Raw genomic sequence first — 56,302 nt, 5'->3', positions numbered from 1 at the left:
CTTCCGCGGCCCGAAAGGCATGACCAAGGAAGAATACGGCAGCCACTGCGTGCAGCAGTTCGCGCGCTTGTTCGAGACCGAATACAACGGCGTCTGGGACCCGAAAACCAACCAGTGCGAATACGCGGCGTTCTATGTGGAGCCGATCCAGGGCACCGGCGGCTACGTGATCCCGCCGATGAACTTCTATCGCGAACTCAAGCACGTCCTGGACCAGCACGGCATCCTGATGGTCTCGGATGAAATCCAGATGGGCTTCTACCGCACCGGCAAACTCTGGTCGATCGAGCACTTCGACGTGCAGCCGGACGTGATCGTGTTCGGCAAGGCGCTGACGAACGGCCTCAACCCGCTGGGCGGCATCTGGGCCCGTGAAGAGCTGATCAACCCGAAGGTGTTCCCGCCAGGTTCGACCCACTCTACCTTCGCCTCCAATCCGTTGGGCACGGCGGTGGGCCTGGAGATGTTCAAGATGACCAACGAAGTCGATTACGGCGCGATGGTCATGGCCAAGGGCAAATACTTCCTCGAAGGCCTGCAGGATTTGCAGAAGCGTTTCCCGATCATCGGCGACGTCGACGGCCTGGGCCTGGCGCTGCGCTGCGAAATCTGCGGGCCGGATGGCTTCACCCCGGACAAGGCGACACTGGACTACATGGTCGAGGAAGGCATGAAAGGCGACATGGTGGTGGATGGCCAGAAACTCGGCCTGATCCTCGACGTGGGGGGTTACTACAAGAACGTGATCACCCTGGCACCGTCCCTGGAAATCAGCTACCCGGAAATCGACCTGGGCCTGAAGCTGCTCGAGCAACTGCTGGTGCGAGCGACCAACCGGTGAACAGCGCTGTTCTAAATAGCCAAGGGATCGACCTCGGTGAAGGCGATGCCGGCTTCGTTCTCGGTGAGGGGCCGGTCGGGATCCTGTTGATCCATGGCCTGACCGGCACTCCGACGGAATTGCGCCAGGTCGCCAAGGGGCTGGTCAAGGCGGGCAACTGCACGGTGTACGTGCCCACCCTGGCCGGGCACTGCGGCGATAACAGCGACCTGCAGGCCACCGGCTGGCGCGACTGGTACGAAGGGGTGCGCAAGACCTTCGTACAGGTCAAGCGGCGTCACGCGCAGGTGTTCGTCGGCGGCTTGTCCATGGGCGCGGTGATGTCGATGTACGTGGCGGCCGAGCACCCGGGGCAGGTCGCCGGGCTGCTGATGTATTCCACCACCTTGAAGTACGACGGCTGGAGCATCAACAAGCTGGCCTTTCTCACGCCGTTGCTGATGAAGATTCCGTTCGGCGTGCACGTTTGCAGCTTCGAAGAAAAGCCGCCCTATGGCATCAAGAACCAACGCCTGCGGGCCATCGTCGAGCGGCAGATGAAGGAGGGCGAGAGCAGCGAGGCGGGGCTGTTGACCATGGAAGGCATCACCGTGCGCGAGTTGCATCGCCTCAACGCCGTGGTCAAGAAACGCATGCCGGCTATCAAGACACCGGCGCTGGTGTTGCACTCCATCGAGGACGATATCACCAGCCGTTGGAACGCCGATTACGTGGAGCGCCACCTCGGTGGCCCGGTGACCAAGATCCTGCTGGATAACTGCTATCACATGATTACCGTCGACCTGCAATACCGCCGTGTGATCGAGTTGAGCGCCGAGTTCGTCGAGCGACATTCGATGCATCTCAATCGTGTGGCCTGATGCGCTTACCTGTAGGCCCGAGCTTGCTCGCGACGGTCGTTCGCGATAACGCGTAGCCAGGCTGAACGCGTTCTCTGCGCGATTTTCGCGAGCAAGCTCGCTCCTACAGTGGGGGCGGTGTTGATAAGGAAAAACTGTGATAACCACCCAAGCCTACCCGACCATCCGGGCTATCCAGCGCGATGCCTGGAATGACTGTTTCCCCGGTGCCCTGGAGGACTGGGACTACTACCTGGCCGTGGAAAACGCCGCGATCGATGACTTCCAGTGGCGTTACCTGGCCGTCTACGAAGATCAAGCGCTGGTGGCCGTGGCGCCCGCGTTCATTACCCATTATCGCCTTGACACCACGGTGTCCGGAGCCGGCAAGCGCTTGACCGAGCGCTTGCAACGCCTGTGGCCGGGTGCCTTGCAGTTGGCCCTGTACGCGATCGGCTCGCCGGTGGCCGAGCGGTGTGACGCGGGGATCGCCAGCCACGTGCCCGCGGGGCGCAGGCCCCTGTTGCTTCAGCAATTGCTCATCGCCGCGCGGCGCGATGCCGACGGGTTCGGCATCGGCCTGCTGGCGGTCAAGGACGCACCGACCAACGATGCGCACTGGGCCGAGAGTTGTCGCGCCGCAGGCTTTCAAAGCATGCCGAGCCTGCCCTCCGGCGTGCTGCCGGTGCCCTATGGTTCGGTGGAGGCTTACCTGGGCTCGCTGGGCAAATCCACGCGCAAAGACCTGCGCCGCAAACTGCGTGCGCCGGGGCCACGGGTGGAGTGGCGGCACAACATCGATGATGTGCTGCCCGAGGTCATGCGCCTCTATGAAGCCACGCTCACGCGCGCGGACTTGCAGTTCGAACGCCTGCCCGCCGGTTACTTCACGGGGATTCTTGAGCAACTGCAAGCGCGTGCGGTGTGTGTTCTTTACTGGGTGGACGAGCACCTGGTGGCGTTCAACCTGATCCTGCTCGACGAGCATCGGCTGATCGACAAGTTTTTCGGGCATGACATCGCGTTCAGCCGTGAATACAACCTGTACTTTCGCAGTTGGCTGACCAATGTCGACTACTGTATTCAACACAATATTGCGCTGTACGAATGCGGCCAGGCCGGTTATGCCAGTAAACTGCGCCTGGGTTGCGAGTTCCAGGGCAACAGCCTGTTTTTCCGCCACCGCAATCGGCTGGTCAACAGCCTGCTCAAGCTTGTAAAACTGTTTATCCGACCGGACCGTTCCGACCCTGCCATGGCTGCTGCGATAAGCGAAACCTGATGATTACCAAGACCCGCCAGAAAGCCCGCCCCTTTGCCATTTCGCGCTGGAGCGTGCAGCGCAAGCTGGTGCTGGCCTTCTGGCTGGTCAGCGTGATTCCGACCATGATCGCGGCGGAACTGGCCGCCACCACGCTGTCGCAGATTTTCGACAGCAACGTGCGTATCTGGCTGCAGGAGTCGACCAAGATCGTCAAGGACGAGATCGGCGACATCCTTCACGATAACGCGCGCATGGCCAAGCTGTTCCTGCGCTACACCAGCCCACCCTCATCCAGGCAGGCTGAACGGCATGACCAGCTCACCGCCGACATCGCCAGCGCCACCGACATCGATGTGGTGGCACTGATTCGCACCAGCGACCGCAAGGTGCTGTTCAGCACCGCCGCCGACGATATCGTCAAGCAAATCAGCCTGACCAGCAACGCGGTGCTGCAGACCGTACAGGTGGCCGGCGTGAGCACAGGCCTGGTGGTGTCGACCTTCGAGACCACCCGCGATGGGGTCGATTATCTGCTGCTGGTGGCGACTTACCTGGACAGCAGTTTCCTCACCAGCGTGGCCGATGTGCATTCCCTTGACCTGCGTTTGTACCTGGCCAACCCGGCGGGGTTTTCCGAGATATTCTCGACTCAGCGCTTTGAAAATCACCCGTCGCGCATTCCCAAAGACGTCGAAGCCGAGCTGCGCAGCACCCGGCAGCCGAGCGAGCAGTTCACCAATCAGTACAGCGGCTTGTACTGGCCGATATTCAACGACGCCGGCGAGCTGCAAGGCGTGATCTTCAGCGGCCTGCTGCGCCACACGAGCCTGGTGGGGCTGGTGAACCAGAGCAATTTGTTCGTGCTGATTTTCCTCGTCAGCTCGGCGCTGTCGCTGGCTGCGGGCATGTGGGTGTCGCGACGCCTGACCCAGCCGCTGCGCGACTTGTCCCAGGGCGTGAATGCGGTGATCTCCGGCAACTACACTCACCGCGTGGTGGTCAGCGGCGGCGACGAGCTGGCGCAACTGAGCAGCACGTTCAACCACATGACTGAACGGCTGGGCGAATTGCATCATCTGGAAGCGCAGCTACGCCGGCGTGATCGCCTGCATGCCCTGGGTGAAGTCGCCATGGGCCTGGCCCATGAAATCCGCAACCCATTGGGCATCATCAAGACCGCCACCCAACTGTTGCACCGTCGCGCCGACCTGCCGGACACCGACAAGCGCCACCTGGAGTACGTCATCAGCGAGGTCAGCCGGATCAACGAACTGATCACCGAATTCCTCGATTTCGCCAAGCCCAATCCGCCGATGCGCGTCCTGCAACCGGCACGCGCGCTGGTGGAGGAAATCCTCGGTTTCTGCGGCCCGGAGTTGAGTACCCACAACATCGACGCCCAGATTGACGACCAGGCGCCCGACGCCACGATCTACGCGGACGCCAAGCAGCTCAAGCAGGCCTGTCTCAACCTGATTCTCAACGCCATCGACGCGATGCCCGAAGGCGGGCGCCTCACCCTGGGTATCCGCAGCGCGGGCGACAATACCGTGATCAGCATCGCTGATACCGGCGAGGGCATCCCGGCGGGTATGGTCGAGCGCATCTTCACTCCGTTTGTCACCACCAAGGCCTCGGGCACCGGCCTGGGTCTGGCCAAAGTCTATTCGATCATGGAAAGTCACGACGCCAGCATCGAGTGCGTCACCGAGAAAGATGCTGGCGCCACCTTCAACCTGTACATTCCAGCTAACGGTGAAGACGACGGCGAGGGTGAGGACGGGCATGACGCATAACGTATTGGTGGTCGACGACGAGCCCAAGCTCTGTGACCTGCTGTCGTCCGCCCTGGGCCAGAACGGCATCCAGGTGTTCACGGCCGGCAATGGCCTGCATGCGCTCAAAGTGCTGGAGCAGGAGGACATCGACCTCGTCATCAGCGACTGGCGCATGCCGGGCATGGACGGGCCGGCGTTGCTGGCCGAGATCAAGCAGCGTTATCCAAACGTGCCGGTGATCGTGATGACGGCCTACAGCACGGTGAAAAATGCCGTGCAGTCGATGCGCAATGGCGCCTACGACTACATCGCCAAGCCGTTCGATATCGACGAGCTCGACATCACCGTGGCCAAGGCCCTGCAGTTTCGCGACATCATGCGCGATAACGCACGCCTGCGCGCCGAGCTGGATGAACACGCCCAGTTCGACAGCCTGGTGGGCGACAGCCCGGCGTTTCGCAAAGTGCTGCAAGCGGTGGACTCGGTGCGCGACAGCAGCGCAACCATCCTGCTGACCGGCGAAAGCGGTACCGGCAAGGAAATGGTCGCCCGCGCCATTCACAAGCACGGCAGCCGTGCCGACCAGCCGTTCGTGGCGGTCAATTGCGCGGCGATTCCTGAAGGTTTGCTGGAAAGCGAGATGTTCGGTCATCGCAAAGGCGCGTTCACCGGCGCCGTGGCCGACCGGGTAGGGCGCTTCATGCAGGCCGACAAGGGCACGCTGTTCCTTGATGAAGTCGGTGATATGCCGTTGGCCTTGCAGGCCAAGATCCTGCGCGCCTTGCAGGAACGGGTTATCGAACCGGTGGGCGACCCCCGCGAGCGCAAGGTGGACGTGCGGGTGATCGCCGCCACCAACAAGAACCTGCTGGACGCAGTGGCCAACAAGGAGTTTCGCGAAGACCTGTATTACCGCCTGAATGTCTTCCCGATTCCTCTGCCGGCCCTGCGCGAGCGTGTGGAAGATATCGCGCCCCTGGCCCGGCATTTCGCTCGCACCCTCAGCGCGACCGCCGGCAAACGCATCAGCGGGTTCAGCCCCGAAGCCTTGCAGGCCATGGCGGCGTATCACTGGCCGGGCAATATCCGCGAGCTGCAAAATTGCGTGGAGCGGGCAACCATTGTGGCGGCTTCGCCGGTGATCGAAGATATTGATTTGCCGGGGTATCTGTTCGCCTCCAGGCCCGCCGAGGCTGGCGCGGCGGCAATCCTGAGTGATGGGCCGGGTGTACCGCAGGACCTGGATGCGGCGCTGGCGGAGGTGGAGAAGGCATATATTCTGGCGGCCTTGCAGGAGAGCAACGGGGTACAGGCTGCGGCTGCGGCGAAGATCGGGATCTCGGAGAGGAGCTTCTGGTATCGCCTGAAGAAGCTGGGCATCCAAGTCGACAAAATAGTCCGCTGACACAGCGTGGTTAACATGTGGGAGGGGGCTTGCCCCCTCCCACATTTTTAACTGCGGTGTGTCAGGTGTGGAGGCGTACCCACACGCTGACCAGCACCGTTGCCGCCATCAACCAAGCGACTGCCGCGACTGCCAGCGACGCTTCCAACCGCATCCGATCCACCATCACATACAACGTCGCCAGATACACAAAGTACGGAATGATCGACCACATCCCGAACAGTATCGTGGTTTTCAGGTCCTCCACCGAGCGGCCCTTGCCGACGATGTAGTGAGCAATCAGCGCAAAGGTGGGAAACAGCGGCACCAGGCCTGCGATGTAATAATTTTTGGTCTTGGCCAGCGCCGCCAATATCAGCACTACCGCCGCGCCAAGCGCGGCTTTCAAGAATAGATCCATCAGTGACTCAACCCGTATTTCTTGACCTTGTCGAACAGCGTGGTCTTGGCCATCCCCAGTTCCTGGCTGGCCTGGGTCAGGTTGCCGCCGCTGCGTTGCAGGGCATCGTTGAGCAGGTTGCGCTCGAAGGCTTCCACCGCCTCGGTGAAGGCCAGGCCTTGGGTGCTGCCGCCCGTGCCGCTTTTCTTGAACGCGGGCAGGCCCAGGGCGAAGCGTTCGGCGACGTTGCGCAGTTCGCGCACGTTGCCCGGCCAGTCGTGGCTCATCAGGCCCGACAGCGTCTGGTTGTCCAGCTCCGGCGCGGTGCGATCGAAGCGCAGTGAGGATTGCTGCAGGAAGTGTTCGAACAACTGCAGGATGTCTTCACGGCGCTCGCGCAGGGGCGGCAGTTCCAGGGTGACCACATTGAGCCGGTAGTACAGGTCGCTGCGGAACTGGCTGGCGCGGCTCAGTTCGTCGAGGTCGGACTTGGTGGCGGCGATCACCCGGCAGTCTACGGCCACGCTCTGGTTCGAACCCAGGCGCTCGAGGGTACGTTCCTGCAGCACCCGCAGCAGTTTGATCTGCAGGTTGATCGGCATGCTTTCCACTTCATCGAGAAACAGCGTGCCCTCATGGGCGTGCTCGATCTTGCCGATGCGGCGCTTGCCGGCGCCCGTGAAGGCGTTGGCTTCGTGGCCGAATATCTCGCTTTCGAACAGGTTCTCCGGCAGCCCACCGCAGTTCAGTGCGACGAACGGATGGGAATGGCGCCGGCTGAAATCATGCAGGCAACGCGCGACCAATTCCTTGCCGGTGCCGGTTTCGCCTTCGATCAGCACGTTGGCCGAGGTGTCGGCGACGTTGGCGATCAGTTCGCGCAGGTTCTGCATCGCCGGCGAACGCCCGATGATGCGACCCTCCAGTGAGTCGCGCTCGGCCAGTTGGCGGCGCAGCGACCAGACTTCCCGCGCCAGTGCGCGCTGCTCCAGGGCGCGACGGGCAACATCCACCAGGCGCTCGGGGGAGAAGGGTTTTTCCATGAAGTCGTAGGCGCCGTTGCGCATGGCGCCGACAGCCATGGAGATGTCGCCATGCCCGGTGATCAGCACCACCGGCAGGCTTTTATCCAGCGCTTTGAGGCGGGTCAGCAGCTCCAGCCCATCGATGCCCGGCAGGCGGATATCGCTGATGACAATGCCGGCGAAGTTCTCGCCGATGTGCGTCAAGGCTTCTTCGGCGCTGCCCACGCCAACGCTGGGAATGTCTTCCAGCGCCAGGGCTTGCTGGCAACCCAGCAGCACATGGGGGTCATCTTCGACGATCAGGACAGTGAGGTCTTGGGCTTGCATATTCATGTCGACTCAACTTTTTCGGCGCCCGCCAACGGCAGGTTCAGGACAAACGCGGTACCACCACTGGCCGGATGTTCCACCGCCAGGCTACCGCCGGTGGCCGCCGCGAGGCTCGCAGACAAGGTAAGGCCCAGGCCCAGGCCTTGCTCGCCGGGTTTGGTGGTAAAGAACGGCTCGAACAGATGCTTGCGGGCCTCGGGATCGATGCCGTGGCCATTATCGCGCACCCTCAAGCGATATTTGCCCTCGGCGCTCTGGCCTTCGAGCCACAGTTGCGGCGCCGGTTGCGCCTGCATCGCGTCGAGGGCGTTGCCGATCAGGTTGACCAGAATCTGCTCCAGGCGCGTCTGGTCGATCTGCAATTGGGCATTGGCGAACTCACGGTGCACGGCCAGCGGCACGCTGTCCAGACGCGCGCCGAGCACCTGGAACGCGGCGTCCACGGCCTTGGCCAGGCTTGCCTCGCCCTGGTCGTCACCGCGCCGGGCAAACGAGCGCAGGCTGGCGGTGATGCGGCCCATGCGGTCGATCAGTTCGTTGATGGTCTTGAGGTTGGCGCTCGCGGTGTCCAGGGCCCCGCGTTCGAGGAAGCGCACGGTGTTGCCGGACAGGGTGCGCAGCGCGGCCAGGGGTTGGTTCAATTCGTGGGCGATGCTGGTGGACATCTGGCCGATCGCCGCGAGTTTGCCGGCCTGCACCAGCTCGTCCTGGGCGTGGCGCAAGGTCTCTTCGGCCTGGCGCCGTTCGCGGATCTGGCCCTTGAGGCGATCGTTGCTGGCGCGCAGGTCGGCGGTGCGTTCGGCAATCCGTCGCTCCAACTGGCTGTTGGCTTCCTGCAGGGCTTCCCGCGCGGCGAGGCGGGTGGCGATGACCTTGCGCCGCTCGTTCCAGGCAATCAGCAAAAACGCGACCAGGCCGAACGCGACGGCGACCAGAATGCCCTGGTTGATCGCGGCGCGGCGCAGCTCATTGAGCGGGGTGAGCAGGGTGAAATTCCACGGCGTGTCGTTCAAGGGACGGGTTTGCGCCAGGTAGCTGACTTCGTGCTTGTCGCTGACCACTTCGCTGTTGGCCGGGAAGGTCAGCTTTTCGCTGCCTTCGTTCAAGCGCTCGCGGGCCAGGGGTTCCAGCGCGTTCAGGGTCGCCCAGTAATATTGCAGGCTGTGAGCCAGTCGGTCCCTGGTGTCATCACTCAGGGGGCGCACCGCCTTGAGGCGGCGGGCCGGGTCGCTGGACAGGATAATGATGCCGTTTTCGTCGCTGACAAAAGCTTCGAGGCGCGCGCGCTGCCAGCGTTCCTCAAGCGCTTCCAGGCGGACCTTGACCACGGCGACGCCGATGATCTTGCCGTGCTCTTCCAGGCCGTGGGCCAGGTAATAGCCGGGTTCGCCGTTGGTGCTGCCGATGCCGTAGAAACGACCGGGTTGGCCGCGTACGGCGTTCTGGAAATAGGCGCGAAAGGACAAGTCTTCACCCTGGTAACTGTCGGCGTCGCGCCAGTTACTGGTGGCCAGCACCCGACCGGTCGTGTCCATGACGTAGATGGCTCGGCTGCGGCTGCGGCGGTTCAGGCCTTCGAGGTAATCGTTGACGGTCTTGCGGGTTTCCTGGTTGGGATTGGCCAGGAGCAGGGAAACACTGGATTCCAGCTCGAGCAGGCTGGGGAGGTAGGTGTACTTGCTCAGTTCGCTTTCGACGGTGCGGGCATGCAGCTCCAGCTGGCGTCCGCCATTGTCGCTGAGGGTGCGGATGCCGTAGTACTCACTGACCCAGAAGCCGATATAACCCAGGCCGATCATCAGGGCGATGATCAACGGCGGCAGGAACAGTTGGCGTATCAGACGAGGCTTCACGGCAAGTGATGGCGGCGCGGCGCGATATTGAGTGGGGTCGCATTTCATCACAGATGCCTTGGGTCAACCAGCGCTGCCAGCCTGTGCAGTCCAGTGTGGGAGGGGGCTTGCCCCCGATAGCAGTGTGTCAGTCGGTACATCTGTTACTGATCCACCGCTATCGGGGGCAAGCCCCCTCCCACATTGACCACTGTTTCTACAGTGGAGGCGGTTTATTGCTTAGTGCTGCAGGATTTTCTCAAGGAAGTGCTGTGCACGTTCGGAGCGGGCGCTGATGTCGCCGAAGAACTCTTCTTTCGGGCAGTCTTCGATGATCTTGCCGGCGTCCATGAAGATCACGCGGTCGGCCACTTTGCGCGCAAAGCCCATTTCGTGGGTCACGCACATCATGGTCATGCCTTCGTGGGCCAGTTGCACCATCACGTCGAGCACTTCGTTGACCATTTCCGGGTCCAGCGCCGAGGTCGGCTCGTCGAACAGCATGACGATCGGGTCCATGGCCAGGGCGCGGGCAATCGCCACACGTTGCTGCTGGCCGCCGGAGAGTTGGCCAGGATGTTTGTGGGCGTGTGCCGACAGGCCCACGCGCTCAAGCAGTTGCAGACCCTTCTGGGTGGCTTCTTCCTTGCTGCGGCCCAGCACCTTGATCTGCGCGATGGTCAGGTTTTCGGTGATGGTCAGGTGCGGGAACAACTCGAAGTGCTGGAACACCATGCCCACGCGCGAGCGCAGTTTCGGCAGGTTGGTCTTCGGGTCGGCAATCGAGGTGCCGTCCACGACTACGTCGCCCTTCTGGAACGGTTCCAGCGCGTTGACGCACTTGATCAGGGTCGATTTGCCCGAGCCCGACGGCCCGCACACCACGATCACTTCACCTTTTTTAACCTCGGTGCTGCAGTCGGTCAGCACCTGGAAGTCGCCATACCACTTGTTGATGTTCTTGATAGAGATCATACGGCAAACCTTTTTTGCAGACGCTTGACCAGCAGCGAGGCGGAAAAGCTGATGATGAAGTAGACGACACCGGCGAAGATCAGGAACTCATTGGAGCGGCCGATGATGTCGCCGTTGGAGCGGGCGGAGTTGAGGAAATCCACCAGGCCCACGGTGTAGACCAGCGAAGTGTCCTGGAACAGGATGATCGACTGTTGCAGCAGCAACGGCGTCATCTTGCGGAACGCCTGGGGCAGGATGATCAGGCGCATGGTCTGGCCGTAGGTCATGCCCATTGCCTGAGCGGCGGCCATCTGTCCCTTGGGGATCGACTGCACGCCGGCCCGTACGATTTCACAGAAGTACGCGGCTTCGAACATCATGAACGCCACGACGCAGGAGGTGAACGCGCCGATCGGCGTGTCTTCGCCGGTGATCCAGCGCAGCACGAACGGCACCGCCAGGTAGAACCAGGTGATGACCAGCAGCAGCGGGATCGAACGGAAGTAGTTCACATAGGCGCCGGCCACGCGGGACAACAGCTTGCTGGACGACAGGCGCATCAGCGCGAGGATCGTGCCCAGGACGATGCCGCCGACCACGCCCATGACCATCAACTGCAAGGTCATGACCATGCCGTTCCACAGGCCCGGGATCGCGGGGATGATGCCGCTGAAATCGAAGTCCATTATTTACCCCCCACGGAGATCAGGCCGGGCACTGCGACTTTCTTCTCGACCACGCGCATCAGCAGCATCAGGCTCATGTTCAGGGTGAAGTAGATCAGCGTGGCCAGGGTGAAGGCTTCAAACAGGTTGGCCGAAAACTCGGCGGTCTGCTTGGTTTGCGCCAGCAGTTCCATCAAGCCGATCAAGGACGCCACGGAGGAGTTCTTGAACACGTTGAGGAATTCCGAGGTAAGCGGCGGGATGATGATGCGATAAGCCTGGGGCAGCAGCACGTTCCAGTAGATCTGCGGCAGCTTGAAGCCCATGGCGCGGGCTGCGGCTTCCTGGCCACGGGGCAGCGCCTGGATGCCGGTGCGCACTTGTTCACACACACGGGCGGCGGTGAACAGGCCCAGGCATACGACGACGCTCAGGTAGGCCGAGGTGGTCGGGTTGAGGTCTTGCTTGTACCAGTCCTGCAGGTTCTGCGGCAGCAGGTCGGGTACCAGGAAGTACCAGATAAACAGCTGAACCAGCAGCGGCACGTTACGAAACAGTTCCACGTAGCAGGTCGCGATGCCCGATACGAGGCGGTTCGGTACGGTGCGCATGACCCCCAGAATGGAGCCCAGCAACAAGGCGATAATCCATGCCACGACAGCGATGGCGATGGTCCAGCCCAGGCCGGCGATGTACCAGTCGAGATAGGTCTCGCTGCCAACGCCGGTGGACTTGAAGAACACGCCCCAGTCCCAGTTGTAATTCATTAGGGTCTCCCCCGAAATCGATCGATGTACAAGCACCCGCTTGGGGAATGCCATTTCCCACCTGACGTTGAACGCCAGGCACACACGATCGGCTCGAAAACCGCCAGGTCGAGTGTTCCAAGTTAAAGCCAGCAGGTAGTAACAGACGCCTGAGGGAGGGTTGGCTCCCTCAGGAGATAAGCTTAGTCAGGTATCAGATTTTTACTTCAGGCGCTGGTTTGTCGCTTGGGTTGGCGATCAGCTCCTTGACCTTGTCGCTCATCGGGAAGTTCAGGTTCAGGCCTTTCGGTGGGATCGGGCTTTCGAACCATTTGGCGTAGATCTTGTTGATCTCACCGGACTTGTACAGGGCGACGATGGCGTCATCCACGGCTTTCTTGAAGTCCGGGTCGCCTTTGCGAACCATGCAGGCATAGGCTTCAAACGACTGCGGAGTACCGGTGATGACCCAGTCGTCCGGCTTCTTGGCCTTGGCTTCTTCACCGGCCAGCAGGGCGTCGTCCATCATGAACGCGACGGCACGGCCGCTTTCGAGCATCTGGAAGGATTCGCCGTGGTCTTTGGCGGAGATAACGTTCATGCCCATCTGCTTGTCGGCGTTCATCGCCTTGATGATGCGCTCGGACGTGGTGCCGGCGGTGGTCACGACATTTTTGCCTTTCAGGTCAGCAAAGTCAGCGTAGGACGGCTTGCCTTCCTTGTCTTTCTTGACCAGCAGACGGGTGCCGATTTCGAAGATGTTGACGGTGAAGTCGACTTGCTGGGCGCGTTCGGCGTTGTTGGTGGTGGAGCCGCATTCGAGATCCGCGGTGCCGTTCTGGATCAGCGGGATACGGGTTTGCGAGGTCACCAGGTTGTACTTGGCTTTAAGGTCGGGTTTGTTCAGGTCTTTTTTCAGTTGTTCAACGACGGCCAACTGAATGTCGTGGGAGTAGCCCACAGGCTTGCCCGAGGCATCCGCGATGTAGGAAAACGGGATGGAGCTGTCGCGGTGAGCGAGAGTGATAGTGCCGGAGTCGTTGATTTTCTTCAGCGTGCCGGTGAGTTCGGCGGCGAAAACTGGAGTGCTGATCAGAGCAGCAGCGATAGCTGCGCCCAGGATATGGGGAACGATGCGCATCAATACTTCCTCGACATTTGTTTTTTTTATGAAGCCAGCTAAACGGCTCTGTTGTGCAGCGAATGCCTTGACGGCTCCTGAAGCGTGTCAGGCAATCGTCAGGAAGTGTAGAGCATGAGTCGTGCCATACCGCAAATAAAAGATTAAGTGCATGATTTATATGAGTATTAACTTTGTATGACGGTTGCGGTTTGCTTCCTGGATACGGCTAACCGAATAGAGAGACTGTATAGCGTTCGGAAAACCGAATCTCAAGCCTGCTGACGGTAGGAGCGAGCTTGCTCGCGAAGAACGCAAAAGCACCGCGGTTATTCTGGATAAACGCGGCGCTTTCGGGTCTTTCGCGAGCAAGCTCGCTCCTACGGTGTCGGGAGGGTGTCAGGCCGCTTCGATCTTGCTGCGGTTCTGTTCAACCTTGGACAGGTAGCGTTGCAGGTTGTCCTGTTCCGCCGCCGTGGTGAACAGGCCCAGCTTGGTACGGCGCCACAGCACGTCCTGAGGCTGCGTCACCCATTCTTCAGCGCACAGGTAATCGACTTCACGGGTGTAGAGCCCGCCTCCCAGGTGCTCACCCAGATCAGCCAGGGTCTGCACCCCTTCGAGCAGGCGCCAGGTGCGGCTGCCGTAGGTGGTCGACCAGCGACGGGCGATCTCGCTCGGCACCCAGTCGAACTTGCTGCGAATGGCCTCGGCCAAGGCTTCTGGCGTGCTCATGTCTTCGCCGCCGGGCAAGCTGGCCTTGGCGGTCCAGCTGGGGCGCATTTGCGTGAAGTACGGCGCCAGTTGCGCCATGGCCGATTCCGCCAGCTTGCGATACGTGGTCAGCTTGCCGCCGAACACCGACAGGATCGGAGCCTCGCCGGCAGCGCCGGACAGCGACAGGGTGTAGTCGCGGGTAATGGCCGACGGGTTATCCGATTCGTCGTTGCACAACGGGCGTACGCCCGAGTAGGTGTGGACGATATCGTCACGGCTCAGCTGTTTCTTGAAGTGCGCGTTGACCACCTTGAGCATGTAGTCGGTTTCACCTTCGGTGATCGCAACTGCAGCCGGGTCGCCGGTGTATTCACGGTCGGTAGTGCCGATGATGGTCAGGTGATTCAGGTACGGAATAGTGAAGACGATGCGCTGGTCCTCGTTCTGCAAAATGTGCGCATGCGCCCCTTCGTAGAGTTTCGGCACGATCAGGTGGCTGCCCTGGATCAGGCGGATACCGTAAGGCGAATCCAGCTTCAGATCCTCCTTGATGAACTTGGCGACCCACGGGCCTGCAGCGTTTACCAACGCCCGGGCGCGGATCGAGAACAGGCTGCCATCGGCGCGCTCCATGTTCATTTCCCACAGGCCGTTACTGCGGTGTGCGCTGATGCAGCGGGTCTGGGTGTGGATATGGGCGCCTTTCTCACGTGCGGCCATGGCGTTGAGCACCACGAGGCGGGCGTCGTCGACCCAGCAGTCGGAGTATTCGAAGCCTTTGGTGATTTCGCTTTTCAGCGGGCTGTCGGCACCGAACTTGAGGCTTTTGGAGCCGGCCAGTTTCTCGCGCTTGCCCAAGTGGTCATACAGGAACAGGCCGGCACGAATCATCCAGGCCGGGCGCAGGTGCGGACGGTGCGGCAGCACGAAGCGCATCTGCTTGACGATGTGCGGGGCCTTCGCCAGCAGCACTTCACGCTCGGCCAGGGCTTCGCGTACCAGACGGAACTCGTAATGCTCCAGGTAGCGCAGGCCACCGTGGATCAGCTTGCTGCTGGCGGAGGAGGTGTGGCTGGCCAGGTCGTCCTTTTCGCAAAGGAATACCGACAAACCGCGACCGGCTGCGTCTGCTGCAATGCCGACGCCATTGATCCCGCCGCCGATAACGGCGACATCATAGACTTCGGCAAGCGGTGGGGCAGGCAAGGTAGAAGGGTTCATCGGCTTGGCCTCGCGATCTTTTCGTATTGGAATTCGAACATTAATGTTCATTTGCGAAAATGGTAGCTGATAAACGCGGGCACAGCCAGCCGACTTCGATTGAAAAAACTCATCGAAGCGCGGGAAAAGGAAAATTTGTGAACATGAGCCGGGGGAAGGCGCAAGAAACTGAGGGCCGGATAAATCGCCATCGGGGGCAAGCCCCCTCCCACACTCGGATGTGCGACGCCATTGAAATGTGGGAGGGGGCTTGCCCCCGATGGGGACCGGCCAGGCGCTAAACGACTTCCAGACGAACCTTATGCTCATTCAGCACTTGCACCAGCGCCGGCACCGGCTGCTGGTCCGTCACCAGGCAATCCACCAGGCTGATCGGCCCCAAACGAATCATGGCATTGCGCCCGAATTTGCTGGAGTCCGCCGCCAGGATCACTTGCCGCGCATTGGCGATAATCGCCTGGGAGACCCGCACTTCCTGATAGTCGAAGTCGAGCAGGCTGCCATCTTCATCGATGCCGCTGATACCCACCAGCGCAAAGTCGACCTTGAACTGGTTGATGAAATCGACGCTGGCCTGGCCAACCACACCGCCGTCGCGACGCACATTGCCGCCGGTCAGCAGTACGTCGAAGTCGTCCTTGGCACTGAGCATGGTGGCGACGTTGAGATTGTTGGTGATGATTTTGAGGTGATGGTGATTGAGCAACGCCCGGGCGATGGATTCGGTGGTGGTGCCGATATTGATGAACAACGAAGCGTGATCGGGAATCTGCGCCGCGATGGCTTCGCCGATACGCTGCTTTTCATCGCGCATCTGGTCGGCTCGCATGGCGTACGCGGTGTTCTCGACGCTGGAGTCATAGGCCGCGCCGCCGTGGTAGCGGCGCAGCAGATTGGCGTCCGCCAGCTGGTTGATATCGCGGCGGATGGTTTGCGGGGTGACAACGAACAGCTGCGCCATTTCCTCGATACTGACGTAGCCGCGTTCGCGGACCAGTTCGAGGATTTGTTGTTGGCGGGGAGGCAGATTCATGGGGCGTCCTTTGGGCTGCCATACAAAAGTGGCCCATGATGACGCAGGAATCCGCTCCCTGCCAGTTACAACCTGACGTTGGCTTATTCAGCGCCTTCGTGCGGCTCCCAGTCACGGGTGCGGCTGACCGCTTTTTGCCAGCCGGCGTAGAGTTTCTCTTTGGAAGCCTCATCCAGCTGCGGTTCGAACTCGCGCTCGATCACCGCCTTGCCGCGCAACTCGTCCAGGCTGCCCCAGAAGCCGCATGCCAAGCCTGCCAGGTAGGCCGCGCCCAATGCGGTGGTCTCGCGCATTTGTGGGCGCTCGACCTGGGTGCCGAGGATGTCGGCCTGGAACTGCATCAGGAAATTGTTGGCCACCGCACCGCCGTCCACGCGCAACGCTTTGAGGCGTTCGCCGGAGTCCTGTTGCATGGCGTCGAGCACGTCACGGGTCTGGTAGGCAATCGACTCCAGCGCTGCGCGAATAATGTGGTCCACGCGTACGCCACGGGTCAGGCCGAACAGTGCGCCACGGGCATACGGGTCCCAGTACGGCGCGCCCAGGCCGGTGAACGCGGGCACCAGGTACACGCCGTTGCTGTCCTTGACCTTGCCGGCGAAGTATTCGGTATCGGTGGCATCGGCGATGATCTTCAGTTCGTCACGCAACCACTGCACGGTGGAGCCGCCGTTGAATACCGCGCCTTCCAGGGCATAAGCCACTTCGCCACGGGGGCCGCAGGCGATGGTGGTGAGCATGCCGTGCTTGGATTTCACCGCTTTGTCGCCGGTGTTCATCAGCAGGAAGCAACCGGTGCCGTAGGTGTTCTTGGCTTGACCGGCTTCGACGCACATCTGGCCGAACAGTGCAGCCTGTTGGTCACCCGCGATGCCGCCGATGGCGATGCCGCTTTTGGTACGGCCATAGATTTCCGAGGAAGACTTCACTTGCGGCAGCATTTCGCGCGGTACGTCGAGGATCTCCAGCATCTTCGCATCCCACTCCAGCGTGTGGATGTTGAAGAGCATGGTGCGCGAGGCGTTGGTGTAGTCGGTGACGTGGGTCTTGCCGCCGGTAAATTTCCAGATCAGCCAGCTGTCGATGGTGCCGAACAGCAGTTCACCGTTACGCGCACGCTCGCGGCTGCCTTCGACGTTGTCGAGGATCCACTTGAGCTTGGTGCCGGAGAAGTACGGGTCGGTGACCAGGCCGGTGGTGTCATTGATGTATTGCTCGTGGCCGTCGCGTTTGAGCTGCTGGCAGATCTCGGTGCTACGGCGGCATTGCCAGACGATCGCGTTGTAGATCGGGCGGCCGGTGACTTTGTCCCACACGACGGTGGTTTCACGCTGGTTGGTGATGCCGATGGCGGCGACCTGGTCATGGTGCAGGCCGGCCTGCGCCAGCGCTTCGACCATCACCGCGCTCTGGGTCGCGAAAATTTCCATCGGGTCATGCTCGACCCAGCCCGCTTGCGGGTAATGCTGAGTGAATTCACGCTGGGCGGTGCAGACCACGTTGGCGTCGCGATCGAAGATGATCGCGCGGGAACTGGTGGTGCCCTGATCAAGGGCAATGATGTAGTTCTTATTCTGAATGTCGGTCATGTCGATTGCCTTGGACGGAAAATAAGGAAGTAAGGAATCAGCCGGGTCCGCAAAGAGGCAGTGCGGGCCAGGCCGGCGGTATCAGGAAATACGCGTCTTGCCGTTGACAGCCGTGTCAGTTGTTTCTTCAGCAATAGCAGGTGCGGCGCTCGGCAGATGACGGGCAATCAGCCCGCGATACGCGGCAGCGCCAAGGCATGCACCGACAATCGGCGCGAAAATAGGTACCAGGAAGTAAGGAATATCGCGGCCGCCAGTAAAGGCCATTTCACCCCAGCCGGCGAAAAAGGTCATCAGCTTGGGCCCGAAATCCCGCGCCGGGTTCATCGCAAAGCCGGTCAACGGCCCCATGGCGCTGCCAATCACGGCGATCAACAGGCCGATCAGCAGCGGAGCCAACGGACCGCGTGGCAGGCCATTGTTATCGTCCGTCAGGGCCATGATCACGCCCATCAGAATTGCCGTGATGACCATTTCCACCAGGAATGCCTGGGCCGTACTCAGCAGTGCATGAGGATAGGTGGAAAACACCGAGGCCAATTCCAGGCTGGCCTGGGAGCCACGCACCATGTGGTGAGTTTGTTCGTAATCGAAAAAAAGATTGCTATAGAGCGTGTACACCAGCGCGGCGGAACAGAAGGCCCCGGCGATTTGGGCGAGGATATAGAAGGGCAGTTTGCGTTTTTCGAAGTCGGCGAAAATACACAGGGCGATACTCACCGCCGGATTGAGGTGAGCCCCGGAGATACCGGCACTCAGGTAGATCGCCATGCTGACGCCGATGCCCCAGATGATGCTGATTTCCCATAAGCCAAAGCTCGCACCCGCGACCTTGAGCGCAGCGACGCATCCGGTACCGAAGAAGATCAGCAGCGCAGTGCCGAGGAATTCGGCCATGCATTGGCTCGAAAGTGAAGGCTGTTGAAGAGCAGTTGTCATGGAAAACCTCAGTTGTTGTTCTTGTCTGGCGCACCGTCTCAACGGGCGGTTGCGCGATTTTCACCGTGACGAGGATCCCCATCCTGCGCCACGGCTTACTGCTCGAGTACTGGGGAGCTATTCCTACAGTATTCGGAAACGAAAAAATATAGACAAGAATGACCGCTGTCAAAGGTCGAAAGTGAACGGTAGGTCATTTCATAACTATTGGTAGGGTGAATGATCATGGGGTGGGCCAGGTATCCGTGCGCGTAAACGACTGCGCTAGAGCGTTTTGTGCGAGCTTGGCCTAGAATTGAGCGTCAGTTTGCACTCTCGGAGCCCACATGACCCCTGCCCTGGACTTGTTGAAAAAAGTTCGCGCCGAACATCGTATCCATAGTTATGAACATGATCCCAAGGCGGCGTCGTACGGCCTGGAGGCCGCGGAAAAATTGGGCCTCGACCCGGCGCAGGTGTTCAAGACGTTGCTGGCCAGCAGTGAGAAGGGCGAATTGCTGGTGGCCGTCGTGCCGGTCGTCGGAAGTCTGGATCTCAAAGCCCTGGCGAATGCGGCAGGCGTGAAAAAAGTCGAAATGGCCGACCCGGCGGCCGCGCAGCGTTCCACCGGGTATCTATTGGGCGGTATCAGCCCCTTGGGGCAAAAGAAGCGATTGCGCACGTTCATCGATGTGACGGCGCAGCCGTTTGCGACGATTTTCGTCAGTGCTGGCCGGCGCGGGCTTGAAGTCGAGCTGCCGGCCGGTGTGTTGGCTGAACATACCCAAGCGAAGTTCGCGCCGATTGGCAGGGCCTGATGATCAGCCCTGTAGAGATCAAAATGTGGGAGGGGGCTTGCCCCCGATAGCGCTGGGTCAATCAGCTTATCTGTAGCTGACCCACTGCAATCGGGGGTAAGCCCCCTCCCACATGTTCAAGCCGGTTTCGCCAGCTGGCTGCTTACGCCTGGAACAGCACCAGGTGCTCGGCAGCCACTCGAATGCCCACATCCGCGCCGACCTGCTGATCGACATGGCTGGGAAAAATCGACTCCAACTGCGCGCCCGTCGCAAGTTGCAGGCGGTATAGCGTTGATGCGCCGAGGAAGGTCTTGCCGACAATCCGCGCTTTCAGCGCACTGTTCGGTGCGTAGACGATGTCATCCGGTCGCAGCAATACATCCACCGCGCCACCGGTCGGCCAGGTATAGGCACGGTTGCCACGCAGTTCGCCCAGCTCGGTGCTGACGGACTCCGGCGAGCTCAATTGGCCGCGAATGAAGTAGCCCTGGCCGATAAAGCTGGCCACATAAGGCGTCTGCGGCTCGTGATAGAGGTTGTAGGGCGTATCCCATTGCTCAAGACGACCCTCCTTGAAAACGCCCACATGGTCGCTGACGGCGAAGGCTTCCTCCTGATCATGGGTGACCAGGATCGCACTGGTGCCGCGCGCCTTGAGAATGTCGCGCACTTCATGGCTGAGCTTGCGCCGCAGTTCGCCATCCAGGTTGGAAAAGGGTTCGTCCAGCAGCAGCAGTTGCGGTTCCGGCGCCAAGGCGCGGGCGAGGGCAACGCGTTGTTGCTGTCCACCGGATAGCTCGTGGGGGAAGCGTTTGCCCAGGTCTTTGAGGTTGACCAGTTCCAGCAACTCGGCGACCACGCGGTCTTTGTGCGGGTGCTTGCGGATACCGAAGGCGATGTTGTCGGCCACGCTCAAATGAGGAAACAACGCGTAATCCTGGAACACCATGCCGATACGACGTTTCTCCGGTGCCAGTGTGAAACCGGCACTGGAGATCACTTCGCCCGCCAGGCTGATTTCGCCTTCGTGCACCGGCTCAAAACCGGCAATGGCGCGCAGGGTGGTGGTCTTGCCGCAGCCCGAGGAGCCGAGCAGGCAGCCGATGTCACCCGCGTTGAGGTGCAAGTTGAGGTTCTGCACCACTCGTTGATCTTGATAGCCGCATGCCAGATTGCGCAGGTTCAGCAGTAATGGCTGGCTCATGCGTGGTGATACGACGGCGGGACGAGAAATTCGAGCAGGGCCTTTTGCGCATGCAGACGGTTTTCGGCCTGGTCCCAGGCGACCGAGCGCGGGTCGTCGAGCAGGTCGAGGCTGATTTCCTCGCCACGGTGGGCGGGGAGGCAGTGCATGAACAACACGTCCGGCGCGGCCAGGTCGAGCAGGGCGCGGGTCACCTGGAATGGCGCGAACAGGGCCAGGCGCTTGGCGGTTTCATCTTCCTGGCCCATGGAGGTCCAGACGTCGGTGCTGACCAGATGGGCGCCGACCACCGCATCCTTCGGATCGCGCAGCAGTTGCACGCGGCCATCAGCCTTGGCCATGAACTCGGCGGCGGGTTCGTAACCCTCGGGGCAGGCGATGCGCAGGTGGAAGTCGAACTGGATGGCGGCTTCTATATAGCTGTTGCACATATTGTTGCCGTCGCCGACCCAGGCCACGGTCTTGCCCTGGATCGAGCCGCGGTGTTCGAGGAAGGTTTGCATGTCGGCCAGCAACTGGCACGGGTGCAGGTCATCGGACAGGCCGTTGATCACCGGCACGCGCGAGTTGGCGGCAAACTCGGTCAGGGTGCTGTGGGCGAAGGTACGGATCATCACGGCATCGAGCATGCGCGACATGACGATGGCGCAATCGCTGATCGGCTCGCCACGGCCCAATTGGGTATCGCGTGGCGACAGGAAGATAGCCTGGCCACCCAGCTGAATCATGCCGGCTTCGAAGGACAGGCGGGTGCGAGTCGAGGACTTCTCGAAAATCATCCCGAGCACGCGATTTTTCAAAGGCTCAAACAGTACGCCGCGGTTACGCAGGTCTTTAAGCTCAATGCCTCGACGGATCACGCTGACCAGCTCTTCGGGCGTGCAATCCATCAGGGAGAGAAAGTGCCTTGCGCTCATCATTAACTACCTTTTTGCAACAGACCGCAGATACTCAAAGCCTTGTTTATTGTGACAACGGGCGAGACCTGCGGCGAAAGCCGCACGGGGCGACGAAATAGGGGAAGGCGCGATATTGACATTAAATGTCGCGTCTTACCAATAGGCTACGGTTTTTAGAGGTGTTCAAGCAGGGCGCCTAAGCGCGTTTGAAGACGGTTTCCTGACAGCAGCGGCCCATTTGTACACTGGCCCCGAGACGTTTGGCAATGCGCAGAGGCGCCCGCGGGCCCGGTGTATCGGATTACAGCGCCTGTAGGAGGGTTTCTGAAACATTTACTAACGTTTAGCCATGTCCTGGCCTATAGCCGCCGATTCACCGCGCGAACGTTGCTGGCGCACCGCGTGGGCGCGGCCCATAGTTGAACAAAGCCCTTATAAAAGAGACTGGCCATGACCAAGACTCTCCACCACCGTGCCTGCCACCTGTGCGAAGCCATTTGCGGCCTGACGCTGGAAACCACCCGAGGCGACGACGGCGGCCTGGCGATCACCTCAATCAAAGGCGACCCGCTGGACACGTTCAGTCGCGGGCACATCTGTCCTAAAGCCGTGGCGTTGCAGGATATCCAGAATGATCCGGACCGCCTGCACCAGCCCATGTTGCGCGTGGGCAGCGAGTGGCAACCGATCCCGTGGGAAGACGCGTTTGCGCTGGTAGCCGAACGCCTTGCGGGCATCCAGGCCAGGCATGGGCAGAATGCGGTGGCGGTGTATCAAGGCAACCCCAGCGTGCATAACTACGGGCTGATGACCCACAGCAATTACTTTCTTGGCCTGCTCAAGACCCGTAACCGATACTCCGCAACGTCGGTGGACCAACTGCCCCATCACCTCTCGAGTCACCTGATGTACGGCCATGGCCTGTTGCTGCCCATTCCGGACATCGACCACACCGACTTCATGTTGATCCTGGGCGGTAACCCGCTCGCCTCCAATGGCAGCATCATGACCGTGCCCGATGTCGAGAAACGCCTCAAGGCGATTCAGGCCCGGGGCGGCAAAGTGGTGGTAGTTGACCCGCGACGCAGTGAGACGGCGGCGATTGCCGATCAGCATCTGTTCGTACGTCCCGGCGGCGACGCGGCCTTGTTGTTCGGGCTGCTCAACACACTGTTTGCAGAAGGGTTGACCCGCGACAGCCATTTGCCGGTCGAGGGGCTTGAAAGCGTGCGCCAGGCGATCGCCGGGTTCACCGCCGAGGCCATGAGCCGTCAGTGCGCGGTGCCTGCCGAGCAGATCCGCCAGTTGGCGCGTGACTTCGCTGCAGCGGACAAGGCTGTGTGTTATGGGCGCATGGGCGTCTCGACCCAGGCATTCGGTACGCTGTGTCATTGGCTGGTGCAGTTGATCAATCTGGTCACCGGCAATCTGGACCGCGTGGGCGGCGCCTTGTGCACCACGCCGGCGGTGGACCTGGTGGCGTCGACCGGAGGCGGGCATTTCAACCGCTGGCAAAGCCGCGTGTCCGGACGGCCTGAATACGGCGGCGAGCTGCCGGTGTCTGCGTTGGCCGAGGAGATGCTCACCGAGGGTGAAGGGCAAATCCGCGCCCTGGTGACGGTGGCCGGCAACCCGGTATTGTCGACGCCCAACGGCCGTCAGCTGGAGCAGGCGCTGGAGGGGTTGGAGTTCATGGTCAGTGTCGACCTCTACATCAACGAGACCACGCGCTATGCCGACCTGATCCTGCCGTCCACATCGGCATTGGAGAATGATCACTACGACACCACCTTCAATATGTTCGCGGTGCGCAATGTCACACGCTTCAACCGCGCGATCCTGCCCAAACCTGAAGGTGCGCTGCACGACTGGGAAATCTTCGTCGGCCTGGCCAAGGCGTTTGCGGCACATACCGGTGTGGTGCTCAAGCCGACGATGCCGCCCGCGCAGATGATCGACTTTGGATTGCGCGCCGGGACTTACGGGGATGCCTCTGCGCACCAGCTGTCAGTGGCGATGCTGGCCGATCATCCCCATGGCGTGGACCTGGGGCCGCTCAAGCCAAACCTGGCCGAGCGGCTGAAGACCGCCGACGGCAAGGTGCAGGCGGCGCCGGCGGTGATCCTGGCTGACCTGGCGCGTTTTGCCGCGCAACCGGCGCCGGTGGCTGACGAACTGCTGCTGGTTGGCCGTCGTCATGTGCGCAGTAATAATTCCTGGATGCATAACTATCACCGCCTGGTGAAGGGCAAGCCGCGCCATCAACTGCTGATGCACCCCGACGACCTGGCCAGTCGGCAATTGAGCGACGGTCAGCGGGTACGGGTCAGTTCGCGCATCGGCATGGTCGAAATCGAAGTGGTGGCCAGCACGGACATGATGCCTGGCGTGGTCAGCCTGCCCCACGGCTGGGGGCACGGGCGCCCGGGGGTGCAGATGAGCATCGCCAGCAGCCAGCCCGGGGCGAGTGCCAACGACTTGACCGACGAACGGCAATTGGACGAGCTGTCGGGCAATGCGGCGCTCAACGGCGTACCGGTGAACGTTTCGGCAGCTTGAGGTTGGCTGTCGGCGCGCCCGAGCATCCTGCAGGTTTTTTGCGTTACAATGCGCCACCGTGCCGACCCGTGAGTCGCAAAGTTCCTGCAGAGGTGTTCCATGGATATCATCGAAACGATCAAAGAGCAGATTGCCAACAACACCATTCTGCTTTACATGAAAGGCGCGCCAAACGCTCCCCAGTGCGGTTTCTCCGCGAAGGCTTCCCAGGCTGTGATGCAGTGTGGCGAGAAGTTTGCCTACGTGGATATCCTGCAAAACCCTGAAATCCGCGCGAACCTGCCAAAGTACGCCAACTGGCCGACGTTCCCGCAGCTGTGGGTAGCCGGTGAACTGGTCGGCGGCAGCGACATCATCACTGAAATGGCAGCTGATGGCTCGTTGCAAGCGCTGATCAAAGACGCGGCGCAAAAAGCGGCAGCCAAGACTGAAGCGTGATGCCCTTGTAAAAAAGCCACGCAATAAAAAGCCCCGCTTCTCACTGGAGAGCGGGGCTTTTTTGTACCCGAACGCTTGGGGTTATTCGCCCATCTGCGATTGCAGGTAGTTTTCCAGGCTGACTTTGTCGATCAGGCCCAGTTGGGTTTCGAGCCAGTCGATGTGCTCTTCCTGGTCTTCCAGGATATCTTCCAGCAATTCGCGGCTGCCATAGTCGCCGGTGGCTTCGCAGTGCGCGATGGCGGCCTTGAGGTCGCTGTGGCTTTTGCGTTCAAAGCCCAGGTCGCTGCTGATCATTTCATGGGTGTGTTCGCCGATATTCAGCTTGCCCAGGTCCTGCACATTCGGCAGGCCTTCCAGGAACAGGATGCGTTTGATCAGCGCATCGGCGTCCTTCATGGCTTTGATCGATTCTTTGTATTCGCGCTTGCCCAGCTTTTCCAGGCCCCAATCGTCGTACATGCGTGCATGCAGAAAGTACTGATTGATCGCGACCAGTTCATTGGCAAGGATTTTGTTGAGTTGCTGGATGACTGAGATGTCGCCTTTCATGACTGGGGTCCTGCCCTGTAATCGCTGTGTATGGGCAGAGTTTGAGCGGCGACAATCCTGGTGTCAAACCTAAGTTATTGAATAATAAATGAAAATTAATCGGAATAAGAATGTTTGTGTTCCGCGTCTTGGCGCTAACTAATTGAATTGCAGACATAAAAAAACCGGACACAGGGTCCGGCTCTCTAAAACACGCCTATTTAAGCGTGTGTAAATTCTGCTGAATACGGCGCCGCAGCCTGGGCTGTCTGCAACTGCGTGAGGGTTTCCCGTACCACTTGTTTGGCGAGGCATGCGCATTTACCGCACTGGCTGGCAACACCGGTGGTTTCACGCACTTCCTTGTAGCTGCAGCAACCTTCATAGATTGCTTCGCGGATTTGTCCGTCGGTGACGCCAGTACAGAGGCACACATACATAAGGAGAACCGTCGCGGGTTAGGGCTTAAGTGGGATGGATCTTAATGTTAACGAGAATGATTGTCAAAGTAGTTTCGTCAGCCGTCCCTTGGGTATTGCCTGCGCGCTGACGAACGGTTTTTTCGGTGTATGATGGTCGGTCTTTACGAAGCGTGACCGCGTCACAGGTCTGTCGCCAATGCATGGCAGACTCGACGCTGGTCCTGTTACTTCAATCGTCACCCCTTCATCAGGAGATATCCAATGAGCGTACTCGTCGGCAAACAAGCCCCGGATTTCGACGTACCTGCCGTCCTCGGCAATGGCGAAATCGTAGACAGCTTCAAACTGTCTGAAGCCATCAAAGGCAAATACGGCCTGGTGTTCTTCTACCCGCTGGACTTCACCTTCGTCTGCCCATCCGAGCTGATCGCTCTGGATCACCGCATGGACGATTTCAAGGCACGCAACGTTGAAGTGGTCGCCGTTTCCATCGACTCCCACTTCACCCACAATGCCTGGCGCAACACGGCCATCAACGATGGCGGCATCGGTAAAGTCAAATACACCATGGCTGCCGATATGAAGCACGATATCGCCAAGGCCTACGACGTCGAGTCCGAAGGCGGTGTGGCTTTCCGTGGCGCGTTCCTGATCGACGACAAGGGCGTTGTGCGCTCCCAGATCATCAACGACCTGCCGCTGGGCCGTAACATGGAAGAGCTGATTCGCCTGGTCGACGCGCTGCAATTCCACGAAGAGCACGGCGAAGTCTGCCCTGCCAACTGGAAGAAAGGCGACAAAGGCATGACCGCTTCCACCGAAGGTGTGGCGGCTTACCTGACCGAGAACGCCGGCAAGCTGTAAGCCGGATTCAAGGTAGAAAAAAACCGGCCTGAGAAGGCCGGTTTTTTTATGGGCAGGGAGTCTCAGTCGCCGAAGTCTTCCCAGCCGCCCATCTGTTTCCATCGATTGACGATGCCGCAGAACAGCTCGGCGGTCTTCTCGGTGTCGTAGCGGGCCGAATGAGCTTCGCGGCCGTCGAAGTCGATACCGGCTGCCTGGCAGGCTTTCGCCAGCACGGTCTGACCATAGGCCAGGCCGGCGAGCGTGGCGGTGTCGAAACTGGAGAACGGATGAAACGGGTTGCGTTTCATGTCCAGCCGCGCCACGGCGGCGTTGAGGAAGCCCAGGTCGAAACTGCTGTTGTGCCCAACCAGGATCGCACGCTTGCAGCCATTGGCCTTCAGCGCCTTGCGCACGCCACGGAAGATGTCGGTCAGCGCGGCTTCTTCACTCACGGCCATGCGCAGCGGGTGATCGAGCTTGATGCCGGTGAACTCCAGGGCAGCCGCTTCGATGTTGGCACCTTCAAACGGCTCGACGCGAAAGAAGTGGGTGTGGTCCGGGTACACGAACCCCTGCTCGTCCATGCCGATGGTTGTCGCGGCAATTTCCAGCAACGCGTCGGTGGCGCAATTGAAGCCGCCGGTTTCTACGTCGATAACGACAGGCAGGTAGCCGCGGAAACGCTCGGCCATCGGGTGACGCGAACCGCCGCCACCGCTGTGTTCCTGTTCATCATCGTAATGGTCTTCACTCACTTGCTTTCCTCCAGCAGGCGCCAGCGCAGTGTTTCACCGGCGCGCAGCGGGATAACGGTCAACTCGCCAAAGGGCAGGCTGGCGGGGGCGGTCCAGTCTTCACGAACCAGGGTGATGCGGTCGGTATTGGCCGGCAGGCCATAGAAACGCGGGCCGTTGAGACTGGCGAAACCCTCAAGCTTGTCCAGGGCATTGCGTTGTTCGAACGCTTCAGCGTACAGCTCGATGGCGGCAAACGCGGTGTAGCAACCCGCGCAACCGCAGGCGGCTTCCTTGGCGTGCTGGGCGTGGGGCGCGGAATCGGTGCCGAGGAAGAACTTCGGGCTGCCGCTGGTCGCGGCGTCCAGCAAGGCCACCTGGTGGGTGTTGCGCTTGAGGATCGGCAGGCAATAGAAGTGCGGCCGAATCCCGCCCACCAACATGTGGTTGCGGTTGTACAACAGGTGGTGTGCCGTGATGGTCGCGCCGACGTTGGCCGAAGCCTCGGTGACGAACTGCACGGCGTCGGCGGTGGTGATGTGTTCGAACACCACCTTGAGGGTCGGGAACAGCTCGACCACGCGGCGCATATGTTCGTCGATGAAGATCTTTTCGCGATCGAATACGTCGACATCGCCACGGGTGACCTCACCGTGGATCAACAGCGGCATGCCCACGTCGGCCATGGCTTCGATGGCCGGCAGGATCTTGTCGATGCTGGTCACGCCGGAGTCGGAGTTGGTGGTCGCGCCGGCCGGGTACAGCTTGGCGGCGTGCACGAAGCCGCTGGCCTTGGCCTGGCGAATTTCCGAAGGCTGAGTGCGGTCGGTGAGGTAGAGCACCATCAGCGGTTCGAAGCGGCTGCCGGCCGGTCGTGCAGCGAGGATCCGCTGGCGATAGGCATCGGCTTGCTCGGCGTTACGCACCGGAGGTACCAGGTTAGGCATGATGATGGCGCGGCCAAAGGTGCGCGCGACATCGGCCACGGTGTGGGGTAACGCAGCACCATCGCGAAGATGTATATGCCAGTCGTCGGGACGCAGCAGGGTCAGGCGGTCGGACATTGGGGATTCCAGGCGGGTCAATCTGGTGGGAATGCTACCGGAAAAGACTCGTGCAGGCACTCGCTATCAAGTTTTGCAGGATGCAACCGATAGCACTGGGTATGCCTTAACGATGTATGACGCTTTGAAGTGTTGTAGAAACCAGTGGAGCCTCCCGTGCGCCAGCATTATCTAGCCCTGCTCAGTGTGTTCGCCAGCCTGCCCGCGATGGCTCTCACGTTCCAGACACGTCTGGAGAATATTGAGTGGAAAGTGGAGGGCGATCAGTTCGAGTGCCGCCTGACCCAGCCGATCACCGATTTCGGCTCGGGCGAGTTCGTGCGCCGGGCGGGCGAGCAGGCGACCTTTCGCCTGAAAGCCTATAGCGGATCGCTCGGTGCCGGCTCCGCCACGTTGCTGGCCGCCGCCGCGCCCTGGCAACCGGGCCGCGGCGACATCAACCTCGGTGCGGTACGCGTCGGCAGCGGTGATGTGCTGTTTAACAGTTCCCAGGCCCAGGCCGGGCGTCTTTTCAGCGGTTTGCTCGAAGGCCGCAGCCCGACCGTGCGGCATTACGGACGCGAAGGCGGTTACTCGGAAATTCGCCTGCTGCCGGTGAAATTCGCCAAGGCCTACAACGACTATCAGCTGTGTACTACCAAGCTGCTGCCGATGAACTACGACCAGGTCAAACAGACGGAAGTCGGTTTCCCCGGTGGCGGCATCGAATTGGATGCAGCGGCCAGGAAGAAACTGTCAGTGATTGTCGCGTTCATGAAAGCCGACCCCACCGTCAACCATATCGAGTTGAACGGCCATTCGGATAACAGCGGCAACCGCCTGACCAACCGTGATGTGTCACGACGCCGTGCCTTGGCGGTAATGGACTACTTCAAGGCCAACGGCATCCCGGAATCCCAGATCACTCTGCGTTTCCACGGTGAAAGCTACCCCTTGGCGCCCAACACCAATGCCGCCAACCGAGCGCGCAACCGTCGGGTCAACGTGCAACTCGAGCGCGTGGCGGCGCCCGAGAAACCGGCACCCCAGGCCGTAGCGCCGAGCAACCCTGCAGCGACCTCGTAAGGTGCGATTATCGGTCGCCCGTTCGACATAATCTGTCGCTTTATCTTCATTTGCTGTCGCGCCCCTGTAAATTCGCGGTTTTGATCGGTAGAATCGTTGCCTTTCCGTACAACCCCGTGGAGTGATGGCATGGCCGACGTAAACAAGGTCGTTCTCGCGTATTCCGGCGGCCTGGACACTTCGGTGATCCTCAAGTGGCTGCAGGATACTTATAACTGTGAAGTGGTGACATTCACCGCTGACCTGGGTCAGGGCGAAGAGGTCGAACCTGCACGTGCCAAGGCGCAAGCCATGGGCGTGAAAGAGATCTACATTGACGACCTGCGCGAAGAGTTCGTCCGCGATTTCGTTTATCCGATGTTTCGCGCCAATACCGTCTATGAAGGCGAGTACCTGCTCGGTACCTCCATTGCACGTCCGCTGATCGCCAAGCGCCTGATCGAAATCGCCAACGAAACCGGCGCTGACGCCATTTCCCATGGCGCCACCGGCAAGGGCAACGACCAGGTGCGTTTCGAACTGGGCGCCTACGCCCTCAAGCCCGGCGTGAAAGTGATTGCGCCTTGGCGTGAATGGGACCTGCTGTCCCGTGAAAAGCTGATGGATTACGCTGAAAAGCATGCGATCCCGATCGAGCGTCACGGCAAGAAGAAATCCCCGTATTCGATGGATGCCAACTTGCTGCACATCTCCTATGAAGGCGGCGTGCTGGAAGACACCTGGACCGAACACGAAGAAGACATGTGGAAATGGACCGTCTCCCCGGAGAATGCTCCAGACAAGCCGCAGTATCTGGAATTGACCTACCGCAACGGTGACATCGTCGCGCTGGATGGTGTCGAGATGACACCCGCCACCGTGCTGGCGACCCTGAACCGTATCGGCGGCGAACACGGCATCGGTCGTCTCGACATCGTCGAGAACCGCTACGTGGGCATGAAGTCCCGCGGCTGCTATGAAACACCAGGCGGCACCATCATGTTGCGTGCTCACCGCGCCATCGAGTCCATTACCCTGGACCGTGAAGTGGCCCACCTTAAAGATGAGCTGATGCCCAAGTACGCCAGCCTGATCTATACCGGTTACTGGTGGAGCCCTGAGCGGCTGATGCTGCAACAGATGATCGACGCCTCCCAGGCCCACGTGAACGGTGTGGTGCGCCTGAAGCTGTACAAGGGCAATGTGATCGTGACCGGTCGCAAGTCCGATGAGTCACTGTTTGACGCCAACATCGCGACCTTCGAGGAAGATGGCGGTGCCTACAATCAGGCGGATGCAGCGGGCTTCATCAAGTTGAACGCCTTGCGCATGCGCATCGCGGCCAACAAGGGACGCAAATTGTTCTGAGTGGTTTGCTGTTGTGAGAAAGCCCCTTTTACAAGGGGCTTTTTTTTGCCCTGAATTTACCCATTGATCGCTCCTTCGCTCCTCGTGGGAAAGCATCCCGAGACGTTCCGCGTCGCCCTTGCGCAAGCGCCGGATCTTTCGCTGAAAGCAGGACGCGGAGCGTCCCGGGTGTCATTCCCACGCAGAGCGTGGAAACGATCATGTAAACAGGGTGTAAACCTATTTCAGGACTAGGCATTGAATATTCCAATACAGGCATTAATCAGCGGGAGGGGCGACGTTTAAAAATGTCGGCTGTGTGTTTAAGTGTTTTCCTTAAGGTCTTTTTGAGTGTTTTCGATTTCGGACATCTATTTTACTGAGGAAAGGTTTTTTACATCTAAGCAGGAACCATGTCTTACAGAAATTTCACTCATGTAGGCGCAAAGGATGTGTAATTTGTGGAATTTTCTGTAGGAAAATTGGGTGTATATAAATATGTTAAATGGAACTGAAGTTGATCGGCTTTTTTCAGCCCTTTGTATAAGCCGCAATGGTAAACAAGGAGTATTTCCTGAGAGCCCTGTGCGCCACGTTTACTGCGTAGGCCTGGGGATGGGGATATTTCACGCAAAATATGTACGAGCAGGGAAAGGTCTGAAGGGCTCCATAAAGCCCAATACACTAAAGCTTGCGAATTTTTGTAGGTCAATTCCTTTCTTGTTGTGGGGTGGGTCTCTGCCTGCTGTTGCTCGGGGGGGCATGCTATGCCAACTAGCAGGCGACTAGGCTATTGTGCTTTCTCTAAATAATTCGAACAGCGAAATTGGACTTTCTCATGAATAAAGTGCTGATCGTGGATGATCATCCCGTCATTCGGCTTGCTGTGCGCATGCTAATGGAGCGTCATGGTTATGAGGTTGTTGCCGAGACTGATAACGGTGTCGATGCGCTGCAACTTGCGCGGGAACATATGCCGGACATTGTCATATTGGATATTGGAATCCCCAAACTCGATGGCCTTGAAGTTATTTGCCGGCTGGCCTCGACCAAGCAAGCCATATCGTTCAAGGTGCTGGTGCTGACGTCCCAGGCGCCTGGTCATTTCTCCATGCGTTGCATGCAAGCCGGTGCCGCCGGCTACGTGTGCAAGCAGCAGGACCTGACCGAGTTGTTGAGCGCCATCAAGGCGGTACTTTCCGGCTACAGCTACTTCCCGAACCAGGCGCTCAACTCGGTACGGTCCACCATGGGCAACGCCAGTGAGGCAGACATGGTCGAACGTCTATCGGGACGGGAAATGATGGTGCTGCAACAGCTGGCCCGTGGCAAAACCAACAAGGAGATTGCCGACGGTATGTTCCTCAGCAACAAGACCGTCAGCACCTATAAGACGCGCCTGCTATTGAAGCTCAATGCCCGGTCACTCGTCGACCTGATAGAGCTGGCCCAACGCAATGGTCTGGTGTGAGGAGGGGCGCTCCACCATTCTGACCCCGTTGTAAAATTCGGCACAAAAAAGCCTCCGTCAGGGAGGCTTCCGGCTGGCTGCCGGAGGGTCAGAGGTCGAAGTCGTAATCGGCCAATTGTTTTTGCAGGCGTCGCTCTTCCAGAAGATTGTCGATAATCAGGCGTTTGCTCAAATTGGTCTTGGCCACCTCCGGGACGGGCGCCGGCGCATCATCGTCTTCCAGCTCCACCGGTTCGTCATCTACTACCAGTTGTTCTTTCCCAGTGCTCATAAGGTTCACTCCAGGCTAAGACTGCCATTGGCGCTCCTTATAGCGATAATCCGCGAACGCGTAAAAAAGATTTTTTCAATCGACCCATAGGGAAAACCCGGCAACCCTCAATCGTCGGATGTCTTGTCCTTGTATTCGCAAAGATCTTCGATCCGACAGCTGCCGCACCGAGGCTTGCGCGCCTGGCAAACATAGCGCCCGTGAAGAATCAGCCAGTGATGGGAATCGAGCAGATAGGGCTTGGGCACGAATTTCATCAGCTGTTTCTCAACCTCCACCACATTCTTTCCGCGAGCGATGCCGGTTCGGTTGCTGACGCGAAAAATGTGCGTATCCACCGCCATGGTCAGTTGCCGGAACGCCGTATTGAGTACAACGTTGGCGGTCTTGCGCCCCACGCCGGGTAATGCTTCGAGGGCTTCGCGGGTTTGCGGTACTTCGCTGGCGTGCAACTCCATCAGCAGGCGGCACGTCTCGATCACGTTCTTGGCCTTGCTGTTGTACAAGCCGATGGTCTTGATGTACTCCGATAGCCCCTCCACACCCAAGGCATAGATCGCCTCTGGAGTATTGGCCACGGGAAACAGCTTGGCCGTGGCCTTATTGACGCCGACGTCTGTGGATTGGGCCGACAGGATCACTGCGATCAACAACTCGAACGGCGAGGAGTAGGCCAGTTCGGTCTTGGGTTCCGGATTGTCTTCGTGAAACCTGCGGAAAATTTCCAGGCGTTTTGCAGCGTTCATAGGGACGGACGTTTCCTTGCAGGCGATCGACGTAATTGTAGCAATACACAGCGCAGCGTCGGTTGTGGTTCAGGCGTTGGCGTTGCAAGTGGCTTCGGCGTCATGCAGCGTCTGCTCGGCGGCGTCCAGCGCGGCACTCAAGCTTGCCAGTTGCTGTTCGTCAGCCTGTTGATCCTGGGCCTTTTTCAATGCTGCCCGGCGCATTGCCAGCTGGATCTTCGCGCGCTTGACTTCAGCGCTTTTGGTGGTCGGCAGCGGTGGCGGGCGGTTGACTTCCAGCGCGGCAAGCGCCTGCTCCGAAGCGTCGAACTGCCTTTGCAGGACAATCAATTGCGACTGTTGCTCAAAGGTCGGGGGGTGCCCAAACGCCTTCAGGGATTTGTGCAGTTGAGCACGGCTCATGGCGACACTGATTTTGGCGTGCTTGATCGCTGCATCCTGAGCGGCCTGATGGCTATCGACTTGTGCCGTTGCCACGGGCGCAATGCGCTTGGCCCGCGCCAGGCGTTCGGCGAGTTTGCAGGCTTGCTCACGTTGCAGGCGTGCGTTGCGCTGTTCGAAACGCCGACGTGCCCGGTCGCGTTTGAGGCCGCGTTCGCGCCGCTCGTCATCGCTATGCGCCAGGCCACCCACAACAGGCAGGACTTCAGCGAGTGGGCGCATCTCGATGCAGTCGACAGGGCAGGGCGCGACACACAGGTCGCAACCGGTGCATTCGTCGATTATGACCGTGTGCATCAACTTCGCGGCACCAATGATGGCGTCGACCGGGCAAGCCTGGATGCATTTGGTGCAACCGATGCATTCAGCCTCACGGATGTAGGCGATCTGAGGTGGCGCGTCGCCGCGGCTGGTATCCAGGGCCAGTACCGGCACACGCAGCAATTGCGCAAGCCCGGCGATGGTTTCCTGGCCTCCGGGCGGGCACTTGTTGATCGCCTCGCCGTCAGCGATGCCTTCGGCGTAAGGCTTGCACCCCGGGTGCCCGCACTTGCCGCATTGAGTCTGCGGGAGCAGCGCGTCGATACGTTGAATCAGGTTCATGCTTTGATCATTGCGTTGACGCCCGGCCCGCCGATGCGGGCGGGCTGAAAAGCCCCAGCGCCGAAACGCCGGGGCATCCTGCAGGGGTTACTTGATGCGTTGTCCCGGCTTGGCGCCGCTGTCCGGGCTGAGCAGATAGATTTCTGCACCGCCAGGACCGGCCGCCATCACCATGCCTTCAGAGATACCGAATTTCATTTTTCGTGGCTTGAGGTTGGCGATCATCATGGTCAGGCGACCATCGAGCTTGGACGGGTCCGGGTAAGCGCTCTTGATGCCGGAGAACACATTGCGTTGCTCGCCGCCCAGATCCAGGGTCAGGCGCAACAGCTTGTCGGCGCCTTCCACGGCTTCGGCCTTGACGATCAGTGCAACCCGCAGGTCCACGGCGGCGAAAGCGTCGAACTCGATTTCCTCGGAAATAGGGTCTTTGGCCAACTCGCTGTCATCGGCTGGCGCAGTCGAGCCGGTATCGGTCTGGCTGGCGACCAGGTCTTCTTTCGATGCGTCGGTCATGGCCTGGACTTTCACCGGGTCGATGCGGGTCATCAACGGCTTGAACGCGTTCAACTGATGGTTGCCGAGCAGCGTGGCGTGGTCGTTCCAGGTCAGGGGCGCGACGTTGAGGAACGCCTCTGCATCGGCGGCCAGCAGCGGCAGCACCGGCTTGAGGAAGATCACCAACTGACGGAACAGATTGACGCCGGTGGCGCAGATCGCCTGGACCTCAGCTTCCTTGCCTTCCTGCTTGTTCAGCGACCATGGCGCCTTGTCGGCAATCCAGGCGTTGGCGCGGTCGGCCAGGCCCATGATTTCGCGCATGGCGCGGGCAAAGTCACGAGCTTCATAGGCATCGGCGATGCTTGGTGCGGCGGCCAGGAAGGCATCGGTCAATTCCGGCGCGGCGTTTTCAGCGACCAGCACACCCGCATTGCCCTTGTGGATAAACCCGGCACAACGGCTGGCGATATTGACGACCTTGCCGACCAGGTCCGAGTTGACCTTCTGAATGAAGTCTTCCAGGTTCAGGTCGAGGTCGTCGACGCCACGGCCCAGCTTGGACGCATAGTAGTAACGCAAATATTCCGGCGACAGATGATCCAGGTAGGTGCGCGCCTTGATGAAGGTGCCGCGGGACTTGGACATCTTCTGCCCGTTCACCGTCAGGTAGCCGTGCACGGCAATGCCGGTCGGCTTGCGGTAGCCCGAACCTTCGAGCATCGCCGGCCAGAACAGCGCGTGGAAGTTGACGATGTCCTTGCCGATGAAGTGGTACAGCTCGGCAGTGGAATCCTTGCCCCAGAACGCATCGAAGTCCAGCTCCGGTGTGCGGTCGCAGAGGTTCTTGAAGCTGGCCATGTAGCCGATCGGCGCGTCCAGCCAGACATAGAAGTACTTGCCCGGTTCGCCTGGAATTTCAAAGCCGAAGTACGGCGCATCGCGGGAAATGTCCCACTGTTGCAGGCCGGCATCCAGCCATTCGGCGATCTTGTTGGCCACGGCATCCTGCAAGGTGCCGCTGCGGGTCCAGGTTTGCAGCATCTGCTGGAAATCCGGGAGCTTGAAGAAGAAGTGCTGGGAATCCTTGAGTACCGGGGTAGCGCCGGAGATGGCCGACTTGGGGTTCTTCAGGTCGGTGGGGGCATAGGTGGCACCGCATTTCTCACAGTTGTCGCCGTACTGGTCATCGGTGCCGCATTTCGGGCAAGTGCCCTTGATGAAGCGATCGGCCAGGAACATTTTCTTTTCCGGGTCGAAATACTGGGTGATCGAACGCGTGGCAATGTGCCCTGCGTCTTTCAACCGCAGGTAGATCTGGCTCGAAAGCTCACGATTTTCGTCGGAGTGGGTCGAATGGAAGTTGTCGAACTCCACCAGGAACTCGGCAAAGTCGGCGCTGTGTTCAGCCTGCACATTGGCGATCAGTTGTTCCGGGGTGATGCCTTCCTTTTCGGCGCGCAACATGATGGCCGAACCGTGGGCGTCGTCCGCGCAGACATAAATGCATTGATTGCCGCGATGCTTCTGGAAGCGCACCCACATATCGGTCTGGATGTACTCAAGCATATGGCCAAGATGGATGGAACCATTGGCATAGGGCAGGGCGCTGGTGACGAGGATCTTGCGTGGCTCGGACATGGGGCTCGGCTACTTGATGAAACGGAGGTCGGCCACTATAAAGCGCCGGGAAATTTATTTCACCCCGTGGTGCTGTTTCAGAATCTTCCCATCCTGCGAAAGCATGCCGCTGGCGGCCTGGAACGGTTAGGATAGCCGCCTGTTTCAGTCAGTCTTTTTCGGGAGTAGCCCATGAGCGCCGTCAATCGCGCAGCGGTGGAAGCCGTGCTTCGCCAGTACACCGACCCCTATTTGAACCAGGACCCGGTCAGTGCCGGCTGTGTGCGGGCCATCGAGGTACAGGGTGACCAGGTATCGGTCCAGTTGGAGCTGGGCTACGCCGCCGGCCTGTTCAAAAACGGCTGGGCGCAGATGCTGCAAATGGCCATCGAAGGCCTCGACGGCGTGCGCTCGGCCAAGGTCGACATCCGCTGTGTAATCGCGTCGCACAAGGCCCAGGCACAGATCCCTGGCCTGGCCAACGTCAAGAACGTGATCGCCGTGGCGTCGGGCAAGGGCGGGGTAGGTAAATCCACCACCGCCGCCAACCTGGCCCTGGCCCTGGCCCGTGAAGGTGCCCGCGTGGGCATCCTCGACGCCGATATCTATGGCCCGAGCCAGGGTGTGATGTTCGGCGTTGCCGGGGGCACACGGCCCAAGGTCAAGGACCAGAAGTGGTTTGTGCCGATCGAGTCCCTGGGCGTGGAAGTGATGTCCATGGCGTTCCTGACCGATGACAACACGCCCATGGTCTGGCGCGGGCCGATGGTTTCCGGCGCGCTGCTGCAATTGGTCACCCAGACTGCCTGGGGCGACCTGGACTACCTGGTGATCGACATGCCACCCGGTACCGGCGATATCCAGTTGACCCTGGCGCAGAAAGTCCCGGTGGCCGGCTCGGTGATCGTTACCACGCCGCAGGACCTGGCATTGCTGGACGCGAAGAAAGGCGTGGAGATGTTCCGCAAGGTCAACATTCCGGTGCTGGGCGTGGTGGAAAACATGGCGGTGCACATCTGTTCCAACTGTGGCCATGCCGAACACCTCTTCGGCGAGGGCGGCGGCGAGAAGCTGGCGACTCAATACGGCGTCGAACTGCTGGCCTCGTTGCCGCTGTCGATGTCGATCCGTGAACAGGCCGATGGCGGCAAGCCCACCGTGGCTGCCGAGCCCGATGGTCAGATTGCCATGGTGTATCAGGAACTGGCCCGCCACGTGGGCGCGCGGATAGTGCTGCAGGAGGCAAGCCGTCCCGCGATGCCGACGATCACCGTCAGCGACGACTGAATCGCGCTGTAGGAACAGTACCGCATAGGCTTGTGACGCTCTTTTCCCAATCAGTCGTGTAAGCATTCGCTTACCGTCATGTAGGTATTCGGTTTTTTTACCGGGAATGAGCGTCTCGAATCTTCGAACGATATTTCTAACTGTTTGAAATAAAACAATTATTTAATGTCACTTGAGCCCCGCCGATTGGCCGCCATCCGTTTGGATCCCGTTGAACTTATCTTGGGAGGCTCTAACATCAGCCCTGTGTCCACGGATTGGCACAGCCATCAAGGAACGGTGGTTTGAAGGAATGTCGCAGGATGCGATTCATCAGGACGATGAAAAGGATTAAAGGGACTAGGGAAAAAATGTGGGCGGGTCATACCGCCCCTTTTTTCGCCTGTAGAAAAGTGAAAGCGGCTACATGAAAACGCAAAAAAGGCCCGCAAAGGGCCTTTTTTTTTGGCAACGACGCTGCTATCAGCGTTCGAGATCTGCAATCTTGCCGGGTTTGCCATCCCACTCTTGCGCATCGGGCAGGGCGTCTTTTCTTTCCGTGATATTCGGCCAGATGTCCGCCAGCTCGGCATTCAACTCAATGAAGTTTTCCATACCCGCAGGTACTTCATCTTCAGAGAAAATGGCGTTAGCCGGGCATTCTGGTTCACACAGGGCGCAGTCAATGCACTCGTCCGGGTGGATGACCAGGAAGTTCGGGCCTTCGTAGAAGCAGTCCACCGGACACACTTCTACGCAGTCGGTGTACTTGCACTTGATGCAGTTGTCGGTGACGACGAAGGTCATTTCTAATTTTCTCCTCAGGCGGCGGCAGCGAAACCCTGTGTGGCAGGGCTCGCGAGGTTCGGGAGCGATAGTCTGCAGGCCAGGCTAAAAGCCCGCAGCATCCCAAACCGCGCGAGAGTCTACCAGCTTGCACGCGTGTGCGTTATATCCGAGTCTTCAGTGCATATAACATTTCGAGTGCTTTACGCGGCGTCACGTCATCCAGGTCAAGCTTGGCCAGCTCATCCAGTACCGGATGGGGCAGGCTGGCGAACAGGTCGCTCTGATGCGGCGCGGCGGTTTTCCTGCTGGCCTTGGCAGGGCTGGCGACCACGGTTTCATGGGGCAGGGCCGTGGTTTCCAGGCGGCTCAGGTGTTCGCGGGCGCGGGTGATGACATCATTGGGTACGCCGGCCAACTGCGCGACCGCCAAGCCATAGCTCTGGCTGGCCGGGCCCGGCAGCACGTGGTGCAGGAACACGATGCGCTCGTTGTGCTCGGTGGCATTGAGGTGCACGTTGGCTACCAGCGGCTCGCTTTCCGGTAACACGGTCAGTTCGAAGTAGTGAGTGGCAAACAACGTATAGGCGCGCAAATGCGCCAGACGCTCGGCCGCCGCCCATGCCAGCGAAAGGCCGTCGAACGTGCTGGTACCGCGGCCTACTTCGTCCATCAACACCAGGCTGCGGTCGGTGGCGTTATGCAGGATGTTCGCGGTTTCGCTCATTTCCACCATAAACGTCGAGCGGCCACCGGCCAGGTCGTCACTGGAACCGATCCGGGTAAAAATCCGGTCCACCAGGGACAGCTCGCAACTGGCCGCCGGCACGAAGCTGCCGATGTGTGCCAGCAGCACGATCAGCGCGGTCTGACGCATATAGGTGGATTTACCACCCATGTTCGGGCCGGTAATCACCAGCATGCGGGTGTCGTCGTCCAGCGACAGGTCGTTGGCAACGAATGGCGTGGTCAACACCTGCTCCACCACCGGGTGACGTCCTTGCACGATGCGCATGCACGGCTCGCTGACAAACCGCGGGCAGTTGAGGTCCAGGTTCAGTGCACGCTCGGCGAGGTTACTCAGCACATCCAGTTCCGCCAGGGCGGCGGCGGTGTCCTGCAACGGCGCCAGGCGGCTGATCAGGTCTTCGAGTAAGGCTTCATAGAGCATTTTTTCCCGCGCCAGGGCGCGACTCTTGGCCGACAGCGCCTTGTCTTCGAACGCTTTGAGCTCCGGGGTGATAAAACGCTCGGCGCCTTTGAGGGTCTGGCGACGTTGATAGTCGATAGGCGCCGACTCGGCCTGCTTGCTCGGCAGCTCAATAAAGTAGCCATGCACGCGGTTGTAGCCGACTTTCAGGTTAGCCAGGCCCGTGCGGGCTTTTTCGCGGGCCTCCAGGTCAATCAGGAACTGTCCGGCGTTTTCGCTCAGCGATTGCAGCTCGTCCAGCTCGCTGTCATAGCCGGTTTTCAGCACACCGCCATCTCGGATGATCGCTGGTGGGTTGTCGATGATGGCTTTTTCCAGCAGCGCCGCGAGATCCGGATAGGTGCCAGCGGTGACAGCCAGTTGTTGCAGGTGCGGCGTGTCCAGTTCGGTCATCGCGACTTGCAACTGGGGGAGGGCACTCAAGGCATCACGCAGACGCGCCAGGTCACGGGGCCGCGCATTACGCAGGCCGATCCGCGCGAGGATGCGCTCGATATCGCCGATTTCCTTGAGTTGCGGCTGCAGCTTTTCAAAGCGATAGCCGTCAAGCAGGCAAGTAATAGAGGTCTGACGTGCTTGGAGGACGGTCAAATCCCGCAGCGGACGGTTCAGCCAACGGGTCAGCAAGCGGCTGCCCATCGCAGTCTGGCAACGGTCGACCACCGATTGCAGCGTGTTATCACGCCCGCCCGCCAGGTTGGTATCCAGCTCCAGGTTGCGACGGCTGGCGCCATCCAGTACCACGGTATCGTCCAGCCGCTCATGCCGCAGGCTGCGCAAGTGCGGCAGGGCCGTGCGCTGGGTTTCCTTGGCGTAGCTGAGCAGGCAGCCGGCAGCGCCGATGGCCAGGGTCAGGGTTTCGCAACCGAAGCCTTTAAGGTCCTGCACCGAGAACTGCTGGCACAGACTTTTCAGCGCCGAATCACGCTCAAAATCCCACGGCGCACGACGTTTGGTCCCACGGCGCTTCTCTGCCGGCAAGTCCTTGGGCCAATCATCCGGAATCAACAACTCCACCGGATTGATACGCTCCAGTTCCGCCAGCAGGTTCTCCCAGCCCTTGATCTCCAGCACGCTGAAATTGCCGCTGGTGATATCCAGTACCGACAGACCGAACAAACGCTCGTCACCCAGAACCGCAGCGATCAGGTTATCGCGCCGCTCATCCAGCAGCGCCTCATCGCTCACCGTGCCCGGCGTAATAATGCGCACTACCTGCCGTTCCACCGGCCCCTTACTGGTGGCCGGGTCGCCGATCTGCTCACAGATCACAACCGACTCGCCCAGCTTCACCAACTTGACCAGATAACCTTCCAATGAATGGTAAGGAATCCCACACATCGGAATCGACTGCCCCGCCGACTGCCCGCGCGCGGTCAGGGTGATGTCCAGTAGCTTGGCGGCCTTCTTCGCGTCTTCATAGAAGATCTCGTAGAAGTCGCCCATGCGATAGAACATCAACTGATCAGGGTGCTGGTTTTTCAGGCGCCAGTACTGCTGCATCATCGGGGTGTGGGAGGACAGATCGGAGGTGTTTTTACTCATTGGGTAGTAGGCAAGTTCGTTGAAAGTGATGGGGCAAAGGGGGCGCTTGGCCCAGCATTTTTTGCGATGGGCGCAAGGTTAACACGCGAGGTCGGGGGTTCGCAGGTTGCAAACGGCTTGGTAAAAACAAATGTCAGGTCAGGGCAAGCGGCAGATTGCGCAAAGCTGAACTGGCCTGAATTCGCCATAGGCTATCGACGAAGAAACACAGCGATATCAAATGGAAATTGCATAGCCAAAGTCGATCTCGCTCGCCGGTACTCCGCCTCGCATACCCCAGTTCTCGGGCTCTTGCTCGATCAGCAGTATCAACACTGCCTGTGCCGAAATGTCGAGCTGCGCAGCGATCCGGTTACTGATTAATTGATAGAGCTGGCGCTTGGTTTCGAGTTTGCGTCCTTTGAACAGCGTGATTTCAATGTGGATGAACTCGTGGCGATCTCCTGGAGAACGAAAGGCGTTCTTGTCGTAGCACACATAACGTGCCTGGAGCTCTTCGTCACTGACCTTGAATACCGATTTCAAGCAGTTGTAGATCGTCTCGATTATGGCGTGCTGGTTATCGGCGTCCCGGTGTACAGGGTCTTCTACTCTAACGATGGGCATACTGACCTCAGTTTGAATGTGGCTGGGTAGCGGCGTGCAGGAGTTCCTTCAGGAACTCGGCATGATCTTGCGTTTGGTTGTCGAGTAACCACTGCAGAGCGGCTGACGTATCCGGTGAGGATTTGTCTTGGGAGAGTTTAAAGCGCCCTTCGATCGTTTCCGGCCGTATGACCAACCCCAGGATATGTGGAAGACTGGATATCACCCTCGGATCACGCTTGTCGACTTGATAGTCAGAGGCCTGCTTCGATAACCGTTTCGCGGTTTGCTCGAGGATCTCCAGTGTTTGGTCTGGAGCGTCCACCACCGTAATGTTCGCCTGCATGTGAACGGCGAGATAGTTCCACGTGGGAAGTTGGCGCGAGACGTAAGCGTGTGGAGGGATATAAGCCGATGGGCCCATGAAGACGATTTGAGCACTCAGATGCTGTTCGCCTTTGAACTGTGGGTTATTACCATCGACATGTCCGAACAACGACCCATCCGGCTGGCGCCATAGCGGAATGTGGCTGCAAAGAAAGTGTCCGTGATTGTGCGAGGTCATCATTGCCAGCGGAAAAACATCAATGAAACGATTGATCATTTCCGGGTCTGTAGAACGGTACTGAGGGTAATGAAAGGGGCATACGGACATAGTATGTACTCGAATTGGAGTAGATAAGATCAGGACGCGAGCACGGTGCGACGTTGCTTTCGGCGATCAAGTGCGATGACCATTTGCGCCAGCCAGGTCAGGGCGTTACCTGTCCTGAAAGTACCTGATGAAAGCGGTAGACGTAGGCCGTTGATCCCACACAGCCGATCCATCAACGTTTGCCCCATCAGCATTGAAAGCGCGATGCCTCGACCGTTACAGCCACTCCATCCTATGATTCGTTCGTCATGGTGAATCTTCGGCATACCGTCTGGAGTGAGGCCTACCCAACCGGCCCACTGTTGCTCTGGTGCTTGCGCCACAATGCCGTAGAGGCGCTTGATGCGATCCTGAAGCAATGCACTGCACTTGGCAGAGCGCTGAAGCGGTAACGCGAGGCACCCCGTCAGCAGCTTTACGGGCCCCAAGCGGCGTGCAAACCACATGTCCTTGCGGTTATCGGAAAATGGCAGCAGCTGTTCGGCATGGCACACCTGCGGTATGGCGAACGTAGCAAGCGTCAGGGCCAGCGGGCTGATTGCTCGCCGAGTCTTACGGCTGGCGGCAGAACCATAGGCATTGCCGGCGATAAATACGCGTCCGGCCCTGATCTCACCCCGCTGAGTTTGCACGGCGACCCAGCGTGCCTGCGGTCGAACATCGACCGCGCTGCAACGTTCGATGATATGGCCACCTTTGCGGTTGACCGTGTCCGCCAGTCGATACACGAATGCGAGGGGATTAATGGCACCCGCGTCGCTGAAAAGGAGGCCCTCGGCATACTCGGTTGTGCCTAAAGCATTCTCCAGCGCTTGCGGCTCCATGGGCTCTACCTTGGCCCCCAGGCGTACCCAGTTCTTCGCCAGTTCGTCCGCCGCACCCCTTGCAGCCCCAGCCATGGGTTGTACCCAGCCTTTGACTGTCAAATCCGATGGGGCGTATTCAATAACCGTCTGCGCTGTATCGCTGAGAGCGGCCAAGAAGGGCGCTGTATTCTCGCCCAGCAAATGTTGGAGTGAAGCGGGCGAGTGCCTTGACGGTATGGGCACTACGAAACCCGAGTTGCGACCGCTTGCCCCGCAGCCCACTTCTCCGGCTTCAAGCACCGTGACCGAATAACCCGACTCAAGTGCCCGTAACGCCGCCGCTAAACCGCCAATTCCCGCCCCCACTATCACGACATCACTTTCAAACGGCAGGTGACCGGCGTGGGCGGTGCGGCAGGACAATTGGGTTTGCCAGCAAGAAGGCGCCATCAGCATTTCGCTCAGGGCCTGGTTATGCATGGGATTGTTCCCTGACTGCCAGGTTGCTGATCAGCGATTGCACAATGTTTTGCGAGCGTAACGCCAGCAAACTGAAGGAGCCTGCATCCCCCATGCCATGCGAAGACTCACACAGCCCGTTGAGGTAAGTGGGTAACCCGTTGCCCAAATCAACGCGATAATCCCTGGCAATGATCAAGGTGTCGATTTCATTTTCGCGGGCGATTGAAGCCAGTAATTTCGGAAACGGTTCTTGACGATCTCCGGCGCCCAGGTCAAGGAAGCCGGTGGCCAGAATAACCAGGTCGAATGATTGGCTATGAATAATCCCTTGAAGATACTGGCGACTATCGATTTGCACCCCATCAGAGGCGGGTGTACAGCCAACCATGTCCTCACACGTTCGTAGCTGCAACAGACCTTCACCTTGCAGCATTTGCTCATACTTACGTACATAGAGCTGGTTCAGGACATCAATGTCTGACGACGAGTAATTGGTATGCACCAGTTCCTGACGTAATCGCGCCTTATGTTCTGCGCTGGCGTTGTGGAACGTGTCGACAAATGATGGGAAGTAGACCTCATCGGAAAACGGGCTTGTATCCTTCTGGCGATAACCGAAATTACGCGTAAACCCCACGACCTCTCGAACGCCGCTGTGGCAACTGGCGTGAAGCAGAATCTCTACGGCACTCTGACTGCCGCCGATTACGGCTATGCGGCACTGTCCGCCGGTGGCTGCGACCGCTTCGGCCAGGGCAGGCATATAGTCGTTCAAATGGCGTACGCGTCGATCTTTGACGTCCGCGAAAGGTGCAGGAATGTGGGGCGTGCGGCCAGGGGCGAGCACCAGAGAACGTGCAAGAAATACTCGGCCATCGGTGCAGCACACTGTGTAGTGGGCACTTTCGCCATTGGATGGGGTGACTGCTTCTACCGAGACAGCTTCGCAACCGTAGGCGACGATGTGTTCAAAGAAATCGGCAGTCCAGGAAATATATTGGGCATATTCCGCACGCAAGGGATGATGCAACGGAAGGTTCAAGTGCTCATACAGGCGGCCTTGTTCAAACAAGAAATTCGTGAAGGTGTGACGGCTACGCGGATTGCGCGGGGTTACCAGATCTCGCAAGGGGTGATTCTGGATATCCGATCCCGGCAGCAGCATGTTTGGCTGCCACGCAGGGCCTGGACGCTTCTCGAGAAATTGTACGCTCATGCCCGAAGACAATTCTTCCAGGGCGATTGCCAATGCGATGTTTGCCGGACCGAACCCGATACCCAGTACATCAAAGATCTTTTCAGGAGCGCTCATGCCTGCATCTCCCCATGAAGAGCACGTTCAATGGCCCGAGTTGAGCTGACCCTTTGCGAGGCCAGAGCACGGTCAAGCCGCTCTAATACCTGGTCGACTTCAGAGCGGGTGATGACCAGCGGCGGGAGGAAGCGCAGCACTGCGCCATGGCGCCCTCCCGTTTCAATAATCAAGCCCTCGTCAAGGCAGGTACGCTTCACCTGTGCAGCGATGGCTCCAGCAGCCTGCGGGTGACCGAGTGCATCGACGCTGCCATCGGGTTCAATCATCTCCATGCCGAGCATCAAACCCCGGCCCCGAACGTCACCGATGCAGGGATAGCGTTTCTGAAGCTGCAACAAGCCTTGACGTAGCTGTTCACCGACGACGTTGACATGTTCCAGCAGTCCTTCTCTTCTGATGAACTCCAGGGTCGCGGCTCCGCTGACCAACGCGATCTGATTGCCCCGGAACGTACCGGTATGTGCGCCGGGCTTCCATTGATCGTACTGATCCAAATACAGCAACACTGACAGCGGATAGCCACCACCGATGGCCTTTGAAAGCAGAATGGCGTCAGGCACGATATCCGCCTGCTGGAACGCAAACAGGTCTCCACTGCGACCAATACCGGCTTGGATTTCGTCAATAACCAGTGGCACATCGTAACGTTGGGTGATTTGCCTCACCTGGCGCAGCCAGTGCGCGCTTGCTGGAATGCAGCCTCCTTCACCCTGTATCGCCTCAAGCAAAACCATTGCCGGTTTTCCAATGCCGCTTTCCGGATCGCTGAGAGCGTTTTCCAGGCAAATCAGACTGAGTCGTTCTGTCTCCTGCGCAGGGGTGCCCGCGCCAAATGGACTGCGATATACGTAGGGATAGGGCAGAAAATGCACTTCCCCAGGCAGACCACTAATCTCTTGTTTAGGTGCCAGATTGCCCATCATGCCCAGCGTGCCGTGAGTCATCCCGTGATAAGCACCCTGGAAGACGATGATCGGTCGGCGTTTTGTCGCGATTTTGAACAGTTTCAGGGCGGCTTCGGCGGCGTCGGCTCCCGTAGGTCCACAGAACTGAATCTTCGCTCGTTTGGCAAACTCCGGGGGGAGCATCTCGTAGAGCTCCTGGACGAAATGCAGCTTTGCCGGGGTCGCTATATCGAGCGCCTGTTGCAACTGGCCGGATTGCAAAAAATCGATGACGCGTTGTTGTACAAATGGATGATTGTGTCCAAGGGGAAGAGCCCCCGCGCATGCAAGGCAATCCAGGTAACGGCGCCCTTCACTGTCGACAACTTCAGTGCCTGAACCTTGGCTCAGCACTTTTGGGATGTTTCTGGCATACGTCCGGGCATTGGATTCCCGACGTGTAAGAAAGTCGATGGAGGATTCAGTCATGGTTGACGTCCTTGTCAGATAGAAACAGATTCAATGACTTGTGTTTGTTGATGGGTGGTCGCGGCCTCGCCCAGGTCACGAATCCAACGGCGGTACTCAATCCCCATTCGATCACTGACCACATGCATTTCCGCCTGTGGATCCAGTGGCAGGCGGGCGGGGCGCTGGGATTCGACAATGCGGCGATCCTGTTCGAAAACAGTGTTCTGCCGAGAAAGGATCTGTTCGAGCGTGAGATCCTGGCCGAAGTTGATAGCGACTATCAGCCAGATAATGCATTGCGATTCATCGACCGGAGTGGCGTTGAAAAAGGTACAGAAGCGCTCCGTTTCGCCCGTCTTTTTGACGAAATAGGCAGTCGTGGGATTCAGCACTGAATAGGTGTAGCGGGCGTTAACCGGTATCCCACGATGGTCGCCGTACGGTTGAAAGACGCAAATTTCAGAAGAGTGCAGACCACGCTCGTCTTCCGTCACGTTGTATCGCTTCAGCGGTTCAGGCGCGTCCGGCAGACCATTGAGATGGGCATGCACAAAGGGAAAATGGGACGCATCGATAAAGTTTTCGAGTGAGCGTAACGCGTTTGCGTTGTAAAGGTAGGGGCCCGCAAAGACCTTGCGGTAGCTTTCATCTTGCCACTGTGGCAGTTCTGGCAGCGGTCGCAATGGTTCCTCCAGGCTCACCCAGATGTATCCGTAGCGCTCTTGCGCGAAGTGGCGAAAAATGAGGCGCTGTGATGAGGGGCCTTTTCGCTCCGGGTGTGCAGGAACCAACGTGCATTCGCCTTGGCTACTGTAACGCCACCCATGATAAGGGCATTCGATCTGCCCCTGTTTGATGCAGCCCAATGACAGTTTTGCACCCCGATGACCGCAGTAATCCTTCCAGGCATTCACTTTTCCCTGGTCGTCTCGCCATAACACCAATTCTTCGCCAAGTAAGCGCACCGCTTTGGGTTGGTCACCGCCTACATCCGAACTCTGACATACCACGTGCCATTGCCCGGCGAGCGCGCGATAATCGAGTTCATTAGAGTTCCATTCGCCCCTGTATAACATGCCATCTCCTTGTCGTGCTTCGTGCTGGAATTGAGTTCTACAAATTGTCGAGTGCCAGGAACTTCGCAGTTTGAACAATCAACTCGCGCTCGGAAAAACTGGTCAACTCATCCGCCATCGCATGGCTATCCCCTGAGCGCTGCAGTTCAGCCAGAGTTTTTTGCATAGCATGGATGGCTGCGCGTTGCAGATCAGATGGCACAATGACAAGTTGGTAGCCGAGTTCTGCAAGTACTGGCAAAGAAACGAGAGGCGTTTTGCCACCGTAGAACATATTCATGAGCTTTGGCCCAGGAAGCCGTTGGGCAATAATCTGAATTTGTTCGAGGGTCTGCGGCGCCTCCACAAAAATCATGTCGGCACCCGCCTCAACGTAACGTTGCGCCCTGACCAGCGCCGCGTCGAAACCCTCAATTGCTATTGCGTCGGTGCGCGCAATTACCAGGCAATTAGTGTCTTGCAAACTGGCACGCGCAACTTTGATTTTTTGACACATGTCATCGACGTCAATCAGCGACTTGTTATCCAAGTGCCCACAGCGTTTAGGGAACGTTTGATCTTCCAGATGGAAGGCTGCTACACCGATCCGCTCCAAGGCTCTCACGGTACGTTGTACGTTGGCAGTTCCGCCAAATCCGGTGTCGGCATCTGCGATAACGGGAATCTCGCTGGCTTCGACAATTTTCTCGATCCGCTCGACAACTTCTGAAAAGCTCAGCAAGCCGATATCCGGATAACCGGATGCTCGGGCGATAGCACCACCGCTGGCATACACAGCGTCAAAGCCCGCCAGACTGACCAGCCTTGACGACAGTCCGTCATAGGCACCAGGTGCCATAACGGTTTTTCCGGAATTTAATAAGTCACGAAGAACTTTTGCACTTTTCAATTGCAAATCTCACTGTATGAAGTTGGTGTAGAGAAGTTGTATTTCATATAGTTAATTGATGCCGAGGCAAGCTCGGTACACAAGCGTAATACCGCTGGCCAATATAATAATGTTTATGAGTCTGGTGAATGTATGGCGAGATATTTTGAACGAAATGTGCTCGCCAGCCCACAGCCCCAACAATAGGGCTGGTAATAAGTAGAGGGCAGTTACCACTAATGCAAGATCGGCATAGGCTCCTGCCAGGGTGAGCATGGCCATACGTACCAGCGTACTAATTCCAATCAATGTGCTCTGAGTGGCGCTCGCTTGCTCTTTAGTGTTTGTTCTGCCGTTCAGATAGATCGCGTAGAGGAAGCCGCCGCTCCCAAATAAAGCGCCGAACAGCCCGCCACCAGCGCCCAGTGGCATTGCCCATGTCGCAGATAGATGTCGGGTTCCTATTGGTTTTGTCATCGTGTACACGGCATATAAAGTTACAAAGCAGCCCATCGCGAGCATTAATACGTCAGCTCTTGTATTGAGGAGCAGCGCTATACCCGCCACGCTACCCAGCATCATGAACGGCAGCAGCCGGGTGAGTTCAATGCGCACCACGTGCTTATGCATGCGCGCCAGTTTTCCAAATGCAGCCACGCAGTCAAGGAGTACCAGTAGAGGGATCGCTTGCGACAGCGGCATGTAATTTACCAGCACCGGCCCCGCTACCAATGCCGTCCCGAAACCCGCAATAGAAAAAATGATGTAGGCCAGGCTGATGGTCACGAACATTATTGCCAAGGTCGCATTGTCGAAAGGGGCGTGGAGAAAAGCGTCCGGCATTATCGTGGGTCCATGACGTGATATTTGGTAACCCTACCCAACAGGACAAAAATCTACTAATATGAAAATAAGAAATTACTGATCACATTTTGGCATAGCTATTATGATATCAATGAAGCAGTTGCGATATTTTGTGGAGATCGCAGAACATGGAAGCTTCAGTGTTGCAGCGCAGAGACTATTTATTGCTCAGTCAGCACTCAGTCGACAAATGAAGGAGCTGGAGAACAACCTGGGTACGCTTTTGTTTGAGCGCACCGCAAGGCAGCCCCATCTAACGCCCGCTGGGCTAGCCTTTTTGCCAAGGGCCAAAGTTATCTTGAGTGACGTCGATAGTGCCGCTCGGTTGGCGACTTCGGTAGGGAATGGTCAGCGGGGTGCTTTACGCCTTAGCCATGCCAGCACGGTGCCGCTCACCGGGAAGTTGAAAGATGCGCTTGGGCTTTATCTGGAGCGTATGACCGATGTGTATATTGAAGTGTCGGAGGAATCTTCAGAAACACAACTCATGAATTTAGTTGATAATCGTATTGATGCGGGTCTGTTCAGGCTGCCGGTGTTGCATCAAATGAATAATATCAAGCTTCTTCCTCTGTTTAGTGAGAAAGTTGTTGTCGCCGTTGGCTCTACCCATCCGCTCGCATCGAGAAGTTCAATATCACTTGCTGAGTTGCGGGATGAAGCATTCGTGTCGATAGCCCACCCAAAACGCGGAGGGCTTAGTTATCTTTCATTTGAACTTTGCGCTCGCGCAGGATTCGCTCCGAAGTCAGCGCAGGTTTATTCGTTGAAAACGACACAGTCGTTGTTGATTCAGGCAGGATTCGGTATTGCACTGCTTCCCGTTTCAATGGTTAAAGCTACTTCGTTGCACGCTATTGATATAAGTGATGAAGGGTGTGAAAGCGAGGTCGTTCTTGCCCATCACGAACGTGACTCAACGCTGGTAGAGACTTTCGTTGAGCACTTTCGAGAGGCATTTTACGTCGATTGAAGGTTAATCGTTGTGACAGAGAAACTGGGTTTCCCGGACCGCCAGACGGGGGCAAACCAGCGATCCATACCCATGGACACCGGCTATCTGGACTTACGCCCACTGGCCGGAAACAACCCTCTGATCACCCCAAGAAACGCCGCAAACAGATTGATCGAAGTTGCCGTAGTGATGGCAATCAGCACGTTATCCGAGAACGGCGCCTTACCCGAGTAATACGTCGACCACCCATTCCACACCAGCAGCACCGCCCAGAAGATCACACCACAAGCCGCAAACCAAAACGCGCGTCCCGCATATTTCTTGCGCAGTTGCCGTTCGGCCTTCTGGTCTTTGAGGTTCTGGTTTCTTTCATCGTCGGTGCCTGTGGCTTGTTCGCCACCGGCTTGGGAGTCCTGGTCAGGCCCTGCCACCGGGGGCAGGGTCAGTTCCAGGTTGTCGAGTTCTTCACTCACGGATGCGGCTCTTTGGGTGAATGAATGCTGCCATGTCTTCCCAGTCAATGGCGGACCCGTCGGCGCCCTTGAGGGCCCAGGCTGTGCCGTCCTCGTGGGAAAGGTTGGACAGTTGGGTGCCGGACCATTTGCCGTATTTGTTAATGATCCGGTCAATCAAGCGATGGGTGTAGGTATCGCTCTCAGGAACCCTTGGTGTCACGAAGACAATGTCTTCGGCGTCGGGCTTCAGGTTGCTGAGCAGCGACGTCACCGGGCGATTACCGTAGGATTTCAACTCATGGTACAGCGACGGGATGACCGGGCCATATTGCCAGCGGGCGAAGTGATCATCCATCAGCGGCTGATCCCGTTCACGCAGATGCCAGGACTGCGTGTAGAACAGCAGTTTTTGCAGTTTCATGGGCGTCAGGCCCGAAAGCTTGCCTTCCTTCGCGCGTTCAATGAAGGCGTTAGCGACAGCTAGCGCTGAATAAGCCATGAGCACCTCCGTCGTTGCTGGCCATGTTGTTCAAGAGTCTTATACATAGGCCCTGAATTGTCGATAAGCAAGGGCGCCTGTCCGTCCGCTCGGTGTGGCATCAGGCTACCCTGCGGCGATAGCAAACGGTTCTGAATGATAGAAAACAATTAACTGTTTGCCTATACAGTGTTTTGTTTCAATCTAAACAAAATTGTGTGTTTAATGCATAAATATGCAAATTAGCATTTGCCAACCGTCAAGACTCCCGTCAATATCCGCGTTATGCAAAAACGCAACGTTTCTATCGTCTTGAAAGAGCTGCTGGATCGCGATCGGATCTCCCCCACGGAGCTTCACCGACGCACCGGTGTGCCTCAATCCACACTGTCCCGGATCCTCAGCGGCAAGATCGTTGACCCGTCGGACAAACACATCTCTCGCATCGCCGAGTATTTTCGCGTCAGCACCGATCACCTGCGCGGGCGTGCCGGGGTGGGTGCTTTGCGAGATGATGGGCGCGACCCGATGCATTCGGAGCTCAAGGACATAAGCCTGTGGGACGACGACACGCCCGTTAATGATGACGAGGTGTCGATCCCCTTTCTGCGCGAGGTTGAATTGGCTGCTGGATCAGGAAGATTCGTCATCGAGGAAAGTGAGAAAGCCAGCCTGCGCTTTGGAAAGCGCAGCCTTCGGCATAACGGCGTGCAATTCGACCAGGCCAAATGCGTGACGGTGCGTGGCAACAGTATGTTGCCGGTACTGCGCGATGGCGCGACGGTAGGGGTAAATGCCGGCAAGAGCGGGATTGGTGACATTGTCGATGGTGACCTGTATGCCATCAATCACAATGGCCAGCTACGGGTGAAACAGCTCTACCGTCTGCCTTCCGGGATTCGCCTGCGCAGCTTCAACCGTGATGAGCATCCGGATGAAGACTACAGCTTCCAGGATATTCAGGACGAGCAGATCAGCATCCTCGGTCATGTTTTCTGGTGGGGCATGTATGCCCGCTAACCTCCTCGCGTAGGACGAAACCCGCCCATGAGCGGGTTTTTTTTCGCCTGCAGAAACCCGCCCAACCCCAAGCCCGCAAGGCTTTGAATGCATTCGTGCATTTGCACAGGCAAAATAAATGCATTTATGCATTGACTGTATATGCATACATGCATATTCTTCATCTCAAGCCAGCCAACAAGGCCTGGTGGAGGTGGCAAGGATGCTGCCAAGGAAGACAAGGAAGGCACGCAATATCGGCAAGGACGCCATCAGAGCGATGGCAGGGATGCCAGGTAAGACCGGCAAGGATGCCGACGCTCTTTAGTTTCACCCCAGCTTCAAGAACAGGCAGCGATGAACCGGCCTTAACGGTTCAGAGGGTTGGCAACTGACCCGGGTGTGCAGCGTAAAGCACCGCAAGCAGTTATCCGGCAGACAGGGATCGTGGTCGGAAAAACATTCAGGAAAGGACCGTACCGCGCCAGTAGCGCCGAAAGTCCGAGGACATCATTACTGAAAAGCCCGGGCTACCGGGCTTTTTGGAATGCCTACCTATCGAAGTGTGTGTAATTGAAAAACGGACTATTCAGTGCTCAGCCAGGAGGCGTGACATGACAAACGAACAACAAGCGTTAGCGGAAATGCCTATCTGGCTGGTGATCATATTGGCCTTGATCGGCGGCGTTTCCGGCGAGATGTGGCGCGCCGACAAGGAGGGCGCCCGCGGCTGGTCGCTGATCCGCCGTCTGGCGCTCAGGTCCGGCGCGTGCATGGTCTGCGGGGTTTCGGCCCTGATGCTGTGTTATGCCGCCGGTATGTCGATCTGGACTGCCGGCGCCATTGGTTGCCTGACCGCGATGGCCGGCGCCGACGTGGCCATCGGCCTCTATGAGCGCTGGGCGGCCAAGCGCATCGGGATCAATGAAGGATCCCGCCAGGACCCGCCGTAATCGCAAGGACGCTACCCAAATGACCCTTATCGAAAAGCCATCCCAACTTCCCCAGGCTATCGGCGTGGCGCTGCATGCGGCCTTTCCGGACCTCAAGGTCGGCAGCCACCGGGAATTCCAGAGTGACCTGGAGAAAACCGGCGTAATGATCACGGTTGAAGGCAATGGCCCGGGTCTTCGCTCCCGCGAAGGCCGCAAGGCCCATGTCCTGGCCATTTCGCTCAAAGCCATGGTGGCTCCCGGCGCATTGCCGTTCCAAGCCTGCGACCTGGCCAGCCAGCTGATGGACCTGGTTCTGGATAACCGCTGGAGCCTGCCTCAGGCCCAGTGCGATTTGCCGACCCATATTGTTGCCGCTCCCGCTGTGCTGACTACCGCAGCAACGGACTACGACACCTGGACCGTTTCCTTCACGCAAATCCTCTACCTCGGGCCCGAGTTACTCAACGATCCTACAGGCCGAGCGCTGTTTGCCTGCACCTGGGACGTTTTGAACATCGATGATCCCGATCAATACAAGCCACTGGCGGAGTAGCCCATGTTCGACGCGCTGTTACGCATGCAGCTGGGGCCAATCGTCGAGCGCCTCGCGGAAATGGAGGCCCAACTGGAAGACCTGTACCGACGCGCTGAAAGCTTCTGCCGGATTGGCGTTTGCCAACAGGTCGACGCCGCCAGCACTACCTGCCGGGTCAGTCACGGTGAGTTGCTCACGCCGGCCATCCGCTTTTTCAACCCCAGCGCCGGTGCGCAAACCGAAACCCGTATTCCGTCCGTAGGCGAGCACTGTCTGTTGCTCAACTACGGCGGTGGGGAAGGGGGCGCGCAGTCAGTAGCTCTGTTCGGCCTCAACAGTAGTCTGTTTCCGCCAGTCTCGACGGTTCCCTCCATGACCCGGCGGCGCCATCAAGACGGCACCCAGAGCGACTACGACGACGCCAGTCACACCTTCAACTGGGCCAACGGGCCGACGATGTTCACCGGTTCTCGCGAACAGGTTGACCTCAAGGTCGGTGCCGCCAGCCTGACCCTCAATCCGCAGGGCATCACCCTGCAAATCGGCGGCACCGCACTGTTGCTGGATGCCGGCGGTGCTCACTTCAGCGGCCCGGTGATAGACCACCAAGGTCGGGTCATCAGCCCCTGATAAGGAGATCCCATGATTGGCATCGATCGCAACACCGGGGCAGCCGTCGATGACTGGCCGCAATTTGTGCAGCGCGCCACCCGAGCGCTGACCACACCCGTTGGCACACGGCAGAAGCGCCCGCTGTATGGCTCGCTGATCCCGCAGTTGCTTGGGCAGAACCTGGGCGACGACCTGCTGCTGCTCGCCCAGAGCCATGCCGCCCAGGCGTTCTACAACACCCAGAACGGCATCGGCGACTTTCAGCCCCAGGTCATCGTCGCCACCCGCCAGGGCGCCGGGCTGCTGCTGCGTTTTGCCGGCACCTGGAAAAACCGCCAACAATCCTTCGAGGTCGTGACATGAGCATGCTGATCCCTGGCCAGAACCAACTGGCCGAGCCGGCGATTATCGCGGTCGATGCGTTCGAACCCTTGCTGGCTGAGTTCAAGGCGTTCGTGGTCGACTATGTCGCAGCAAGTGCGCCGCAAAGCGCGGCCAAACTCAAGGTCAGCCTCGACAACGAAAGTGAGCTGCTGACCCTGGCCCTGGAAGCTTTTTGCGTGCGCCTGCAAACCCATGAGCGCAAATACAATGCACGCATCAAGCAGATGCTGGCGTGGTGGGCCACCGGCAGTAACCTGGATGCACGGTTGGCGGATATGGGCCTGGAACGCCAGGTACTCGACCCCGGTGACCCTGCGGCTTTCCCGCCCGTGCCGCCGATCCTGGAAAGCGATGACGATGCCCGCCTGCGTTACTACCTGGCACCCCACGCCCCGGCGGCGGGCTCGCGGATGCAGTATCGCCGCGAAGTGTTCACCCTCGGCGAGCGGCCGGTGGTCAAGGTTCAGAGCGCATCGCCGGGCGTGGTGACCGTCAACTACACCTTTGATCCGGACGGTTATGCCGCCCAGGTCAAGGACGGTAACGGCCGACGCATCGCGCCCGGCGAAGTGATGGTCACCGTGTTGTCTCGTGAGGGCGACGGTACCCCATCTGCCGATTTGCTTGACGGTGTGCGTCGACATTTCGCACGGCCGGATGTACGCCCGGAAACCGATCTCGTCACCGTCCAGGGCGCACAGATTCAGCCCTACAGGATTCGCGTCATCGCCAAAATCCACGCCGGGCCTGACTCGGGCTTGACCCAAGTGGCGGCGCAGCAACTGCTGCAGACTTACGCTGACTCCTGTCATCGCCTGGAAGGGCGCGTCGACCCCAGTTGGATCGACTACGCCATTCACAGTGCGGGGGCGGCGCAGCTGCACATCCTGGAACCGCTGGCGCCGATTGTCAGCAGCGCGTTCCAGGCCCCGTATTGCACGGGCGTCGAGGTGGAGGTGCGCACGCTATGAATGACCCCAAAGCGAGTGTGTTACCGGTCAACAGTTCACCGCTGGAGAAGGCGCTGGATATAGGGTTCGGCAAGCTGCTTGACCGGGTCGCACCGCCGTTGCCAGCGTTGATGAACCCGCTGCAAACCCCCAGCGAATTTCTGCCTTACCTGGCCGCCGACCGAGGTGTCAGCGAATGGGATGCCCAAGCCAGCGAATCGGAAAAGCGCCTGACCGTGGCCTTGTCCTGGCAGATCCAGCGCCAGGCCGGCACACCCAAGGCCTTGAGCTATGCAGTGGAGTCACTGGGGTTTACGCCCAACATCAGCGCCTGGTTTCAGCAGCGGCCAACCGGCACGCCGTATACCTTCGACGTGCAGGCGATCATCGGGCGCAGTTGGTCCAGTGGCGACCACAACCGGCTGATCCGTCGCATCAACGCGGCCAAGAGTGAGCGCGATCAGGCCACGATTACCCTCGTGCATGAAACCTACCAAGGGCTGCGACTGGCTGGTGCGGCTGATCCTGGCTTGAGCATCGGCGAAGACAGCCCGCCCGGCGCCTTGCCCGAAATGAAGTTACACGGTGCGTTCTCCCTCAACAGCGCCACTCACGCCCCGCTCAACGATGGCGAGTTGCTGCTTGAAGGCGTGCTGCCGGAACTCGGGCTGGGCGCCCGGCTGAACAGTGCCGGGGTTGCCCGGCACTACACCATTAACGACTACGACCTCAGGGCGCAGCCATGACAGATGAAATCACGCGCCTGGTGCGCTTCACCTCCAAGGGTTTGGATGAAGTGCTGCAGGCCAGGAACCAGGGCCTCAAAGGCGAAATCACCCACATCGGCGCCGGTACCGGCCGCTACACCCCCGACGGCACGGAAGTGGCGTTGCGCGATGAGCGCCAACGGGTCGCCATTGTGGATTACGAAGACCTGGGCGAACGCCAACTCAGGATGGCCGCGCTGTTTGACGGCGACGATGAGTATGAAATTGGCGAGTTCGGCTTT

Annotated in this window: 55 protein-coding genes (2 of these 55 cut by a window edge); 22 read left to right on the top strand and 33 right to left on the bottom strand. The window is 59.0% G+C overall.

Annotated elements, in window-relative coordinates; all coding sequences use genetic code 11:
* From CIB54_RS08335 to CIB54_RS08315, 5 genes are all read left to right on the top strand, one after another.
* On the top strand, positions 1 to 841 hold the 3' portion of the coding sequence (locus CIB54_RS08335; protein ID WP_065951795.1) for an aspartate aminotransferase family protein. It extends 554 nt beyond the left edge of the window; the window shows 841 of its 1,395 coding nt (coding positions 555-1,395); its start codon lies beyond the left edge, outside the window; its stop codon occupies positions 839 to 841.
* Entirely contained in the window at positions 838 to 1,701 is an 864-nt protein-coding gene (locus CIB54_RS08330) for an alpha/beta hydrolase (protein ID WP_101219461.1), read from the top strand. The genes CIB54_RS08335 and CIB54_RS08330 overlap by 4 nt, the downstream gene beginning before the upstream one ends.
* A 136-nt stretch (positions 1,702 to 1,837) precedes the next feature.
* Entirely contained in the window at positions 1,838 to 2,962 is a 1,125-nt protein-coding gene (locus CIB54_RS08325) for a GNAT family N-acetyltransferase (protein ID WP_101219459.1), read from the top strand.
* Positions 2,962 to 4,740, top strand: coding sequence for a sensor histidine kinase (locus CIB54_RS08320; RefSeq protein ID WP_065951798.1), 1,779 nt, complete (start codon positions 2,962 to 2,964; stop codon positions 4,738 to 4,740). The genes CIB54_RS08325 and CIB54_RS08320 overlap by 1 nt, the downstream gene beginning before the upstream one ends.
* Positions 4,730 to 6,127, top strand: a complete 1,398-nt coding sequence (locus CIB54_RS08315; protein ID WP_065951799.1) for a sigma-54-dependent transcriptional regulator — start codon at positions 4,730 to 4,732, stop codon at positions 6,125 to 6,127. Before CIB54_RS08320 ends, CIB54_RS08315 begins: the two co-directional genes overlap by 11 nt.
* Positions 6,128 to 6,188: 61 nt before the next feature.
* Here CIB54_RS08315 and CIB54_RS08310 read toward each other — a convergent pair whose 3' ends face one another.
* From CIB54_RS08310 to CIB54_RS08260, 11 genes are all read right to left on the bottom strand, one after another.
* Positions 6,189 to 6,527 carry a GlpM family protein gene (locus CIB54_RS08310; protein ID WP_101219457.1) on the bottom strand — a complete coding sequence of 113 codons (339 nt, stop codon included), beginning with the start codon at positions 6,525 to 6,527 and terminating at the stop codon, positions 6,189 to 6,191.
* Positions 6,527 to 7,864, bottom strand: a complete 1,338-nt coding sequence (locus tag CIB54_RS08305; protein WP_101219455.1) for a two-component response regulator AauR — start codon at positions 7,862 to 7,864, stop codon at positions 6,527 to 6,529. The genes CIB54_RS08310 and CIB54_RS08305 overlap by 1 nt, the downstream gene beginning before the upstream one ends.
* Positions 7,861 to 9,762 carry a two-component sensor histidine kinase AauS gene (locus tag CIB54_RS08300; RefSeq protein WP_065951802.1) on the bottom strand — a complete coding sequence of 634 codons (1,902 nt, stop codon included), beginning with the start codon at positions 9,760 to 9,762 and terminating at the stop codon, positions 7,861 to 7,863. Before CIB54_RS08300 ends, CIB54_RS08305 begins: the two co-directional genes overlap by 4 nt.
* 171 nt (positions 9,763 to 9,933) lie before the next feature.
* A complete protein-coding gene (locus tag CIB54_RS08295) occupies positions 9,934 to 10,668 on the bottom strand; it encodes an amino acid ABC transporter ATP-binding protein (RefSeq protein ID WP_065885987.1) in 735 nt (244 codons plus the stop codon).
* Positions 10,665 to 11,336: an amino acid ABC transporter permease gene (locus CIB54_RS08290; protein ID WP_025856886.1), complete on the bottom strand. Its 672-nt coding sequence runs from the start codon at positions 11,334 to 11,336 to the stop codon at positions 10,665 to 10,667. Before CIB54_RS08290 ends, CIB54_RS08295 begins: the two co-directional genes overlap by 4 nt.
* Entirely contained in the window at positions 11,336 to 12,082 is a 747-nt protein-coding gene (locus CIB54_RS08285; protein WP_065951803.1) for an amino acid ABC transporter permease, read from the bottom strand. Before CIB54_RS08285 ends, CIB54_RS08290 begins: the two co-directional genes overlap by 1 nt.
* Before the next feature lie 193 nt (positions 12,083 to 12,275).
* Positions 12,276 to 13,202, bottom strand: coding sequence for a glutamate/aspartate ABC transporter substrate-binding protein (locus CIB54_RS08280; RefSeq protein WP_101219453.1), 927 nt, complete (start codon positions 13,200 to 13,202; stop codon positions 12,276 to 12,278).
* Between the two features lie 378 nt (positions 13,203 to 13,580).
* Positions 13,581 to 15,119, bottom strand: a complete 1,539-nt coding sequence (glpD, locus tag CIB54_RS08275; protein WP_101219451.1) for a glycerol-3-phosphate dehydrogenase — start codon at positions 15,117 to 15,119, stop codon at positions 13,581 to 13,583.
* 277 nt (positions 15,120 to 15,396) lie between these two features.
* Positions 15,397 to 16,152 carry a DeoR/GlpR family transcriptional regulator gene (locus CIB54_RS08270; protein ID WP_057724781.1) on the bottom strand — a complete coding sequence of 252 codons (756 nt, stop codon included), beginning with the start codon at positions 16,150 to 16,152 and terminating at the stop codon, positions 15,397 to 15,399.
* 83 nt (positions 16,153 to 16,235) lie between these two features.
* Entirely contained in the window at positions 16,236 to 17,741 is a 1,506-nt protein-coding gene (glpK, locus tag CIB54_RS08265; protein WP_101219449.1) for a glycerol kinase GlpK, read from the bottom strand.
* An 81-nt stretch (positions 17,742 to 17,822) separates the two neighbouring features.
* Positions 17,823 to 18,680: an MIP/aquaporin family protein gene (locus tag CIB54_RS08260; RefSeq protein WP_101219447.1), complete on the bottom strand. Its 858-nt coding sequence runs from the start codon at positions 18,678 to 18,680 to the stop codon at positions 17,823 to 17,825.
* A gap of 326 nt (positions 18,681 to 19,006) precedes the next feature.
* Here CIB54_RS08260 and ybaK point away from each other — a divergent pair, with 326 nt between their 5' ends.
* Positions 19,007 to 19,477 (top strand): Cys-tRNA(Pro) deacylase, encoded by a 471-nt coding sequence (gene ybaK, locus CIB54_RS08255; RefSeq protein ID WP_065951808.1) that lies wholly within the window; start codon positions 19,007 to 19,009, stop codon positions 19,475 to 19,477.
* 142 nt (positions 19,478 to 19,619) lie between these two features.
* Here the strand turns inward: ybaK and CIB54_RS08250 are convergent, their stop codons facing one another.
* Positions 19,620 to 20,663: an ABC transporter ATP-binding protein gene (locus tag CIB54_RS08250; protein WP_065951809.1), complete on the bottom strand. Its 1,044-nt coding sequence runs from the start codon at positions 20,661 to 20,663 to the stop codon at positions 19,620 to 19,622.
* Positions 20,660 to 21,580, bottom strand: a complete 921-nt coding sequence (gene argF / locus CIB54_RS08245; RefSeq protein ID WP_101219445.1) for an ornithine carbamoyltransferase — start codon at positions 21,578 to 21,580, stop codon at positions 20,660 to 20,662. The genes CIB54_RS08250 and argF overlap by 4 nt, the downstream gene beginning before the upstream one ends.
* A gap of 432 nt (positions 21,581 to 22,012) precedes the next feature.
* On the opposite strand from argF, the gene CIB54_RS08235 reads away from it, so the two are divergent.
* On the top strand, positions 22,013 to 24,121 hold the full coding sequence (locus CIB54_RS08235; protein WP_101219443.1) for a molybdopterin oxidoreductase family protein: 2,109 nt from the start codon (positions 22,013 to 22,015) through the stop codon (positions 24,119 to 24,121).
* Between the two features lie 99 nt (positions 24,122 to 24,220).
* Complete coding sequence (grxD, locus tag CIB54_RS08230) at positions 24,221 to 24,559, top strand: Grx4 family monothiol glutaredoxin (RefSeq protein WP_065951812.1); 339 nt, start codon at positions 24,221 to 24,223, stop codon at positions 24,557 to 24,559.
* An 81-nt stretch (positions 24,560 to 24,640) separates the two neighbouring features.
* On the opposite strand, the gene bfr is transcribed toward grxD, so the two are convergent.
* Both bfr and CIB54_RS08220 read right to left on the bottom strand, forming a co-directional pair.
* A complete protein-coding gene (gene bfr / locus CIB54_RS08225; RefSeq protein WP_101219441.1) occupies positions 24,641 to 25,111 on the bottom strand; it encodes a bacterioferritin in 471 nt (156 codons plus the stop codon).
* Between the two features lie 200 nt (positions 25,112 to 25,311).
* Positions 25,312 to 25,530, bottom strand: a complete 219-nt coding sequence (locus CIB54_RS08220) for a bacterioferritin-associated ferredoxin (protein WP_083216687.1) — start codon at positions 25,528 to 25,530, stop codon at positions 25,312 to 25,314.
* A 243-nt stretch (positions 25,531 to 25,773) separates the two neighbouring features.
* Between CIB54_RS08220 and CIB54_RS08215 the strand changes: the two genes are divergently transcribed.
* The gene (locus CIB54_RS08215; protein ID WP_057724790.1) at positions 25,774 to 26,376 is read left to right on the top strand and encodes a peroxiredoxin; all 603 of its coding nucleotides are present in this window, start codon (positions 25,774 to 25,776) and stop codon (positions 26,374 to 26,376) included.
* Positions 26,377 to 26,438: 62 nt separating this feature from the next.
* On the opposite strand, the gene rnt is transcribed toward CIB54_RS08215, so the two are convergent.
* Together rnt and pyrC are read right to left on the bottom strand one after the other, a co-directional pair.
* Positions 26,439 to 27,113, bottom strand: a complete 675-nt coding sequence (rnt, locus tag CIB54_RS08210; protein ID WP_065951814.1) for a ribonuclease T — start codon at positions 27,111 to 27,113, stop codon at positions 26,439 to 26,441.
* Positions 27,110 to 28,156, bottom strand: a complete 1,047-nt coding sequence (gene pyrC / locus CIB54_RS08205; RefSeq protein ID WP_101219439.1) for a dihydroorotase — start codon at positions 28,154 to 28,156, stop codon at positions 27,110 to 27,112. The genes rnt and pyrC overlap by 4 nt, the downstream gene beginning before the upstream one ends.
* A gap of 156 nt (positions 28,157 to 28,312) precedes the next feature.
* Between pyrC and CIB54_RS08200 the strand changes: the two genes are divergently transcribed.
* The 3 genes from CIB54_RS08200 (at position 28,313) to CIB54_RS08190 (ending at position 32,018) form a co-directional block, all read left to right on the top strand.
* Positions 28,313 to 29,221 carry a flagellar protein MotY gene (locus tag CIB54_RS08200; RefSeq protein ID WP_065951816.1) on the top strand — a complete coding sequence of 303 codons (909 nt, stop codon included), beginning with the start codon at positions 28,313 to 28,315 and terminating at the stop codon, positions 29,219 to 29,221.
* A 129-nt stretch (positions 29,222 to 29,350) separates the two neighbouring features.
* Positions 29,351 to 30,568 (top strand): argininosuccinate synthase, encoded by a 1,218-nt coding sequence (locus tag CIB54_RS08195; protein ID WP_065886002.1) that lies wholly within the window; start codon positions 29,351 to 29,353, stop codon positions 30,566 to 30,568.
* A gap of 817 nt (positions 30,569 to 31,385) precedes the next feature.
* Positions 31,386 to 32,018 carry a response regulator transcription factor gene (locus CIB54_RS08190; protein WP_101219437.1) on the top strand — a complete coding sequence of 211 codons (633 nt, stop codon included), beginning with the start codon at positions 31,386 to 31,388 and terminating at the stop codon, positions 32,016 to 32,018.
* An 88-nt stretch (positions 32,019 to 32,106) separates the two neighbouring features.
* On the opposite strand, the gene CIB54_RS08185 is transcribed toward CIB54_RS08190, so the two are convergent.
* The 4 genes from CIB54_RS08185 to metG all read right to left on the bottom strand — a co-directional run bounded on the left by CIB54_RS08185 (position 32,107) and on the right by metG (position 36,218).
* A complete protein-coding gene (locus tag CIB54_RS08185) occupies positions 32,107 to 32,289 on the bottom strand; it encodes a PA3496 family putative envelope integrity protein (protein WP_065951817.1) in 183 nt (60 codons plus the stop codon).
* A 107-nt stretch (positions 32,290 to 32,396) separates the two neighbouring features.
* A complete protein-coding gene (gene nth / locus CIB54_RS08180) occupies positions 32,397 to 33,035 on the bottom strand; it encodes an endonuclease III (protein WP_101219435.1) in 639 nt (212 codons plus the stop codon).
* Positions 33,036 to 33,104: 69 nt separating this feature from the next.
* Positions 33,105 to 34,079, bottom strand: coding sequence for an electron transport complex subunit RsxB (rsxB, locus tag CIB54_RS08175; protein ID WP_101219433.1), 975 nt, complete (start codon positions 34,077 to 34,079; stop codon positions 33,105 to 33,107).
* An 87-nt stretch (positions 34,080 to 34,166) separates the two neighbouring features.
* Entirely contained in the window at positions 34,167 to 36,218 is a 2,052-nt protein-coding gene (gene metG, locus CIB54_RS08170; RefSeq protein WP_101219431.1) for a methionine--tRNA ligase, read from the bottom strand.
* 171 nt (positions 36,219 to 36,389) lie between these two features.
* Between metG and apbC the strand changes: the two genes are divergently transcribed.
* Entirely contained in the window at positions 36,390 to 37,484 is a 1,095-nt protein-coding gene (apbC, locus tag CIB54_RS08165; protein ID WP_101219429.1) for an iron-sulfur cluster carrier protein ApbC, read from the top strand.
* Positions 37,485 to 37,946: 462 nt separating this feature from the next.
* Here the strand turns inward: apbC and fdxA are convergent, their stop codons facing one another.
* The 10 genes from fdxA to CIB54_RS08115 all read right to left on the bottom strand — a co-directional run bounded on the left by fdxA (position 37,947) and on the right by CIB54_RS08115 (position 48,969).
* Positions 37,947 to 38,270, bottom strand: a complete 324-nt coding sequence (gene fdxA / locus CIB54_RS08160) for a ferredoxin FdxA (RefSeq protein WP_065951822.1) — start codon at positions 38,268 to 38,270, stop codon at positions 37,947 to 37,949.
* A 142-nt stretch (positions 38,271 to 38,412) separates the two neighbouring features.
* Positions 38,413 to 41,004: a DNA mismatch repair protein MutS gene (gene mutS / locus CIB54_RS08155; RefSeq protein ID WP_065951823.1), complete on the bottom strand. Its 2,592-nt coding sequence runs from the start codon at positions 41,002 to 41,004 to the stop codon at positions 38,413 to 38,415.
* Positions 41,005 to 41,220: 216 nt separating this feature from the next.
* Positions 41,221 to 41,610 carry a tautomerase family protein gene (locus CIB54_RS08150; RefSeq protein WP_101219427.1) on the bottom strand — a complete coding sequence of 130 codons (390 nt, stop codon included), beginning with the start codon at positions 41,608 to 41,610 and terminating at the stop codon, positions 41,221 to 41,223.
* A 7-nt stretch (positions 41,611 to 41,617) separates the two neighbouring features.
* Entirely contained in the window at positions 41,618 to 42,244 is a 627-nt protein-coding gene (locus CIB54_RS08145; protein ID WP_101219425.1) for an FMN-binding negative transcriptional regulator, read from the bottom strand.
* A gap of 29 nt (positions 42,245 to 42,273) precedes the next feature.
* Positions 42,274 to 43,530 (bottom strand): NAD(P)/FAD-dependent oxidoreductase, encoded by a 1,257-nt coding sequence (locus tag CIB54_RS08140; RefSeq protein ID WP_101219423.1) that lies wholly within the window; start codon positions 43,528 to 43,530, stop codon positions 42,274 to 42,276.
* Complete coding sequence (locus CIB54_RS08135) at positions 43,523 to 44,824, bottom strand: SidA/IucD/PvdA family monooxygenase (RefSeq protein ID WP_101219421.1); 1,302 nt, start codon at positions 44,822 to 44,824, stop codon at positions 43,523 to 43,525. Before CIB54_RS08135 ends, CIB54_RS08140 begins: the two co-directional genes overlap by 8 nt.
* Complete coding sequence (locus CIB54_RS08130; protein ID WP_101219419.1) at positions 44,821 to 46,200, bottom strand: diaminobutyrate--2-oxoglutarate transaminase family protein; 1,380 nt, start codon at positions 46,198 to 46,200, stop codon at positions 44,821 to 44,823. Before CIB54_RS08130 ends, CIB54_RS08135 begins: the two co-directional genes overlap by 4 nt.
* Before the next feature lie 14 nt (positions 46,201 to 46,214).
* Positions 46,215 to 47,258 carry an aromatic ring-hydroxylating dioxygenase subunit alpha gene (locus CIB54_RS08125; RefSeq protein WP_101219417.1) on the bottom strand — a complete coding sequence of 348 codons (1,044 nt, stop codon included), beginning with the start codon at positions 47,256 to 47,258 and terminating at the stop codon, positions 46,215 to 46,217.
* A 37-nt stretch (positions 47,259 to 47,295) separates the two neighbouring features.
* The gene (locus CIB54_RS08120) at positions 47,296 to 48,147 is read right to left on the bottom strand and encodes an isocitrate lyase/PEP mutase family protein (RefSeq protein ID WP_065951830.1); all 852 of its coding nucleotides are present in this window, start codon (positions 48,145 to 48,147) and stop codon (positions 47,296 to 47,298) included.
* A gap of 51 nt (positions 48,148 to 48,198) precedes the next feature.
* Positions 48,199 to 48,969, bottom strand: coding sequence for a sulfite exporter TauE/SafE family protein (locus tag CIB54_RS08115; RefSeq protein WP_101219415.1), 771 nt, complete (start codon positions 48,967 to 48,969; stop codon positions 48,199 to 48,201).
* 103 nt (positions 48,970 to 49,072) lie between these two features.
* Between CIB54_RS08115 and CIB54_RS08110 the strand changes: the two genes are divergently transcribed.
* On the top strand, positions 49,073 to 49,963 hold the full coding sequence (locus CIB54_RS08110; protein WP_065951832.1) for a LysR family transcriptional regulator: 891 nt from the start codon (positions 49,073 to 49,075) through the stop codon (positions 49,961 to 49,963).
* Between the two features lie 83 nt (positions 49,964 to 50,046).
* Here CIB54_RS08110 and CIB54_RS08105 read toward each other — a convergent pair whose 3' ends face one another.
* Together CIB54_RS08105 and CIB54_RS08100 are read right to left on the bottom strand one after the other, a co-directional pair.
* A complete protein-coding gene (locus CIB54_RS08105; protein ID WP_065951833.1) occupies positions 50,047 to 50,418 on the bottom strand; it encodes a hypothetical protein in 372 nt (123 codons plus the stop codon).
* A complete protein-coding gene (locus CIB54_RS08100; protein WP_101219413.1) occupies positions 50,411 to 50,899 on the bottom strand; it encodes a Panacea domain-containing protein in 489 nt (162 codons plus the stop codon). The genes CIB54_RS08105 and CIB54_RS08100 overlap by 8 nt, the downstream gene beginning before the upstream one ends.
* Positions 50,900 to 51,154: 255 nt before the next feature.
* On the opposite strand from CIB54_RS08100, the gene CIB54_RS08095 reads away from it, so the two are divergent.
* From CIB54_RS08095 to CIB54_RS08060, 8 genes are all read left to right on the top strand, one after another.
* On the top strand, positions 51,155 to 51,898 hold the full coding sequence (locus CIB54_RS08095; RefSeq protein WP_170827578.1) for a LexA family transcriptional regulator: 744 nt from the start codon (positions 51,155 to 51,157) through the stop codon (positions 51,896 to 51,898).
* Between the two features lie 593 nt (positions 51,899 to 52,491).
* On the top strand, positions 52,492 to 52,830 hold the full coding sequence (locus CIB54_RS08090) for a phage holin family protein (protein WP_065951835.1): 339 nt from the start codon (positions 52,492 to 52,494) through the stop codon (positions 52,828 to 52,830).
* A gap of 19 nt (positions 52,831 to 52,849) precedes the next feature.
* Positions 52,850 to 53,365 (top strand): hypothetical protein, encoded by a 516-nt coding sequence (locus CIB54_RS08085; RefSeq protein WP_101219411.1) that lies wholly within the window; start codon positions 52,850 to 52,852, stop codon positions 53,363 to 53,365.
* A gap of 3 nt (positions 53,366 to 53,368) precedes the next feature.
* Positions 53,369 to 53,977: a phage baseplate assembly protein V gene (locus CIB54_RS08080; RefSeq protein ID WP_101219409.1), complete on the top strand. Its 609-nt coding sequence runs from the start codon at positions 53,369 to 53,371 to the stop codon at positions 53,975 to 53,977.
* Between the two features lie 12 nt (positions 53,978 to 53,989).
* Complete coding sequence (locus tag CIB54_RS08075) at positions 53,990 to 54,322, top strand: phage baseplate protein (protein WP_101219407.1); 333 nt, start codon at positions 53,990 to 53,992, stop codon at positions 54,320 to 54,322.
* The gene (locus CIB54_RS08070) at positions 54,319 to 55,314 is read left to right on the top strand and encodes a baseplate J/gp47 family protein (RefSeq protein ID WP_065951839.1); all 996 of its coding nucleotides are present in this window, start codon (positions 54,319 to 54,321) and stop codon (positions 55,312 to 55,314) included. The genes CIB54_RS08075 and CIB54_RS08070 overlap by 4 nt, the downstream gene beginning before the upstream one ends.
* Positions 55,311 to 56,039 (top strand): phage tail protein I, encoded by a 729-nt coding sequence (locus CIB54_RS08065; RefSeq protein WP_065951840.1) that lies wholly within the window; start codon positions 55,311 to 55,313, stop codon positions 56,037 to 56,039. Before CIB54_RS08070 ends, CIB54_RS08065 begins: the two co-directional genes overlap by 4 nt.
* Positions 56,036 to 56,302: the 5' portion of a phage tail protein gene (locus CIB54_RS08060; protein WP_065951841.1), read on the top strand. 264 nt of this gene lie beyond the right edge of the window; the window shows 267 of its 531 coding nt (coding positions 1-267); its start codon is at positions 56,036 to 56,038; its stop codon lies beyond the right edge, outside the window. The genes CIB54_RS08065 and CIB54_RS08060 overlap by 4 nt, the downstream gene beginning before the upstream one ends.

This window comes from Pseudomonas fluorescens, assembly GCF_002837185.1.
In the GTDB taxonomy this organism is placed as follows: domain Bacteria; phylum Pseudomonadota; class Gammaproteobacteria; order Pseudomonadales; family Pseudomonadaceae; genus Aquipseudomonas; species Aquipseudomonas fluorescens_AM.
This window is presented reverse-complemented; position numbering and strand designations above follow the sequence as displayed.

Bases quoted from the DNA above. Each gene is read 5' to 3' on its own strand.
- CIB54_RS08320 (WP_065951798.1), top strand. From the start codon at position 2,962: ATGATTACCAAGACCCGCCAGAAAGCCCGCCCCTTTGCCATTTCGCGC.
- CIB54_RS08315 (WP_065951799.1), top strand. From the start codon at position 4,730: ATGACGCATAACGTATTGGTGGTCGACGACGAGCCCAAGCTCTGTGAC.
- CIB54_RS08310 (WP_101219457.1), bottom strand. From the start codon at position 6,527: ATGGATCTATTCTTGAAAGCCGCGCTTGGCGCGGCGGTAGTGCTGATA.
- CIB54_RS08305 (WP_101219455.1), bottom strand. From the start codon at position 7,864: ATGAATATGCAAGCCCAAGACCTCACTGTCCTGATCGTCGAAGATGAC.
- CIB54_RS08300 (WP_065951802.1), bottom strand. From the start codon at position 9,762: ATGAAATGCGACCCCACTCAATATCGCGCCGCGCCGCCATCACTTGCC.
- CIB54_RS08295 (WP_065885987.1), bottom strand. From the start codon at position 10,668: ATGATCTCTATCAAGAACATCAACAAGTGGTATGGCGACTTCCAGGTG.
- CIB54_RS08290 (WP_025856886.1), bottom strand. From the start codon at position 11,336: ATGGACTTCGATTTCAGCGGCATCATCCCCGCGATCCCGGGCCTGTGG.
- CIB54_RS08285 (WP_065951803.1), bottom strand. From the start codon at position 12,082: ATGAATTACAACTGGGACTGGGGCGTGTTCTTCAAGTCCACCGGCGTT.
- CIB54_RS08280 (WP_101219453.1), bottom strand. From the start codon at position 13,202: ATGCGCATCGTTCCCCATATCCTGGGCGCAGCTATCGCTGCTGCTCTG.
- glpD (WP_101219451.1), bottom strand. From the start codon at position 15,119: ATGAACCCTTCTACCTTGCCTGCCCCACCGCTTGCCGAAGTCTATGAT.
- CIB54_RS08270 (WP_057724781.1), bottom strand. From the start codon at position 16,152: ATGAATCTGCCTCCCCGCCAACAACAAATCCTCGAACTGGTCCGCGAA.
- glpK (WP_101219449.1), bottom strand. From the start codon at position 17,741: ATGACCGACATTCAGAATAAGAACTACATCATTGCCCTTGATCAGGGC.
- CIB54_RS08260 (WP_101219447.1), bottom strand. From the start codon at position 18,680: ATGACAACTGCTCTTCAACAGCCTTCACTTTCGAGCCAATGCATGGCC.
- ybaK (WP_065951808.1), top strand. From the start codon at position 19,007: ATGACCCCTGCCCTGGACTTGTTGAAAAAAGTTCGCGCCGAACATCGT.
- CIB54_RS08250 (WP_065951809.1), bottom strand. From the start codon at position 20,663: ATGAGCCAGCCATTACTGCTGAACCTGCGCAATCTGGCATGCGGCTAT.
- argF (WP_101219445.1), bottom strand. From the start codon at position 21,580: ATGAGCGCAAGGCACTTTCTCTCCCTGATGGATTGCACGCCCGAAGAG.
- CIB54_RS08235 (WP_101219443.1), top strand. From the start codon at position 22,013: ATGACCAAGACTCTCCACCACCGTGCCTGCCACCTGTGCGAAGCCATT.
- grxD (WP_065951812.1), top strand. From the start codon at position 24,221: ATGGATATCATCGAAACGATCAAAGAGCAGATTGCCAACAACACCATT.
- bfr (WP_101219441.1), bottom strand. From the start codon at position 25,111: ATGAAAGGCGACATCTCAGTCATCCAGCAACTCAACAAAATCCTTGCC.
- CIB54_RS08220 (WP_083216687.1), bottom strand. From the start codon at position 25,530: ATGTATGTGTGCCTCTGTACTGGCGTCACCGACGGACAAATCCGCGAA.
- CIB54_RS08215 (WP_057724790.1), top strand. From the start codon at position 25,774: ATGAGCGTACTCGTCGGCAAACAAGCCCCGGATTTCGACGTACCTGCC.
- pyrC (WP_101219439.1), bottom strand. From the start codon at position 28,156: ATGTCCGACCGCCTGACCCTGCTGCGTCCCGACGACTGGCATATACAT.
- CIB54_RS08195 (WP_065886002.1), top strand. From the start codon at position 29,351: ATGGCCGACGTAAACAAGGTCGTTCTCGCGTATTCCGGCGGCCTGGAC.
- CIB54_RS08190 (WP_101219437.1), top strand. From the start codon at position 31,386: ATGAATAAAGTGCTGATCGTGGATGATCATCCCGTCATTCGGCTTGCT.
- CIB54_RS08185 (WP_065951817.1), bottom strand. From the start codon at position 32,289: ATGAGCACTGGGAAAGAACAACTGGTAGTAGATGACGAACCGGTGGAG.
- nth (WP_101219435.1), bottom strand. From the start codon at position 33,035: ATGAACGCTGCAAAACGCCTGGAAATTTTCCGCAGGTTTCACGAAGAC.
- rsxB (WP_101219433.1), bottom strand. From the start codon at position 34,079: ATGAACCTGATTCAACGTATCGACGCGCTGCTCCCGCAGACTCAATGC.
- metG (WP_101219431.1), bottom strand. From the start codon at position 36,218: ATGTCCGAGCCACGCAAGATCCTCGTCACCAGCGCCCTGCCCTATGCC.
- apbC (WP_101219429.1), top strand. From the start codon at position 36,390: ATGAGCGCCGTCAATCGCGCAGCGGTGGAAGCCGTGCTTCGCCAGTAC.
- fdxA (WP_065951822.1), bottom strand. From the start codon at position 38,270: ATGACCTTCGTCGTCACCGACAACTGCATCAAGTGCAAGTACACCGAC.
- mutS (WP_065951823.1), bottom strand. From the start codon at position 41,004: ATGAGTAAAAACACCTCCGATCTGTCCTCCCACACCCCGATGATGCAG.
- CIB54_RS08150 (WP_101219427.1), bottom strand. From the start codon at position 41,610: ATGCCCATCGTTAGAGTAGAAGACCCTGTACACCGGGACGCCGATAAC.
- CIB54_RS08145 (WP_101219425.1), bottom strand. From the start codon at position 42,244: ATGTCCGTATGCCCCTTTCATTACCCTCAGTACCGTTCTACAGACCCG.
- CIB54_RS08140 (WP_101219423.1), bottom strand. From the start codon at position 43,530: ATGCATAACCAGGCCCTGAGCGAAATGCTGATGGCGCCTTCTTGCTGG.
- CIB54_RS08135 (WP_101219421.1), bottom strand. From the start codon at position 44,824: ATGAGCGCTCCTGAAAAGATCTTTGATGTACTGGGTATCGGGTTCGGT.
- CIB54_RS08130 (WP_101219419.1), bottom strand. From the start codon at position 46,200: ATGACTGAATCCTCCATCGACTTTCTTACACGTCGGGAATCCAATGCC.
- CIB54_RS08125 (WP_101219417.1), bottom strand. From the start codon at position 47,258: ATGTTATACAGGGGCGAATGGAACTCTAATGAACTCGATTATCGCGCG.
- CIB54_RS08115 (WP_101219415.1), bottom strand. From the start codon at position 48,969: ATGCCGGACGCTTTTCTCCACGCCCCTTTCGACAATGCGACCTTGGCA.
- CIB54_RS08110 (WP_065951832.1), top strand. From the start codon at position 49,073: ATGATATCAATGAAGCAGTTGCGATATTTTGTGGAGATCGCAGAACAT.
- CIB54_RS08100 (WP_101219413.1), bottom strand. From the start codon at position 50,899: ATGGCTTATTCAGCGCTAGCTGTCGCTAACGCCTTCATTGAACGCGCG.
- CIB54_RS08090 (WP_065951835.1), top strand. From the start codon at position 52,492: ATGACAAACGAACAACAAGCGTTAGCGGAAATGCCTATCTGGCTGGTG.
- CIB54_RS08085 (WP_101219411.1), top strand. From the start codon at position 52,850: ATGACCCTTATCGAAAAGCCATCCCAACTTCCCCAGGCTATCGGCGTG.
- CIB54_RS08080 (WP_101219409.1), top strand. From the start codon at position 53,369: ATGTTCGACGCGCTGTTACGCATGCAGCTGGGGCCAATCGTCGAGCGC.
- CIB54_RS08075 (WP_101219407.1), top strand. From the start codon at position 53,990: ATGATTGGCATCGATCGCAACACCGGGGCAGCCGTCGATGACTGGCCG.
- CIB54_RS08070 (WP_065951839.1), top strand. From the start codon at position 54,319: ATGAGCATGCTGATCCCTGGCCAGAACCAACTGGCCGAGCCGGCGATT.
- CIB54_RS08065 (WP_065951840.1), top strand. From the start codon at position 55,311: ATGAATGACCCCAAAGCGAGTGTGTTACCGGTCAACAGTTCACCGCTG.